Below are 57,671 nucleotides of genomic sequence, written 5' to 3' on the forward strand. Positions count from 1 at the left end.
ATGGTCTCAATCACTTTATCGAGGCATACGCGCGGTTCGCTGGTACGGCGCAGCGCCATACGCGCGGCGTTGACCGCTTTGACTGAAGCAATTGCGTTACGCTCAATGCAGGGAACCTGTACCTGACCGGCAACCGGATCGCAAGTTAACCCCAGATTATGCTCCATGGCGATTTCTGCGGCGATACACACCTGCGCCGGACTACCGCCCAGCAGCTCGGCCAGACCCGCTGCCGCCATGGAACAGGCCACGCCGACCTCTCCCTGACAACCCACTTCGGCGCCGGAAATAGAGGCGTTCATCTTATACAGCGAGCCAATCGCGCTGGCGACCAGCATATAGCGAGCAAGTGAGTTAGCATTTACTTCGCGGATAAACTTGTCATAGTACGCCAGCACCGCCGGCACAATACCACATGCGCCGTTAGTCGGCGCAGTGACTACTCGTCCGCCTGCGGCATTCTCTTCGTTCACTGCCAGCGCGAACATATTGATCCAGTCGACGACCGCCATCGGATCGGTGGTGGTCTTATCCTGACTGACCAGCACCCGACGCAGCGCCGCCGCGCGACGCGGAACGCGCAGTTTGCCCGGCAATACGCCCTCGGTGGTGATACCGCGCTCAATACCGCTGCGCATTACCTCCCAGACCCTGGCGAAGTGCTGCTCCAGCGCTTCTTTACTGTGCAGAGCCAGTTCGTTTTGCATCATCAGACCGGAGAGCGACAGACCCGTCTCCTGGCAATGGCGCTGTAAATCCGCGGCGGTTTTATAAGGGTACGGTACGTTAACGGGTTCGCTATTTGTCAAACCAAAGTGCTCTTCATCGACGATAAAGCCGCCGCCAATGGAGTAGTAGGTTTGGCTGTAGAGCACCTTATCGCCCGCCAGCGCGGTAATACGCATCCCGTTCTCATGCAGAGACAGGTTGTCGGCGTGGAAATTCATGCACTTATCGACCGGAAATTCGACTTCATGCTGCCCATTGGCCAGTAGTAAACGCCCATGGGTGTTCACATCCTGGATAAAGGACGGAATGGCGTCGATATCGACGGTGTCCGGCAGATTCCCCGCCAGGCCCATAATAATGGCGATATCAGTGTGGTGGCCTTTACCCGTCAATGACAGAGAGCCGTAGACATCCACCACGACGCGGGTGACATCTGTAAGGATATGGCGGGCAATCAGATCGTCCGTGAACTGCTTGCCTGCTTTCATTGGTCCGACGGTGTGAGAACTGGAAGGGCCAATGCCGATTTTAAAAATATCGAATACGCTAATCATAGGGCATCCATTGCGGTTGTATCATAGAGAAGCGCCGCGGTAAGCGGCGCTAAAGGACTTAGCTGAACAGTGAGTAGAAAATAGCGGAGATGGCAATCAGGCCCATAATCACAACGAATACGTTGCTGATATGACCGCTGTACTTACGCATTGCCGGTACTTTCTGGATGGCATACATCGGCATCAGGAACAGAATCATCGCGATGATCGGGCCGCCCAGGGTTTCAATCATGCCCAGGATGCTGGGGTTCAGCGTCGCCACAATCCAGGTGGTGACCAGCATGAACAGCGCGGTAATTTTATTCAGTTTGTTGATTTCGATGGATTTACCTTTACCACGCAGCGATTTAATCACCATACCGTTAAAGCCTTCACGCGCGCCCAGGTAGTGGCCGAGGAAGGATTTGGTGATAGCAATCATCGCAATGATCGGCGCCATCCAGGCGATGATCGGCGCGTTAAAGTGGTTCGCCAGGTAAGACAGAATAGAGATGTTCTGCTCTTTTGCTGCCGCCAGATCTGCCGGCGTCAGGCTCAGCACGCAGCTGAAGACGAAGAACATCACGGTTAGCACCATCATGATGTGGGCGAAGGCCAGAATTTTAGAACATTTCTTCTCAGCGCCTTCACCGTACTCTTCACGCTTCGCAACCGCGAAGGAGGAGATGATCGGGGAGTGGTTGAAAGAGAAAACCATCACCGGAATCGCCAGCCACAGCGTCATCCACAGACCGTTACCGGTAGACGCGGCGGAATCAAAGGACAGCGTTTCCAGCGCCGCGCCGTTCCACTGCGGGATCAGGTACAAGGCCAGCAGCATCAGCGCAGCGACGAACGGGAATACCAGGATACTCATCGCCTTAACGATCATTTGCTCGCCGAAGCGCACGATGGTCATCATGCCAACAATCAGGATCAGGGAAAGAATCGCCCGCGGCGGCGGATTAATCGCTAACTGGTGGGTCAGGAAGCTTTCCACGGTATTAGTAATCGCCACGCTGTAAACCAGCAGGATGGGGTAAATCGCGAAGAAGTAGAGCAGGGTAATCAGTTTACCTGCGCCGATACCGAAGTGTTCCTCAACGACTTCAGTGATGTCTTCACCCGGGTTTTTACCGGACAGCACGAAGCGGGTTAAGCCACGGTGTGCGAAAAAGGTCATCGGGAAAGCGAGAATCGCCATGATGATGAGCGGAATCATGCCGCCGACGCCTGCGTTGATCGGCAGGAACAGAACGCCCGCGCCGATTGCCGTGCCGTAAAGGCCCAGCATCCACATGGTATCCGTTTTGCGCCATGCGCTTCGAGAGTCAATCGAAGCAATCGTGCTGGTCTGAGTGGTTTCCATCTATTTCTCCTGGAGGATGCTAAAAATCAGGTTGCTGGTCTAATCCAATGAAAAAAGACCTGATCGTAAAATGAAATCTGCTTAGGGACGCTTTTTATATAATTTTTCGCCGTAATAATTTTCGGGCGGAAAGATACATTTAAGTGATGAATCTATCAGTGATCCCGATCTCAAATGCAATAATCCGCTTCTTACATGGATAAATTTGGACCATTAATCTATTAAAAAAACGTCATAACGAATTTCCGGGCGCGAAGGCTACCATTAACGATATAAGGCCGGAAAGATTGGGGCGCAAGATACGGAGGTTTGACTATAAAAATCAAGGTTTTTAGTGAATTCTGGCGAAGAATAAGAGTTTGAACCGATAAATCACGGTAAGAGGAGTGAAGTAAACGTTTGCCTGGCAATCTATTTATGATGAATTATAAAAGGTGTTTATAAAACAATGCGGGCTATGCCTCTGATGATCATCATAAAAAATGAAGGCATGCGTTAATTGCCATACCGCAATGAAAGGAATGGGAGAAGCGCCCGGCTGCTGGCGGCAACCGGGCATAAGCGTTAAGCGCAGATCTCGTAACAGGGGATGTAGGCGGAACCTGGCAATTTCATACGATGCTGCGCGACGAATCCCTGCAGCAGATCGTCCATGCGACGCATCATCTCTCGATCGCCGTGGATTTTATACGGGCCATTAGCTTCAATGGCGCGTATCCCGACCTCCTTCACGTTCCCCGCGACAATACCGGAGAAGGCGCGCCGCAGATCCGCCGCCAGAATCTCAACCGGCTGATCCGGGTACAGTTTCAGGTTGGCCATATTCTCATGCGACGGTTCAAACGGTACCTGCAGATCCGGTGCAATACGCATCGACCAGTTAAAACTATAGGCGTCGCCGGTATCGCGGCGATTCTCTTTCACTTGCGGCATCGCTTTCTTCATCAGTCGCGCTACCTCCGCCGCATCGTCAATGATGATGCGGTAATGACGGCGGGCCGCTTCGCCCAGCGTATGGGTAATAAACTCATCCAGCACGCGGAAGTAATCGGCGCTCTCTTTTGGTCCGGTCAGGATCAGCGGCAGCACCTGATTTTTATTGGCTGGATTCATCAGAATCCCCAGCAAATAAAGCAGTTCTTCCGCCGTACCCACGCCGCCCGGGAAGATGATGATACCGTGTGCGATACGGACGAACGCTTCCAGGCGTTTTTCGATATCCGGCATGATGATCAGTTCGTTCACCAGCGGATTAGGCGGTTCAGCCGCAATAATGGAAGGTTCAGTCATGCCGATAAAGCGGCTGTCTTTATAACGCTGTTGCGCGTGACCGACCGCCGCGCCCTTCATGGGGGCTTCCATCGCCCCAGGGCCGCAGCCGGTGCAGATGTTCAGCTCGCGTAATCCCAACTGCGTGCCGACGCGACGGGCATACAGGTACTCGTTTTCGTTAATTGAGTGGCCGCCCCAGCATACCACCATGTTTGGCGCTTCGCCGACGTGCAGCGCCCGGGCGTTGCGCAAAATGGAGAACACCAGATTGGTGATATGTGTTGAGCTTTCAAGATCCAGATGCTGGAAACGGCCGGCATTGTGGATCTGCCCATTCACAAAGAGAATGTCGCGCAGTACCGCGAACAGGTTAGCCTGTAGCGCACGAATAATCCGCCCGTCAACAAAAGCGTCTTCAGGCGGGTTAATCAATTCCAGCTTCACGCCGCGCTCGCGGCGCAGTACGTTAATATCGAAATTTTCAAAGCGGGACAGCAGCTCTTTGCTGTTGTCGGTCAGGCTGCCGGAGTTAAGAACGGCAAGTGAACAGTTACGAAACAGTTGATACAGGTCGCTACTGGCCGTGCGTTTCAGCATGTCCACTTCCAGTTGCGACAACATATCCATTGAGCCAAGCGGGCTAATATGTGTAATCAAGTAAACTCCTTATGGGACGCAACACGCCATTCCCTGTTGATTACAATAGCCCTGGCTGATGACCTTTCACAACCTTACATGCGCAATCCGGCACGCAAAATTGACAAAAAAATTACTGTCGCGCCAGCCTGCCCGTGGCGGGCACGAAATCGGTATTGCTGCGCCAGGGATTAATGTCCAGCCCGCCGCGACGGGTATAACGCGCATAAACGCTTAACGTTTCCGGCTGGCAGAAGCGCAGAATGTCATTAAAAATACGCTCTACGCACTGCTCGTGAAATTCATTATGGTGACGGAAGGAGACCAGATAACGCAGCAGTTTTTCCCTGTCGATTTTGCGCCCGCGATACTGAATTTGTATCGAGCCCCAGTCCGGCTGGTGGGTGATCAGGCAGTTGGATTTCAACAGATGACTGACCAGCGTTTCTTCTACTTGCTTCTCGCCGCTGACCGCATGTTGCAGATAGTCGGTAGTAAATTGGTAGTTGTCGATACTGATATCCTGATCGTCAATACAGGTGCCGTGGAAATGGGCGACAGGCTGTCCTTCCAGCTCATCAAGACGATGAAGCCTCACGCTAACGTTGCCCTGCGCGCAGGCGCGCAGATCGCGCTCCAGCGTCTGGCGCACCGTCTCCCAGGTGTCAAAGCGCGTCTGGTTAAAGCTGTTCAGATACAGTTTAAAACTTTTGGATTCGATTAAATTAACGCTGGTGTAATCCAGTTCGACATGCCCGACGGCGACCTGCGGAAGACCCTGGCTGTTAAGCCAGGAAAGTTCATACAACGTCCAGATATCCGCGCCGTGGAACGGCAAATTATCGGCTGTTAATCCGAGCGGGTCGCGATTCAAACTGCGCGGTACGCCCTGCAGCAGGCTGGCGTCATAATTGTCCCGGTAATCCGTTGATTTTCCGAGAGTCAGGCCATCAAGAGCCTGATGGTTTTCATAAGAAGACATGTTTCACCGTCATAAACCAGATACACTATGCGTCAAGTGTATCCTGGCTTTTATGAAGAGAGAAACTGGTGGACGAACTGACAGCGCAGGCATTGAAAGCCTTTACGACGCGTTACTGCGACGCGTGGCAAGAAAAACACGGTAGCTGGCCGTTGAGCGAAGAACTGTATGGCGTACCTTCTCCGTGCATTATTTCTTCAACCCGCGATGCCGTTTACTGGCAGCCGCAACCTTTTGAAGGCGAAGAAAATGTAAACGCGGTTGAACGCGCCTTTGATATTATGGTACAACCTGCGCTCCACGCGTTTTACACCACGCAGTTTGCTGGCGACATGCCCGCGCAGTTTGCGGATGAAAAGCTTACGCTACTGCAAACCTGGAGTCAGGATGACTTTCGGCGCGTGCAGGAAAATCTGATAGGCCACCTGGTCACGCAAAAGCGGCTCAAGCTTCCTCCCACGCTTTTTATTGCGACGCAGGAAAATGAGCTTGAGGTCATTTCGGTCTGTAACCTGTCCGGCGAGGTGATTAAAGAAACGCTGGGCACCCGTAATCGCACCGTTCTTGCCGCAACGCTTGCGGAATTCCTTACGCAACTTAATCCTCTTCTGTAATCGTTTGCCCTAACGGGTGTGAGAGATCTCTTACAAAGTCTGTAGGAGATCGCCAGGATATCAGCGGATACTGAGTTCCGTTTTCTTATGTAAGTCTATATAAAACAACTAATTAAAATGTTTTTGCGCACTTTCATATGAAAATTTACTTAAGGTATTGTCTGTAAGCGTCTTGTAAGACAAGGTGAAACAGGCGATTCTATCTTCGTCGACAGGGAGTCGTACAACGAAGCGAACGTCAGGATGATGACGCTTCAGCAGGACACGCCAGGATGGTGTTACAAGGAAAGGCTTCAGGATGAAGCAAAGTGGAAAGCGCAGGATGCGTTAAAGGACACCTCCAGGACGGAGAACGAGAGCCGATCAGGATGTTCGGCGGGTCTGGATGACCAGGGACGCTTCAGGAAGAAGCTATCACATCGGGCGATGTGCGCAGGATGCAAACGTTCAGGATGAACAGGCCGTAAGGTCACAGGAAAAGTTGTCACGGATGAGCAGGGAGCACGAAAAGTAGCTGGAATGCTGCGAAACGAACCGGGAGCACTGTTTATACAGTGCTCCCTTTTTTTTGTTATTCTTCGCGCCAGATTTTCATCATTGAGGTTTTTAACATGACGACTCATGACCGTGTGCGTCAGCAGTTACATGCGCTTGAAACGCTGCTGCGCGAGCATCGCCACTGGCGGCAGGATGCGCCGCAGGCGCACCTGTTTACCAGCACCCAACCATTTTTTATGGATACCATGGAACCGCTGGAATGGCTGCAATGGGTACTGATCCCACGTATGCATACCCTACTTGATAATGCGCAGCCGCTGCCCGAGGCATTTGCCGTCGCCCCTTATTATGAAATGGCGCTGGCGGCGGATCATCCGCAGCGGGAGGCGATCCTGGCGGTTTTGCAGGATCTGGATGCGCTATTCGCCCGCGATAAATCCTGATGCTGGAGATCCTCTATCAAGACCCGTGGCTGGTTGCCGTGAATAAACCCGCAGGCTGGCTTGTTCACCGGAGCTGGCTGGATCGCGACGAAAAAGTCGTGGTCATGCAAACGGTGCGCGACCAAATCGGCCAGCATGTTTTTACCGCCCACCGTCTCGACAGACCCACGTCGGGCGTACTGTTAATGGGGCTGTCCAGCGAAGCGGGACGCCGTCTGGCGCAGCAGTTCGAGCAGCACCACATCCGTAAACGCTACCATGCCATTGTGCGCGGCTGGCTGATGGATGACGCGGTACTGGATTATCCGCTGGTGGAAGAGCGCGATAAAATTGCCGATAAATTCGCCCGCGAAGATAAAGCGCCCCAGCCGGCTGTAACGCAGTATCGCGGGCTGGCGACAGTCGAAATGGCGGTGCCGACCGGACGTTATCCCACCACGCGTTATGGTCTGGTTGAGCTGGAACCAAAAACGGGACGCAAGCACCAGCTCCGTCGTCATCTGGCGCATCTGCGTCATCCTATCATCGGCGACAGCAAGCATGGCGATTTGCGACAAAACCGCAGCGCCGCAGAGCATTTTGCCTGTCGTCGCCTGATGCTTCATGCCAGTCGGCTTGAGCTGACGCACCCCTTCACCGGACAGCCGTTGATAATTCAGGCCGGGTTGGATGAAACCTGGATGCAGGCGCTGACGCAGTTTGGCTGGCGTGGACTTCTCCCTGACAATGAAAGGGTTGAGTTTACGGCGGCGTCCCGGCAGGATGAGACTCATCAGGCATAATTCAGGGAGATACGCATAATGGCGGAAATTGGTATTTTTGTCGGGACCATGTATGGCAACTCACTGCTGGTGGCGGAAGAAGCGGAAGCGATCCTCGCCAGACAGGGCCACAGCGCGACCGTGTTTGAAGATCCTGAACTGTCCGACTGGCAGCAATATCAGGATAAGGTTGCGCTGGTCGTTACCTCGACGACCGGGCAGGGCGATCTACCGGATAGCATTGCGCCGCTCTTTCACGGCATTAAAGATACGTTGGGTTTTCAGCCAAACCTGCGTTACGGGGTGATTGCGCTAGGTGATAGCAGCTACCCCAATTTCTGTAATGGCGGCAAACAGTTTGATGCCCTGTTGCAAGAGCAAAGCGCGCAGCGGGTGGGGGAGATGTTATTCATTGACGCCAGCGAACATCCGGAGCCGGAGAGCCAGTCCAATCCCTGGGTTGAAAACTGGGGAACTTTACTTTCCTGAGGTAAATCCCTCCCCCCTACGGGAGGGTACCTTTTCGTTTGCTTGCGTTGCCAGTAAGCAAAATCACGACCTGTATACAGTGTAAAGTAACTGAATCGTGTTAGCTTTGGGCATATGCCCGCAAAAGCGGCAGTTTTTTACGGGCGTTTTCATGTAATCAAGCGACCTGTTTCACATTCTTCTCTTTTTATTCCTCCTGCGTCGACGCCTGGCGCCTTCTGATTTCATTTCCGTGAAGTGGCTTCCACTGTCCTGGGCTTTTGCCATAAACAGGCGTAATTCATCGCCAAAATACTGTGTTGTTGCACGGTGAGTGTGTGTGGCGCGCTTTTTATACTTCTCCTGCCAGTGAATAAAAGCATGCAGCGTGCAAAGCAAACGACCTAATAAAAGCTGCAACAAGGAAACGTTATCTCTGATTCCCTACCGGTTGTGCAGTTCAGAGTGAGCGTAGCTAACGCGAAATTTCAGGAGTGCAACAATGAGTTCATTAAGTCACGCGGCGAGCAGTGCGGAGAAACGCACGAACGCCCGCTACTGGATAGTGGTGATGCTGTTTATCGTCACATCCTTCAACTACGGCGACCGCGCCACATTGTCCATTGCCGGCTCAGAAATGGCCAAAGATATCGGCCTTGATCCGGTAGGTATGGGCTATGTTTTTTCTGCTTTTTCATGGGCCTATGTTATCGGGCAGATCCCGGGCGGCTGGCTGCTGGACCGCTTTGGTTCCAAACGCGTCTATTTCTGGTCTATTTTCATTTGGTCAGTCTTCACCCTGTTGCAGGGTTTTGTCGATATCTTTAGTGGTTTCGGCATTATTGTCGCCCTCTTTACGCTTCGTTTCCTGGTTGGTCTGGCGGAATCGCCTTCTTTCCCGGGCAACAGTCGCATTGTTGCAGCCTGGTTCCCGGCGCAGGAGAGGGGAACGGCGGTGGCCATCTTTAACTCCGCGCAATACTTTGCCACGGTTATTTTCGCGCCGATTATGGGCTGGCTGACGCACGAAGTGGGCTGGTCGCATGTCTTCTTCTTTATGGGCGGGTTAGGGATCATCATCAGCTTTATCTGGTTGAAAGTTATCCATGAACCAAATAACCATCCGGGCGTAAATAAGAAAGAGTTGGAGTACATCGCAGAAGGCGGCGCGCTGATCAATATGGATCAGAAAGACACCAAAGCGAAAGTACCGTTTAGCGTCAAATGGGGCCAGATCAAACAGCTGCTGGGCTCTCGTATGATGATTGGCGTTTACATCGGTCAGTACTGTATTAACGCATTGACCTATTTCTTTATTACCTGGTTTCCGGTCTATTTGGTCCAGGCGCGCGGCATGTCGATTCTCAAAGCGGGCTTTGTCGCCTCGGTTCCTGCAGTCTGCGGCTTTATCGGCGGCGTGTTGGGCGGCATCATTTCCGACTGGCTGATGCGTCGTACTGGCTCCCTGAATATCGCGCGCAAGACGCCGATTGTGCTGGGAATGTTGCTGTCAATGGTTATGGTGTTCTGTAACTATGTGAACGTGGAATGGATGATCATCGGCTTTATGGCGTTGGCCTTCTTCGGTAAAGGTATCGGCGCGTTGGGCTGGGCAGTAATGGCGGATACCGCGCCGAAAGAGATCAGCGGTCTTTCCGGCGGCTTGTTTAATATGTTCGGCAATATCTCCGGTATTGTGACGCCAATCGCGATTGGTTACATCGTTGGCACCACCGGTTCCTTCAACGGCGCGTTGATCTATGTCGGCGTACATGCCCTGGTGGCCATCATCAGCTATCTGGTGCTGGTAGGTGATATTAAGCGTATTGAACTGAAACCTGTCGCAGGACAATTATCATGACAACGCAATCCAGTCCCGTTATTACGGACATGAAGGTCATTCCGGTTGCCGGACATGACAGTATGCTACTCAACATCGGCGGCGCGCATAACGCGTACTTCACCCGTAACATCGTCGTCCTCACCGATAACGCCGGGCATACTGGCGTCGGCGAGGCGCCGGGCGGAGAAGTGATTTATCAGACGCTGGTCGATGCTATTCCGATGGTATTAGGCCAGGAAGTCGCCCGCCTGAACAAAGTGGTGCAGCAGGTGCATAAAGGCAACCAGGCCGCTGATTTTGACACCTTTGGTAAAGGCGCATGGACGTTTGAACTGCGGGTTAACGCGGTGGCAGCTTTGGAAGCGGCGCTGCTTGATCTACTGGGACAGGCGCTTAATGTGCCGGTCTGTGAACTGTTAGGACCCGGTAAACAGCGCGATGCCGTCACCGTGTTGGGCTATCTCTTCTATATTGGCGATCGCACTAAAACCGATCTGCCGTATCTGGAAAGCACGCCGGGCAGTCATGAATGGTATCGCCTGCGCCATCAGGAAGCGCTGAACAGCGACGCGGTCGTGCGGCTGGCGGAGGCCTCTCAGGATCGCTACGGCTTTAAAGATTTTAAACTCAAGGGCGGCGTGCTGCCGGGCGAACAAGAGATTGATACCGTTCGCGCGCTAAAAAAACGCTTCCCGGACGCGCGTATTACCGTGGATCCGAACGGCGCCTGGCTACTGGATGAAGCCATTGCGTTGTGCAAAGGGCTGAATGATGTACTGACCTACGCGGAAGATCCGTGCGGCGCGGAGCAAGGATTCTCTGGTCGTGAAGTCATGGCGGAGTTCCGCCGCGCGACAGGACTGCCGGTGGCGACCAATATGATTGCCACCAACTGGCGTGAAATGGGACACGCGGTGATGCTCAACGCGGTAGACATTCCTCTTGCCGACCCGCATTTCTGGACTCTCACCGGCGCCGTTCGCGTGGCGCAACTGTGCGATGACTGGGGGCTAACCTGGGGCTGCCATTCGAATAACCATTTTGATATTTCACTGGCGATGTTTACCCATGTCGGCGCGGCGGCGCCAGGCAAACCCACCGCTATTGATACGCACTGGATCTGGCAGGAGGGCGATTGCCGCCTGACTAAAAATCCGCTGGAAATTAAAAACGGCAAAATTGCCGTTCCGGATGCGCCAGGAATGGGCGTGGAGCTTGACTGGGAACAGGTGCGAAAAGCGCATGACGCGTATAAAAAGCTGCCAGGCGGCGCGCGTAATGATGCAGGCCCGATGCAATACCTGATCCCCGGCTGGACTTTTGACCGCAAACGCCCTGTTTTTGGTCGTCACTAATTCTGAATAAGGACACAGTTATGAGTACTCAATTTACGACGCCTGTAGTGACTGAAATGCAGGTTATCCCGGTTGCGGGTCATGACAGTATGCTGATGAACCTGAGCGGTGCGCACGCCCCGTTCTTCACGCGCAACATCGTCATTATTAAAGATAACTCCGGCCATACCGGGGTCGGCGAGATTCCGGGCGGCGAAAAAATTCGCAAAACGCTGGAAGATGCGATTCCACTGGTGGTGGGAAAAACGCTGGGTGAATATAAAAATGTCCTGACCGCCGTTCGCAACCAGTTTGCCGATCGCGATGCGGGCGGACGCGGTTTACAAACGTTCGATCTCCGTACCACTATCCATGTGGTGACTGGCATTGAAGCGGCAATGCTTGACCTTTTGGGCCAACACTTGGGCGTCAACGTCGCTTCGCTGTTAGGCGACGGTCAGCAGCGCAGCGAAGTCGAAATGCTGGGTTATCTGTTCTTTGTCGGCAATCGCAAGGCCACGCCGCTGCCGTATCAGAGCCAGCCGGATGAGCAATGCGACTGGTATCGTCTGCGCCATGAAGAGGCGATGACGCCGGAAACGGTAGTGCGTCTGGCGGAAGCCGCCTATGAAAAATACGGCTTCAACGACTTCAAACTGAAAGGCGGCGTGCTGGCGGGCGAAGAAGAGGCCGAGTCAATCGTGGCGCTGGCGAAACGTTTCCCACAAGCGCGCGTCACGCTCGATCCAAACGGTGCCTGGTCGCTGAACGAAGCGATCAGCATTGGTAAATACCTGAAAGGTTCTCTGGCCTATGCAGAAGATCCGTGCGGCGCGGAGCAGGGTTTTTCCGGACGTGAAGTGATGGCGGAATTCCGTCGCGCGACCGGATTACCGACGGCCACCAATATGATAGCGACCGACTGGCGTCAAATGGGGCATACGCTGTCGCTGCAATCTGTAGATATCCCACTGGCGGACCCGCACTTCTGGACTATGCAAGGCTCTGTACGCGTGGCGCAAATGTGTCATGAGTTCGGTCTGACCTGGGGTTCGCACTCTAACAACCACTTTGATATTTCGTTGGCGATGTTTACCCATGTTGCCGCGGCGGCGCCGGGCAAGATCACCGCGATCGATACCCACTGGATCTGGCAGGAAGGCAACCAACGTCTGACTAAAGAACCGTTTGAAATTAAAGGCGGCATGGTGCAAGTACCGACCAAACCGGGTCTGGGCGTTGAGCTCGATATGGATCAGGTGATGAAAGCGCATGAGCTCTATCAAAAACATGGCTTAGGCGCGCGTGACGACGCGATGGGAATGCAGTACTTAATTCCTGGCTGGACGTTTGATAATAAGCGTCCTTGCATGGTGCGTTAAGTCAGAGCCGGTTCCGTAAGGAACCGGTCCTTCTCTGGGTGTATGCTTAACAGGATCAACATGCGTAAGGACGACTTATGAAAATAGTGATCGCACCAGACTCGTATAAGGAAAGTTTGAGTGCTCTTGAGGTAGCGACCGCCATTGAACAAGGATTTCGCGAGATCTGGCCTGACGCCGATTACCTGAAATTGCCGCTGGCTGATGGCGGAGAAGGTACTGTCGAAGCGATGGTTGAAGCGACGGCGGGTCGAATCGTGCATGTTGAGGTCACCGGGCCGTTGGGGCATCGCGTCAATGCGTTTTATGGGCTTTCCGGCGATGCGCGTTCCGCGTTCATTGAAATGGCGGCCGCCAGCGGGCTGGAGCAGGTGCCGCCCGCTCAACGCGATCCGTTGAAGACCACGTCATGGGGAACCGGCGAGCTGATCCGTCATGCGCTGGATGCGGGCGTTGAGCATATCATTATTGGTATCGGCGGTAGCGCCACCAACGATGGCGGCGCGGGGATGGTGCAGGCGCTGGGGGCCAGGCTACGGGATGCGCAGGGCAATGATATTGCGCAAGGCGGCATTGGGCTGGAAACACTCGCCAGCATTGATATCAGCGGCCTGGATAAGCGTTTGTCGGCGTGCCATATAGAGGTCGCCTGCGATGTCACGAATCCCCTTACCGGCAAAGAGGGCGCGTCTGCGGTTTTTGGTCCGCAAAAAGGGGCGACGCCGGAAATGATTGAACGCCTGGATACGGCATTGACTCGCTATGCGCATTTGATTGCCCGCGATCTGCATGTCGATGTGTTGGATCTGGCAGGCGGCGGCGCGGCAGGCGGCATGGGGGCGGCGTTATACGCGTTTTGCGGCGCGCAGCTACGGAGTGGCATTGAGATTGTCACCGATGCGCTTCATCTGGAAGCGTGTCTTGCGGATGCTGATTTAGTCATCACCGGCGAGGGGCGCATCGACAGCCAGACCATTCACGGTAAAGTCCCTATTGGCGTGGCAAACATCGCCAAACGGTATAACAAGTCGTTAATTGGTATTGCGGGTAGCCTGACGGCGGACGTTGGCGTGGTTCATGAACATGGGCTTGATGCCGTTTTCAGCGTGATTTATACCATCTGCACGCTGGAGGACGCGCTGAAGAATGCGAGTGAAAACGTACGAATGACCGCGCGCAACGTGGCTGCAACGCTGAAAGCGGGGCAACAGTTACGCTGAGTTGTAGGCCGGATAAGGCGGTCACGCCGCCATCCGGCGAATATCAGCCTAATATCTTCTTCGCTTCACGCGCGACATTATCCATCTCATCCAGCAGCTCCAGAAACTCAGGCTCCAGCTCCTCTTCGTGGACGCCGCTGCGAAGCTGTTGCTCAATAAGCTGGCAAAGGTTCTTCATCCGCGGTACGCCGCTATAGCCGCAGCTCCCGTGTAGCTTATGGACCAGATCGACCAGGCCGTTGGGATTTTCTCCCACCAGTTGTTCTTCAATTTTGTTGCGCACTTCCGGCAGAAAATCAATCAGCATTTGCAGCATATCCCGCGCCAGATCGGGCTTACCGGCAGCCTGGCGGAGCGCAAGCTGCCAGTCGAGCGTCGCATTCGGATTGAAGATAAACTCAGCCGGTTCCGGCGCCATCAGACGCGCTGCTACGTTGGCGCCAGGTTTATAGCGCAGCAACAGATTATGCAACTTCTCTTCTTCTATCGGTTTAGCCAGATAGTCGTTCATGCCCGCGCTGAGCAACTTCTCTTTTTGCCCGGCCATCGCATGTGCCGTAACGGCAATAACCGGTGTTTGCTGCTGATGAGGAAGCTGGTGAATCAATTCGCAGGCGCGTATGCCGTCCATATCCGGCATCTGAATATCCATCAAAATCAGATCAAACTGCATTTGTTTCGCCCGATCTACCGCCTGATGTCCGCTATCACAAAGTTCTACGTGCTGGACTTTATCTTCCAGTAACGCGCCGATAAGCTTCAGATTGGCGGGATTATCATCAACCGCCATAACCGTCATGGTGATTTTACTGGTATCCATTAGCAGCGGTTCAGGATGGTGATTCAACTGGCAATATTCCGTCAGCGCTGGCAACAGGCGCGTTGACGTCAATGGTTTTAACAGACAGGCCGCCGCGCCTCCTTGTTTCAGCTTTTCGGCGTTAATTTGCGCATGGCAAGGTAGCGCCAGCAGTAGAAAGTCCGTCATTGACGCCGCTTTCGCCAGACGTTCATGCTGCATGGTGAGCGGCTCGCGGAAGGTCACCGGAACGCTCAAAATCATAATATCGTAGTGCGCTAACGGCAGCGCGGAGAAGGTCGGGCTGTAAACCACCTCCACCGGCGTGTCGCTCAGTAGATCCAGGGTACATTGCGCGGCGGTAGCATTCGGTTCGACATAAGCCAGCCGTTTTCCGGCCAGACATGCGGTCGACGGCCCGTCAATAATAACATTTGGGTTAAGATCAAGATTAATATGAAACCAGAAGGTCGAGCCGCGATTAGGCTGGCTGTGGAAAGAGATATCCCCGCCCATTTCGTTGACCAGCTTTTGCGTAATCACCAGCCCAAGGCCGGTGCCACCGTGACGGCGAGAAATACTGGCATCGGCTTGGCGAAACGCCTGAAACAGTCGCGACTGGTCGCGTTCCGGAATGCCGATCCCCGTATCGCGGATCTGCACTTCAATCTGTACTTTGGTGTTACTGAGCGCCCGCTTTTCCACCAGAATGTCGATATTGCCACTCTCGGTGAACTTAATGGCATTACCCACCAGATTAGTAATGACCTGTTGCAGGCGCAGCGGGTCGCCAATCACATTATCCGGGACGTCGTTTTTAATATTTAACGTCAACTCCAGCCCTTTATCATGCGACGAGTGGGCCAGCAGCGTAACCACTTCATCCAGCGTGTTGCGCAGTGGAAAAGGGATACTTTCCAGAATGAGCTTACCGGCTTCCAGCTTGGAGAAGTCGAGCACGTCATTAATGATTGCCAGCAGATTATTCGCGGAACGCTCAATGGTGTTCAGATGGTCGCGCTGGGTGGGATTCAGCTCCGTTTTTAATGTCAGGCGGGTAAAGCCAATGACGCCGTTCAGCGGCGTTCGCAGTTCGTGCGACATGTTCGCCAGGAACTCCGACTTAATACGCGCCGCTTCCTGGGCACGCTTTTTCGCCAGATCCAGCTCAACGTTTTGGATTTCCATCTGCTCAAGGGTTTCACGCAGGTCCGAAGTGGCCTGATCGATATTATGCTGCATCTCTTCGTGATAGGCGGCAAGCGACATCGCCATGGAATTAATGCCGTTTTTCAGCATGTCCAGCTCGCCCAGCATAAATCCTTCCACCCGGCTATCCAGTTGTCCGCGGCGAATGCGGTCAACGGTATTCACCATGTTACGGATAGGCCCGGTGACATCGCGCATAAGCCGCCAGCCAAAGATCAGCGCAATGCCAATACAAAAAAGCATCATTACGCTGGAGATAAAAATCTCTTTGTATTGCTGTAGCCTTACCGACTTGAGATCCAGTTCAAGCGCCACATACCCCAGCATATTTTTGGTATTTTTCGCGTCGGCAATCGCTGACTCGTCCGGCGAATAGCTCTCCGAGATAATCGGGGTGCGCAGAATCATAATATCGCCGTGGCGATCGACGCTCAGACGACGTGGAAACGGCGCTCCGGCGGGAAGCTGCATCTGTGAGGGGTCCAGATGGAAATTAGACGTTACAAACAGGCGGTTATGATCGTCATAAACGGAAATCGCCCGCACAATATCAGAGTGTCTGCGGTGCAGGACGCTGATAAGTTGGCCGATAGACTCCCGGTTTTGTAAGTTCATACCATATTCGCTGGAGACGGCGAGCGGTTCAATAATACTGGCGCCGGCATCTTCCAGTTGACGCTGCAGGTCGTTATAGCGGTGCACTACAAAAAAGATACTGAGCAGCAAACCTATCAGGACGGTCGGGGCCAGGATCAGAATCATCATGCGTGCGCGCAGGCTGTAGTTGGTCATGGAGTTCCGTTATGGGACAATTAGGGTCACACTGTTAAATTGAGAAAAACCTGGTCGATGGCGCAATTCTACTCTGCAAAACGGCGCGTGACGACGCGTCAGATCATAACCGTTAAAGTCAATGACCTCGATTCATTTGGTCAGGGCGTAGCCCGTCATAACGGAAAGACGCTGTTTATCCCCGGTTTATTGCCTGAGGAAAGCGCAGAAGTCATTATTACAGAAGATAAAAAGCAATTTGCCCGCGCACGCGTTTCGCGCCGTTTGAATGATAGCCCGGAACGAGAAACGCCGCGCTGCCCGCATTTTGGCGTCTGCGGCGGTTGTCAGCAACAGCATGTCAGCATCGCCCTGCAACAACGCAGCAAAAGCGCGGCGCTGGCGCGTTTGATGAAACACGAGGTGAATGACATCATCGCCGGCGCGCCCTGGGGTTATCGGCGTCGTGCGCGGTTAAGTCTGAATTGCCCGCCGGATAAACCGCTGCAAATGGGATTTCGCAAAGCGGGTTCCAGCGATATCGTCAATGTCGAACAGTGCCCCGTTTTGGCGCCCCAGCTTGCAGCATTGCTGCCCCGAATCAGGGCGTGTCTGGCGAGTTTACACGGCACCCGACATCTTGGGCATGTTGAGCTGGTACAGGCGGGAAGCGGTACGCTGATGATTCTGCGCCATACCGCGCCATTAAGTGCGGCGGATAAAGAAAAACTGGAACGCTTTTCGCATTCTGAGGGATTGTCTCTGTTTCTGGCGCCGTTTAGCGAGATACTGGAAACGGTATCTGGCGAGGCGCCCTGGTATGTTTCGCACGGCTTACGTTTAGCCTTCAGTCCGCGAGACTTTATTCAGGTTAATGAGGCGGTAAACCAGCAAATGGTCGCCCGCGCGCTGGAGTGGCTTGATGTGCGCGCCGAGGATCGTGTCCTGGATCTGTTCTGCGGAATGGGGAATTTTACGCTGCCGCTGGCAACGCGCGCGGCAAGCGTGATTGGGGTTGAGGGCGTTCCGGCGCTGGTAGAAAAAGGCCGTGAAAACGCCATCCGCAATGGTTTACATAATGTGACATTCTTCCATGAGAACCTGGAGGAAGATGTCACGAAGCAGCCGTGGGCGAAAAACGGCTTTGACAAAGTCTTACTCGATCCTGCGCGTGCGGGGGCTACAGGAGTGATGCGACATATTATAAAATTAAAACCTATTCGCATTGTTTATGTATCCTGTAACCCGGCGACGTTGGCGCGCGATAGTGAAGCGCTGGTCAATGCGGGATATGAGGTTACGCGTTTAGCGATGCTCGACATGTTCCCGCACACAGGACATCTGGAATCAATGGTTCTGTTCGAGCGCATGTAATGATTACCGGCTTACCGACTTCGGTAGGCCTGGTCCCTTAAGGAGAGGACGATGGTCGCGGTAAGAAGTGCACATATTAATAAAGCTGGTGAATTTGATCCGAAGAAGTGGATCGCAAGCCTGGGAATTTCCAGCCAGCAGTCGTGTGAGCGCTTAGCCGAAACCTGGGCGTATTGCCTGCAACAGACACAAGGACATCCGGATGCGGATCTGTTGCTGTGGCGTGGCGTGGAGATGGTAGAAATTCTTTCCACGCTGAGTATGGATATCGACACGCTGCGGGCGGCGCTACTGTTCCCTCTGGCCGACGCCAACGTAGTCAGCGAAGATGTACTGCGCGAAAGCGTCGGCAAAGCTATCGTTACCCTGATTCATGGCGTGCGCGATATGGCGGCGATCCGTCAGCTAAACGCCACTCATAACGACTCTGTTTCTTCGGAGCAGGTTGATAACGTCCGTCGAATGTTATTGGCGATGGTGGATGATTTCCGCTGCGTGGTGATCAAACTGGCCGAGCGAATCGCTCATTTGCGCGAAGTGAAAGAGGCGCCGGAAGATGAGCGCGTGCTGGCGGCGAAAGAATGTACCAACATCTATGCGCCGCTCGCTAATCGTCTGGGCATCGGGCAACTGAAGTGGGAACTGGAAGACTACTGTTTCCGCTACCTGCATCCGGCGGAATACAAACGCATCGCCAAACTGCTGCATGAGCGCCGTCTCGATCGCGAACATTACATCGAAGAGTTTGTTGGACATCTGCGCGCCGAAATGAAAAACGAAGGCGTGCAGGCGGAAGTCTACGGACGACCAAAACATATTTATAGCATCTGGCGCAAAATGCAGAAAAAGCATCTGGCGTTTGATGAACTCTTTGACGTGCGCGCCGTGCGTATTGTCGCTGAACGTCTGCAAGACTGCTACGCCGCGTTGGGGATAGTGCATACGCATTATCGTCACCTGCCGGATGAATTCGATGATTATGTCGCTAACCCGAAACCGAACGGTTACCAGTCTATCCACACCGTGGTCCTGGGACCGGGCGGTAAAACCGTTGAGATCCAGATTCGTACCAAACAGATGCATGAAGACGCCGAACTGGGCGTGGCGGCACACTGGAAGTATAAAGAAGGCGCCGCGTCCGGCGGCGTGCGCTCCGGTCATGAAGACAGAATTGCGTGGCTGCGTAAGCTGATCGCCTGGCAGGAAGAGATGGCCGATTCCGGCGAAATGCTGGATGAAGTGCGCAGCCAGGTGTTTGACGATCGGGTCTACGTTTTTACGCCAAAAGGCGACGTGGTTGACTTGCCTGCTGGATCTACGCCGCTCGATTTTGCTTACCACATCCACAGCGATGTCGGGCACCGCTGCATCGGCGCGAAAATCGGCGGCCGTATTGTGCCATTCACCTATCAGTTGCAGATGGGCGATCAGGTTGAAATTATCACTCAGAAGCAGCCGAATCCCAGCCGCGACTGGCTGAATCCAAACCTGGGCTATGTGACGACCAGCCGCGGACGCTCGAAAATTCACGCCTGGTTCCGTAAACAGGACCGTGACAAAAATATCCTGGCTGGACGGCAGATCCTCGACGATGAGCTGGCGCATTTGGGGATTAGCCTGAAAGAGGCCGAGAAACATCTGCTGCCGCGCTACAACTTTAATGAGCTGGAAGAGTTGCTGGCGGCGATAGGCGGCGGCGATATCCGTCTTAATCAGATGGTGAATTTCCTGCAATCGCAGTTCAATAAGCCGAGTGCAGAGGAGCAGGATGCAGCGGCGCTGAAACAGCTTCAACAAAAAACATACGCGCCGCAAAATCGTCGTAAAGACGACGGGCGCGTGGTGGTAGAAGGCGTGGGTAATTTGATGCACCACATTGCCCGCTGCTGCCAGCCGATTCCGGGGGATGAAATTGTCGGCTTCATTACTCAGGGGCGAGGGATTTCCGTGCACCGGGCCGACTGCGAACAGCTGGCGGAACTGCGCTCCCATGCGCCGGAGCGGATCGTAGAGGCGGTATGGGGCGAGAGCTACTCGGCGGGATATTCGCTGGTGGTGCGCGTCCAGGCCAACGATCGCAGCGGCTTGCTACGCGATATCACCACCATTCTGGCTAACGAAAAAGTCAACGTGCTGGGCGTCGCCAGCCGCAGCGACATTAAACAGCAGATCGCCACCATTGATATGACCATCGAGATCTACAACCTGCAGGTGCTGGGCCGCGTGCTCGGTAAGCTGAACCAGGTGCCGGATGTGATTGATGCACGGCGACTGCACGGGGGGTAAACCCCAGACAGTAATAATGTAGCGGCTTTGCTACTCGTTCAGCAAAGCCGCATTAGCCAACCCCATAAGCATGAGATATGGGGTATGTTTTCGACGTACATTTCATTTCCGGTGTACTCTTATGTAAGATTTATACTTACAGTGGAGGCTGTTATGGTCAGAACAATGACCGTTGATCCTGGCGATGAACTGCGCGAGTTTATTGAATCGCTCATAGAATCAGGTGATTACAGAACACAAAGTGAAGTGATCAGAGAGTCTCTTCGTCTGCTGAGGGAAAAACAGGCCGAGTCACTACTTCAGGCGTTACGTGAACTTCTGGCTGAAGGTCTGAACAGCGGAGAGCCGCAGGCCTGGGAAAAGGATGCCTTTTTACGGAAGGTCAAAACAGGGATGATCAAACCCGATGAGAACGGTAAAATTAACGCCAAAGGCCAGTGAAGATCTGGAAAATATCTGGCATTACTGCTGGCAGCATTTTGGCGAAATACAGGCCGATCGATATATTAATCATCTATCAGATATTATTCGGGATGTAGGGAGATACTCGAGGGCTACGGCTTGATGTTTTATAAAGATATCTGGTAGCTATCTGCTTACCAGATATCTGGTATGGTTCCATGAAAATCGGTTTTGTTCAAATTTCTATTCGTATGGCAGTAATACGGTTACCGCACAATCGGTGTCAATGTTGACTCGTCCCCAGGTACCACGAAGTTCTACCATCTGTGAACGGGCACATTCAGTATTGTTTTGATCACAGGGAATAGCCTCAATCTGCATGTTTTTATCATCACATGCTATTGATACTGTTGCATTATCTATTATTTGTGCACAAATTGAATCTGATTCATAGACATCACAGGGCATATTTCCATGTCTTAAAAAAATATTTGCAATGAGCTCATTGGTTTTTGGTCCACTAAATTCTTTATTTATTGAGGTTACTTCTGAGTATTTATCAAAAGAAGCAGCTAAATTTTCAGGATCGATTGAAGCGATAATTTGTACGCTGTCACTATAAAATGACATTTTATCATTAATGGTGGTAATGCTGGTCCCAAAATTGGCGTCAATAATCGAAATTTCCGTTTTTATATTATGGTCTGTAAAGCCGTAATCTGTTATACTATAAGCGTCATAGGATACTTGATGTTTTTTGGTATTGTAAGTTATTTTCCCATCAATATATTGCGATTGTGCGTAATCATATGAAGATGGTTCGATATGTAATTTTAAATCTTGTTTGATTATTGGTGCATCGTATAGTGGTGATATATTTAATTGTGTATCGATATTGCTGGTCCAGACACAATCAAGTGTGGAATTATCATGTGATGTACAGCGGGCCCGGCGGGTTTCAGTCATATTGGGAAGTGTGAAAAAAGTGCTGCCAATGATCATTCTTATACTGGAATCCATTGTTATCGTTGATTCAATATCGACCCATAGCCCAGGGGCGCACGTTACCTGACTGCCACGTAGTTTTCCACCAGTACATAACATCTCAATATTCTCTGGTAATAATGATGTTCTAACCCGTAGGTCACTATTTAAATCAGCTGTACCTGCCCCTCTGCCTGCCATATTATTCAATTCGGCATTGATCTTAACGTATCCAGATCCAAATGTATTGTTGGCGAAGAACATAAATAGAATGAATGAAATTATGATTCTTTTGCTTATGGTCATCATTTTTCCTGTGTTTATTCGTAGGGTATCAAAACGGTGATTGCACAAGTTGTATCAATGCTGACTTTCCCCCAGGTACCATTTATCGTACCTACTTTGCCGTTCAGGCAATGTGTTGTGTCTGAAGCATTACAAGTGCTGCTAAAGGCAAGCTGCGCATTCAGATCGTGACATACAAGAGCAACTGACGTCTTATTAAGACTGTAGTTACACAAGGATGTATCGTCGCATGGCGTATTGCCATGGTAGAGATATACAGAGGCTAGCTCGACATTATTTTTTGCGCCAGTCATGGCGACTTCTGTACTGTGCACTATCGTATTTTCAGAAAATGAAGCATCTACTATTTCTGGAGGAAAATAACGATGTAGGGTGGACGCTGGAGAGCCATTAAGTACAAGTGAACCGTTCCATATACCGAAATCCCCCTCGGTATCTTCTGTCACTGTTACAGTCCATTTGAATTTCAGATTCTCAATGCCCGATGTTTCCGGTTCATAACTAGCGTAACTGCTTACCGATTCATCAATAATAATATGGCCGGAAAGGGATGAATATTGATTAGTGTCATTATTTCCTCCTCCGGGTATTACCGAAACTGTAAGATTTTGCTGGTTAATTGTTATTCCATTCTGTTTGGTAAGTAAGGTGAGGGGAAGTGAAAATGATTTATCCCATACACAAATTGCGCTGTTAGTTGCCTGATTACCCGTACAGTCGGCATGTGCCGTCGCTTTTACCGCTTCACCAGTAAAACTATAAGTGATTCCGTTATCGACAGCGGTTGTATTGATGAAAGAAGTTGATGGATCAAACTCAAGGGTGGATTCAAGTCCATAGGGAATTGTACCTTGAGTAGTACAACCACCCCCATCGCCTCCACCTGACTTAGTGCACGATGAAAGGATATGAATGTTTGTTGGTAATGGGGTATGGATGGTATCGAGTGTAGGATCGCCAGTCAGTGCACCAAGGCTATCAAACTGTGAAATAATTTGAGAATTATATTCTATATCCGTTCTTACTTCAGCGCATTGTAGCGCAATACACCAAAAACCAGATATTATTACCAGTATTAGCTGTAATAAAATTCGCTGCATTTCATATCCTTATAATTTTACCTATAGCTTACTGATATTCAAAACTCACTGTTGCGCTACCCGAAAATTCCCCCGGCATAACCTCTTCACCAGCGTATTTTTGCAGCCTGGCCTGCAAGTTGATGGTGGTAATTCCTTCTTTCAGCACAAAAGCCGTACCCTCTGTTGCATTGATACTCACTGGTTGCTGTGCAGCCGTTTCCACGCCAATCGCAAAACCACTGGCTTCCGACGAGGGCTCCAGCGCCAGCAGTCCGGGCAGGGTACTGTCTTCAACGCCCTGAAAGGTCACCAGCACGCCGTTGGCTAGCGCTGTTTTGCAATCCTGGAGGCTAAGTGTGAATGGAACAGGAGTGGTTTGCCCGCTGGCGTCGAAATTGTCACTGCCAATAGTATGAAAATCCACCGTCGCCATCGTGTCATTATCCACTACCAGGTTACAGGCGCCGGCAACCAGCTTACCGCTGTAGTGCACATTAGGCGTGGCGGCAGGTAGCGTATTGCAAACCGCCCATAACATTACGCCTCCGATCAAATACCCGGCAGTTTGAAAAATACGGTTCATTGGTAATCCACCTGTAACGTGGCAAAAGCCTCAAAATCGCCTTCGGCAGGCTCTTTACCGGGCTGTTTTACCGGCACGGCTTTTAGTGTGGGAAGCGAAGACTCATCGATAGTTAGCGACGTGCCGGGAGGAAACACCGTGCCGTTCTGCTGAAGTTCAATGCCCAGTTCAGGGACATTGGTGGTTAAGGCATTTGCGGAGTAAGGCGTCGCCGTGCCCAGATAGCTCAACGTAAAAGTTAATGCGTCATCGCGAAAGCTGCTGTCGCAGGTAAGGGTCCACGGGATCTCGGTCAGGTAATTGACGCCGTCAATATTATCAATAATCACGCTACCAAAACTGACCTCCAGCGTTTCACCGTTATTGATAGTACAGGCGGGCGGGTTTATCAGTTTGCCGTGAAAGGTCAAATTGTCGGCGCAGGCAAACTGGGTGATTAAAAGCGTCAGGATAAGCGCCCTTTTCACTATGAATCTCTCCATCACTGGTAATCCACGACTAACGTCGCACTGGCGTTAAAATCGCCCCCCGCTAACTGCGTGGTGGGCTCTTTAACCGGTACGGCTTCCAGCTCCGGCCCATTGCTGCCGCTCAGGGTGAAGTTCAGCCAATCCGTTATGCCAACCGGAACCAGTTGCTTATTGCCCGCCTGCTGAATACGGATGCCTAACCCCTGAACCGAAGTTTGCAGAACCTGCTCCCCGCTGATGGTGGTGGTGGTCCCCTGAATTTGTAGCTTCAGATAGTCGCTCGCTCTGCCATCGCAGTTCAGGCTGTAGCCCACAGGTTTCGTTTGAGAAGCATCGCCAACTTTGGTGGTCAGGACATCGCCAAACTCTACGGAAGCGCCGCCTACCGTACAGGGCGGTGGTTGAGTGACGACCAGATGCAGCTCCAGTTGCACGGTTTTTGTGCCGGCAGCCTCGGTGCCGGCAACGAATCCACCGCACAGCAGCACCAGCATTTTCCAGCGAGTCAACATCGTCATGGATCTCTTTCGCACAGGATTACTTATTCGCTTTCTTCTCAGCGTCACGGGTTTTTTCCTCATTGACCTTGCAGGTATTCCCTGAGCAGGTAAAAACCAGCAGGCGATGGCCGCCGTAATCATCGACGTAGCCCACCACCGGCGAGCTGCCAAGCGAGGCACCTTTGATGGGAGAGGTCACTTTTTCACGCGGGGCAATCAGCAGGTTTTTAAAGCCGGAGGCGGTTTCGTTCTCTTTGCTACCGGCATTGCTGATGACGAGGTAAAACGGTGTGGGGTTGTCGAAGATCACTCCATCGCCCTGGTAGGTCAGCGTGAGCTTCGTCTGCCACGGGTGCGTCTTATCCACCTGCCGGGCTACGGCTACCGGGCGGTAGAAAAACTTAATACGCGTTTGCAGCGCCAGCTGGAGCGTATTAGGTTTATCGCTTTTCGGCGGAATTTCCCGCACGTTGAAATAAAACAGACTTTCCCGGTCCTGCGGTAGGCTAGCCGCGGCTGGTAACGGCTGGACTTTAACCTGCCCGTCGGATTTTGGCTCAATACGCTGCAGTGGTGGCAGGGCGGTAAAATAGCGGGTATCTTTGGCGAACTTATCGTCTTCCAGCCACGCCTGTGCGAGATAGGGCAGAGTGGCGTTGCCGTTTTTCAGCGTGACGGTGATTGAATTTTCATTGCCGTTAAAAATAACGCGGGTACGATCCGGCACAATCGCGCTGTGCGATACCAGCGGCGCAGCCAGTAATACCGAAGCGATAAGCGCCTGGCGCTTAAAATGGTTGGTCTTGTTCATTACGGGTTCCCTTTATTCCATATCCTTGCGATTCACCGCATGGTTGTCAGCCAGCGGTATGGGCGGGGTTTGAGTGGTTGTCGCCACCGGCGCGGCCGGTTGGCCATCGGTTTGCGTATGTTCCTGGATTAGCGGTTGCGCAGGCAGCGGAGAACTTTTCTGCGGTGCGGTGGTGGGCTGACCTTCCAGCATTTTGCACGGCAGCAATAGCGCGTTGGCCAATAGCTCCGGTGTAAACGTGGGCGGGAGTGATGCTTCACACTGCGCCGCGCCATCCCAGAAGACTTTCAATGTTTCCCCGGCTTTTACGCCCGCCAGCCAGGCGTTGCCGTCATCGGCCACCAGGCCCAACTGCTGCTGGCGCTCGTTTTTCACTTCGGCGCCGAACGGTGGGAAGTCGCCGTCTGCCAGCCGGAAAACCGCCATCATTTTCTCGCCGCTGACCACGTCAAAGTGACGGTAGCCGATGGCGCCTTCGGTGAGCGTGATCTGCACAACCGACTTAGTAGCTTCCGCCTTCTCCGGCAATTTGTTCAGATCGATACGCGCCAGGCTGCGCGAATAGCTTCCGACATCCGCAATCACGGCCTTGCCGAAAATGTTGGTTGAGGTTGGCGAGCCGCTACCGCTAACGGGGACGTCCGCAATGCCGTCGGTATCAACCAGCAAACGTGTGCTGCCCGCTAAACTTCCCCGGTGTAGCGCGCCGCCCTGGGTGGTCAGCGTCATGCCGCCGCGCAGCGACATGCCCAGTGAACGGTACGATCCTTCTTCATAATCCGCGCTTAGATCGATGTCCGTCAGCGCGCCCTGATGGCTGTAATAACCGTCTGCCTGCGCGCCTTGTTCATCCTGCCCGACGTGAAGCTGCCAGTTATCGCCGTTCTGGCTGTGGCCGGAATAGCCGAGCTGATTACGGTGTTGACTACCGTTAAACGTACCGTTGTAGCTGATGGAATCATTGCCCCAGGGAACAGACAGCGAGATATAGACGCCATCATCTTTATCACCGTTATATTCGCTGCGATAGCCGTTCAGCGACGCACTGAGATTTTTTATCGACCCTAAGTCGAAGTACCAGGAAAGAGACAGGTTATAGTTACTCTGATCCGGGCTGTCCCAGAAGGTACTGCGTGAGTAGCTGAAATAGGCGCTCATGCCCTGTTCACGGAAGTTCTGGTTATAGGTGACCGTATAGCGTTCTTTTTCGTGACCAGCATTGAGATGATGATAGGTTTTCGCATCCAGGTAGTCGCTCATGCTCATGAAGTTCTTTTCTGAGAAGCGGTATCCGGCAAAGGTTAGTCGGCTGTCGATTTCATCAAAGTCACGGGAATAGCTGATGCGATATGAGTTACCCTGCAGCGTTTCGCCGTCAAACCCGTCGTCTTGCGGCATGTGGGCGATGGAGTGCGTAATGTCGACCGCCACCGCGCCCACCACGCCAAGATCCTTACCGCTTCCCAGCGCCACGGCCTGATAGTTGCTTTCTCCAATTGCGCCGCCATATAGCGACCAGCCGTTGGTGACCCCCCACGAAGCTTCCGCCGAGGCGAATGTGCCGGTAATGGGGTGATGATCCCAGTCCTGCGGGCGGCCCAGCGCCATCTTGTAGCGCACCATGCCGGGGCGCGTCAGGAAGGGAACCGATGCGGTGTTAACGTCAAACTCCTGGGTCTGACCGTTCTGCTCTTCCACGGTGACGTGCAACGTACCGGAAACGGACTGGTTGAGATCCTGAATACGGAACGGTCCTGCGGGCACCTGCGTTTCATACAGTACGCGCCCCTGCCAGGATACTTTGACTTTGGCATTAGAGCGCGCAATGCCCACGATCTCCGGCGCATAGCCGCGCAGTTTCGGCGGCAACATCTGATCGTCAGAAATGACGCTGGCACCGATATAGTTAAAGCTGTCGAAAACATCGGACTGGAGATAGCTTTCGCCCAGCGTAAGTTTGGCCCCGAGCGTCGGTAGTGCGCGATAGGCGTAGTAGCGGCTCCAGCTCTGATCGTGGAGGGTGGAAGTGTTCTCGTCATCGTCACGATGGTCGTAGCTGGCCTGCCAGTCGGCCCGTAGTCGCCATGCGCCCAGGTTCGCGCCTAATGTCCCGTTGCCGCTGATGCTTTGCTCTTCGCTGCCGCTTTCTTGATCGTGGCGGAGCTGATTATTAATGTTGTAATCCAGAATGATGCCGGGAATACCATTATCCCAGCGGGCGGGCGGGTCCCAGTCGACATCGCTGTATTCCATATACGCCTGGGGTAAATTCACCAGCAGCGTGGAGTGTCCCAGGTCGGCCTGAAAATCCATGCCTTTCAGTGAATCTGGCGCCAGACATTGTCGTTCACCGTGCGTTATCCAGACGAGTTTTTCCGCGAGTTCCGGCTTTATACCCAATTGCGTAACTAATTCTGGTTCTGCGCAAACCTCACTTCCTTGTGGGTCATGTTCTGGAATAACCCAGTTAACAGGAAATTCCTGCGGCAGAGTCTGTCCGTTAATTTTAATTTGTAAAAGGTAGACGCCTGGCAGAATAAAACCCTTACGAGAAAACTGTGCAATGTTAACGTTATCGCGATTTTTTACATCGAGGAAATCGGTATTAAATTCGATGTCTTTGCCTGACGCGCTATAAGGGGAGGCGCTTAGAAGCATTCCCACTCCGCACGCTATTGGGCAAAGAACACTTTTCCATGTGTTATTCATCAAATATATTCCGCAATAAAACTCAACAGGAATACCCTACCTAAAGCGGCAGGGTATTATCGTCGTGACTCTGTTAACTGAATTACAGGTAAGAGATAGTGACGTTGGCGGCGCTGCTGAATTCACCTGTGCCTACGGTGCCGGTTGCTGCGCCAACCAGCCAGGCGGTGAAATTCAGGCTTTGCTTCTCATCAAGAATGGTATCTCCGTCCAGGTCCGCAATGGCCTGTGTATAGGTATCGCCCAGTTTGATATTGTTTTTGCCAGCATCGCCGATTGCCAGGCTTACGTTGCTAATAGCGCCAGTGCCGTCAGTCTTCATCAGCGCGAGATTATCCGTGGCGCCTGTAGCCGCTGTGGTTCCACTACCTGTAGTGAATACCACATTCATATTTTTCTCGGTAGCCCAGGTACAACCCTCAAGATCGATATGAAAAGTACGGGCATTATTGATGGTCGTTTTACCATTACTCAGCGTGCCATTACCGATACTTGAGCCCATATTGACTGTTTGATCTTCCGTATCCAATGTGACGGAGCAGGGGGAGTCAACAATATTACCAAGGAAAGTGACCTTTGCTGTGTTGCTACCCGCGGCTTGAGCGCCGGAGACAATTCCCATAACTAAAGATGCAGTTACTGCCAGTTTACAAAAATGAGATGACTTCATCGTGTTATCCTTAATTAACGTGTTTTATGGCAGCATTTTGTACGCGTATACCAAGGGATATGCGGCATAGAGCCATGCTGCGGGCTTTGGGTAAAAAATAGGTCATAATAAAAATATTATATTTCTACATTTTTATGAGTATATTCTTATGAGCTGAATGATCGTACCTGCTCATTGAATATTATATGTAATACTTTCAATATATTTATTTCATGTATGTTCCAGAAAAAACAAAAAAAGCGGTCTTTTTTGAATATTAAACTGGCGTGCATGCTACTCGTTTTTCCGTAAAAGTGAAATAATTTATTTTTTTGAAAGGGAAGGCTCTTTGGGTGGGGTACTTATAGTGTTTGCATAATTTTTTTTTACTTAATTGATGTTATTTATAATGTCTGGTGCAAATATCTGTTTTTTTAATAAATTAGCTATATGATTATTATATTGTTGTGTATCGATTAATAATTTTAAAGTTATACGGGGAAGGTAGCATTCAACACCTGTTAACAATATATTTTATTATATAGGCGTTGTCGTAGTGTCTCTGTGCGTGAATGGTTAAGAATAATACGTTACAATTGTCGCTGGTATTTACAACCGATTAAAAACCATGACAACTAACCATCAAATTGACCGTCTTCTCACCCTCATGCAGCGCCTGCGTGACCCGGAAAACGGCTGTCCGTGGGATAAAGAGCAGACCTTCGCCACTATTGCCCCTTACACCCTCGAAGAAACCTATGAAGTACTGGATGCGATTGCGCGTGAGGATTTTGACGATTTGCGCGGCGAACTGGGCGACCTGTTGTTCCAGGTGGTGTTTTACGCGCAGATGGCGCAGGAAGAAGGCCGCTTCGATTTTAATGATATCTGCGCTGCCATCAGCGACAAGCTGGAGCGCCGCCATCCGCATGTTTTTGGCGAGCTTTCCGCTGATAATAGCGAAGAAGTCTTAGCTCGCTGGGAGCAAATCAAAACGGAAGAGCGCGCGCAAAAAGCGCAGCATTCCGCGCTGGACGATATTCCGCGCAGCTTACCGGCCTTAATGCGCGCGCAAAAAATCCAGAAACGGTGTTCAAACGTGGGCTTTGACTGGACGACGCTGGGACCGGTCGTCGATAAGGTCTATGAAGAGATCGATGAGGTGATGTTCGAGGCGCGGCAGGCGGTTGTTGATCAGGCTAAACTGGAAGAGGAAATGGGCGATTTGCTCTTTGCCACGGTCAACATGGCGCGTCATTTAGGTACGAAAGCGGAGCTCGCTTTGCAAAAAGCGAACGATAAATTTGAACGTCGTTTTCGCGAAGTTGAACGTATTGTCGCAGCCAGAGGCCTGGAAATGACCGGGGTGGACCTGGAAACAATGGAAGAAGTTTGGCAGGAAGTAAAACGCCAGGAAATTGATCTCTAAAGGTTTTAGGCGGTCAAGAGCGATTTGTGTGATTTTTTAAATAACAAGCGCTTGATTTACGTCAAAAACATTTACCTCAAAGGGGCTATTTTCTCCCTCCCTGTGTGAATGTCAGCCTGACGAAGAGGAGGAATAATGAAAGTTTGTGGCGTAGGTCATGTTCGGGTATACTGCTTTCCCGTCCTGGTTATTCCATCGTCTTTTAAACCTAACTTCTCAGGTTCCGCATGACAACGAACTATATTTTTGTGACCGGCGGGGTCGTATCCTCTCTGGGTAAAGGCATTGCCGCAGCCTCCCTCGCAGCCATTCTGGAAGCCCGTGGTCTCAACGTGACCATCATGAAACTGGATCCGTACATCAACGTCGATCCGGGTACTATGAGCCCAATCCAACACGGGGAAGTGTTCGTTACTGAAGACGGCGCTGAAACCGACCTGGACCTGGGGCACTACGAGCGTTTCATCCGCACCAAGATGTCTCGCCGCAACAACTTCACGACTGGCCGTATCTACTCCGACGTTCTGCGTAAAGAACGCCGTGGCGACTATCTGGGCGCAACCGTACAGGTAATCCCTCACATCACTAACGCGATTAAAGAGCGCGTGCTGGAAGGTGGCGAAGGCCACGATGTGGTACTGGTGGAAATCGGCGGTACCGTCGGTGATATCGAATCGCTGCCGTTTCTTGAGGCGATTCGTCAATTGGCGGTAGATATCGGTCGTGAACACGCGCTGTTTATGCACCTGACGCTGGTACCTTACCTGGCGGCTGCGGGCGAAGTGAAAACTAAACCGACTCAGCACTCCGTGAAAGAGCTGCTGTCTATCGGTATTCAGCCCGATATTCTGATTTGTCGTTCCGATCGCGCGGTTCCTGCCAACGAGCGTGCAAAAATTGCATTGTTCTGTAATGTGCCGGAAAAAGCCGTTATTTCAATGAAAGATGTCGATTCCATTTATAAAATTCCAGGCCTGTTGAAATCTCAGGGGCTTGATGATTATATTTGTAAACGATTCAGCTTGAACTGTCCGGAAGCTAACCTGTCTGAATGGGAACAGGTCATTTACGAAGAAGCGAACCCGGCAGGCGAAGTGACTATCGGCATGGTCGGCAAATATATTGAACTGCCGGATGCCTATAAGTCGGTGATCGAAGCGCTGAAACACGGTGGTCTGAAAAACCGCGTTACCGTCAACATCAAATTGATCGATTCGCAAGATGTTGAAACGCGCGGCGTCGAAATTCTGAAAGATTTGGACGCTATCCTGATCCCCGGCGGCTTCGGCTATCGTGGCGTTGAAGGTAAAATCGCCACTGCGCGCTATGCGCGTGAAAACAATATTCCTTATCTGGGCATTTGCCTGGGGATGCAGGTTGCGTTGATTGAGTTCGCTCGTAACGTGGCCGGCATGGACAACGCCAACTCAACGGAATTTGTGCCAGACTGTAAGTACCCGGTTGTGGCGTTAATTACCGAGTGGCGCGATGAAGACGGTAACGTTGAAGTCCGTAGCGAGAAAAGCGATCTGGGCGGCACCATGCGCCTGGGCGCGCAGCAGTGCCAGCTTAGCGATGACAGTCTGGTACGTCAGTTGTACGGCGCGTCGACGATTGTTGAACGTCATCGCCATCGTTACGAAGTCAACAATATGTTGTTGAAACAAATTGAAGCAGCGGGTCTGCGTGTCGCAGGCCGTTCCGGTGATGATCAGTTAGTCGAGATCATTGAGGTACCGAATCATCCGTGGTTCGTGGCCTGTCAGTTCCATCCGGAATTTACTTCCACGCCGCGTGATGGACATCCGTTGTTCGCCGGCTTTGTTAAAGCCGCCAACGAGCATCAGAAACGTCAGGCGAAGTAAAAAAGTTAGAACGGCGGTGCACCCTCAGCGGTGCACCGTTTGTCTGAAGTTTTAGTTTAACTAGTGACTTGAGGAAAACCTAATGTCCAAAATCGTTAAAGTCATCGGTCGTGAAATCATCGACTCCCGTGGTAACCCGACTGTTGAAGCTGAAGTACACCTGGAAGGTGGTTTCGTAGGTATGGCGGCGGCTCCGTCAGGTGCTTCTACTGGTTCCCGCGAAGCGCTGGAACTGCGCGATGGCGACAAATCCCGTTTCCTGGGTAAAGGCGTAACCAAAGCTGTTGGCGCGGTTAACGGCCCGATTGCTCAGGCTATTCTTGGCAAAGACGCTAAAGACCAGGCTGGCATCGACAAAATCATGATCGACCTGGACGGTACTGAAAACAAATCTAACTTCGGTGCAAACGCCATTCTGGCTGTCTCTCTGGCTAACGCCAAAGCTGCTGCTGCCGCTAAAGGTATGCCGCTGTACGAGCACATTGCTGAACTGAACGGCACTCCGGGCAAATACTCCATGCCGGTTCCGATGATGAACATCATCAACGGCGGCGAGCACGCTGACAACAACGTCGACATCCAGGAATTCATGATCCAGCCGGTTGGCGCGAAAACGGTTAAAGAAGCCATCCGTATGGGTTCTGAAGTTTTCCATCACCTGGCAAAAGTGCTGAAAGGCAAAGGCATGAACACCGCTGTGGGTGACGAAGGTGGCTATGCGCCGAACCTGGGCTCCAACGCGGAAGCACTGGCTGTTATCGCTGAAGCGGTTAAAGCGGCTGGTTACGAGCTGGGTAAAGACATCACCCTGGCGATGGACTGCGCAGCATCTGAATTCTACAAAGACGGTAAATACGTTCTGGCTGGCGAAGGCAACAAAGCGTTCACCTCCGAAGAATTCACCCACTTCCTGGAAGAACTGACCAAACAGTACCCGATCGTTTCCATCGAAGATGGTCTGGACGAGTCTGACTGGGACGGTTTTGCATACCAGACCAAAGTACTGGGCGACAAAATCCAGCTGGTTGGTGACGACCTGTTCGTAACCAACACCAAAATCCTGAAAGAAGGCATCGAGAAAGGCATCGCTAACTCCATCCTGATCAAATTCAACCAGATCGGTTCTCTGACCGAAACTCTGGCTGCAATCAAGATGGCGAAAGACGCTGGCTACACTGCTGTCATCTCTCACCGTTCTGGCGAAACTGAAGACGCTACCATCGCTGACCTGGCTGTTGGTACCGCTGCAGGCCAGATCAAAACCGGTTCTATGAGCCGTTCTGACCGTGTTGCTAAATACAACCAGCTGATTCGTATCGAAGAAGCTCTGGGCGAAAAAGCACCGTACAACGGTCGTAAAGAGATCAAAGGCCAGGCGTAATCCTGCTTTTACCTCTTAACGTATAAACCCGCTTCGGCGGGTTTTTTTGTATCTGTTCAATAGCGCAGCCGCTGTGCATGACCGGGCAGACGAAATCTGCAATAATTAACGATTATCCCCTTAATAGAGAACGCTATGCAGTACCCGATTAACGAGATGTTCCAGACCCTACAAGGCGAGGGTTATTTTACCGGCGTCCCCGCTATTTTTATTCGTTTACAGGGATGTCCGGTCGGCTGTGCCTGGTGCGATACCAAACACACCTGGGATAAACTGAGCGATCGGGAAGTGTCTCTGTTCAGCATTCTGGCAAAAACCAAAGAGAGCGACAAATGGGGTGCTGCGAGCAGTGAAGACTTGCTGGCAGTAATTAACCGTCAGGGCTATACCGCGCGTCACGTTGTCATCACCGGTGGCGAACCCTGTATTCACGACCTCATGCCGCTCACCGATCTGCTTGAAAAGAGTGGTTTTAGTTGCCAGATTGAAACCAGCGGGACGCATGAAGTGCGCTGTACGCCTAACACCTGGGTCACGGTTTCACCAAAAGTGAATATGCGCGGAGGATATGACGTGCTTTCCCAGGCGCTGGAGCGCGCCAATGAAATCAAGCATCCCGTTGGGCGAGTTCGTGATATTGAGGCGCTGGATGAACTGTTAGCCACGTTGAGCGATGATAAACCGCGCGTGATTGCTTTACAGCCTATTAGCCAGAAAGAAGACGCGACGCGTCTGTGTATTGAAACGTGTATTGCACGTAACTGGCGGCTGTCTATGCAAACGCATAAATATTTAAATATCGCCTGATGCTCTATCAATTTTACGGACGGCCTGCCGATGCCGTCTGTGACTCATCCATTACCTTGCATTGTTTATTTTCTCTATGTGAATTTCGATGAGTGTATAAAAGCGCTGATAAATTTTTCCATAGCGATGCACGGATCACGCTATTTTGGTAAATTTAAAGAAAAAATCATTCTATGAACTTTTTTGCATCAAAATCAGCAAATTAGCTGTTCTTTAATAATTTAAATTGTTGCGATTATGTTGGTGGAATGTGGTGATGATAAAAAATAGTTTATAAACAACAATATACGTTTAGTGTGTTCCCCGCGCCAGCGGGGATAAACCGGATATGGGGCTTGATCTTGATTTATTTAATACGTGTTCCCCGCGCCAGCGGGGATAAACCGACAAAAAAGACGAAACCAAAATCGACGCCGCGGTGTTCCCCGCGCCAGCGGGGATAAACCGCCGTCATGGCGGATATTCGTCTGATTGGCGACGTGTTCCCCGCGCCAGCGGGGATAAACCGGGGATTGCGGGAATTAGTATTAAATCCGGCGTGTGTTCCCCGCGCCAGCGGGGATAAACCGGAATTGCGGGAATTAATATTAAATCTGGCGTCGTGTTCCCCGCGCCAGCGGGGATAAACCGATAATCAGGTCGTTAATATTTTTGGTCGCCGCGTGTTCCCCGCGCCAGCGGGGATAAACCGCCCACGCGGCACAGCTGGCAGAGGACGAAATGGTGTTCCCCGCGCCAGCGGGGATAAACCGCGCTGGTGTACGACATCGCCGACATGATCAAAGTGTTCCCCGCGCCAGCGGGGATAAACCGCGCCTCGCAAAACTGGTCGGGGTTTTTCCCCAGTGTTCCCCGCGCCAGCGGGGATAAACCGTTGCGTCAGGTCGTCGTTTTTTGAGAACGCCAGTGTTCCCCGCGCCAGCGGGGATAAACCGCTAAATAAAACCTGTAATTGCTCCCAATCGTAGTGTTCCCCGCGCCAGCGGGGATAAACCGAGGGGCAGCTCCTGGTCGATGAGGTTCTTGAGGTGTTCCCCGCGCCAGCGGGGATAAACCGCCGTCGGCCTGACAGCCACAGCAGTCAATACAGTGTTCCCCGCGCCAGCGGGGATAAACCATGCTGGTCACGCCCGGTTTAGCGGGTAAATTCGTGTTCCCCGCGCCAGCGGGGATAAACCGTCACGGGGTCCGACGCGGATGTAATGAGTTATGTGTTCCCCGCGCCAGCGGGGATAAACCGGCGTTGGCGTCGCCCAACACCATCGCCGGGGCGTGTTCCCCGCGCCAGCGGGGATAAACCGTTACTGGAACTGTCACTATACGTGGAACGTCGGTGTTCCCCGCGCCAGCGGGGATAAACCGACAACCGTCGTTTTCTCCACGACGTCGAGAAGGTGTTCCCCGCGCCAGCGGGGATAAACCGATCTCCGGCACGTGCGATAACGGGTCTGATTAGTGTTCCCCGCGCCAGCGGGGATAAACCGCGACCCAGCGTTACGCGGTAATATTTCGCACCGTGTTCCCCGCGCCAGCGGGGATAAACCGGACGTTGATTTACACGGCAAAGATACGGAATCGTGTTCCCCGCGCCAGCGGGGATAAACCGGTACTGGCCTATTCCACATACAGTGGCACGCGGTGTTCCCCGCGCCAGCGGGGATAAACCGTAGCTTAATCACGGTGCGTCCCTCCTCCGTTCGTGCTCCCCGCGCCAGCGGGGATAAACCGACCTGATTGAGGTAATCATGAAAAAAATATTAGTGTTCCCCGCGCCAGCGGGGATAAACCGGCTGGAGCGCAACTGCCAGTGACTACAGAAGCGTGTTCCCCGCGTCAGCGGGGATAAACCGAGCACGCCACAGCGCGTAACTGTCGCAATAGAGTGTTCCCCGCGCCAGCGGGGATAAACCGCGTCTTATCAGGATACCTGCAAACAGATGTTGGTGTTCCCCGCGCCAGCGGGGATAAACCGACCCCCCATTTACTGTTATTGTAGGGATAGCCGTGTTCCCCGCGCCAGCGGGGATAAACCGCGAGCGCGGAATGATTTTTAACGCTGAGATGGGTGTTCCCCGCGCCAGCGGGGATAAACCGGCTGGAATGGTACGGCTTACCAACTTCCCTGAGTGTTCCCCGCGCCAGCGGGGATAAACCGTGTTTGCCATTCTCTCGCGTGCTGAGGGAGACGTGTTCCCCGCGCCAGCGGGGATAAACCGATTTGCGTCAGACTACCGACAGGGGCTGGTATGTGTTCCCCGCGCCAGCGGGGATAGCCGTTGCATAATCATAATCTGTGTACCAGTAATGGCTGCTACAAACCTGTAAAGTAAAAAGGCCGCGTTTTCCCGGGGAGGCTTTTATACAGGAGAAGGCCATGGCGTTAAGGATCAGGGTATTGCTCGAAAATCATAAGGGAGCTGGAGCGGATAAATCGTTGAAGGCCCGGCCAGGGTTAAGCCTGTTGGTCGAGGATGAGTCTACGTCTATCTTGTTCGATACCGGCCCTGATGGCAGTTTTATGCAAAACGCGTTGGCGATGGGGATCGACCTGTCCGATGTGTCTGCTGTGGTGCTTTCGCATGGTCATTACGATCATTGCGGCGGCGTGCCGTGGCTTCCTGATAACAGTCGAATCATCTGCCATCCCGATATTGCGCGCGAACGTTATGCGGCAATGACTTTTCTCGGTATTACCCGAAAAATAAAAAAATTGTCATGTGAGGTGGACTATTCACGCTATCGAATGATGTACACGCGTGACCCCCTGCCGATTGGCGAAAACTTTATCTGGTCAGGGGAAATACCGGTGGTCGCGCCTGAAGCCTACGGCATTTTTGGCGGCCACGATGCGGAGCCGGACTCTATTTTGGATGAGGGCGTACTGATTTATCAATCGACAAAAGGATTAGTCATCATTACGGGATGCGGGCATCGGGGGATCGCAAATATTGTCCGGCACTGTCAGAACATTACCGGTATAAAGCGGATTTACGCGCTTGTCGGCGGATTTCATCTCCGCTGCGCATCACCGTTCACGCTGTGGCGAGTCAGGCGCTTTCTGCAAGAACAAAAACCTGAAAAACTATGCGGTTGTCACTGTACAGGGGCCTGGGGGCGGTTGTGGCTACCGGAAATAACCGCACCTGCAACCGGTGATGTGCTGCGCTTTTAACACCGCACGCTGGACAATGTTTTCACTGATAAAACGTCGTGTGGATAGGCTGGAATCAATTTGACATCCAGCCCACGCGTTAATAAACCTTATTCGCCGCGATAGACGCAGCCGGCTGTACAGGTCTCTTTCACCATCACGGCGCTCAGTAGCGGCACGACGGGCTTAACCTGATCCCAAATCCATTTTGCCAGCACTTCGCTGGTGGGATTGGACAGCCCTGGAATATCATTCAGATAGTAGTGATCAAGACGATCGTAAATCGGTTTAAACGCCGCTTTGAGATCCGCGAAATCCATAATCCAACCGGTATGCGGATCGACTTCACCGGTAATTTCGAGACGCACCATAAACGAGTGTCCGTGCAGGCGGCCGCACTTATGCCCTTCAGGCACGTGAGGCAGGCGGTGAGCGGCTTCAAAGGTGAAATCTTTATACAACGTGGTGGACATGATGAACTCTCAGGCAATAAAAAAACCGCCGTAGGGTACCGGAAAGCGCATTTTTTATCATTAACTAAAACCATTCTCCGCCTTGTGACGGGCAATTAATTTAAGAATTTCCAGAAAATTTAATAATTATCAATCAATTATAAAATCGATTTTGGCGTTAATAACGATAACTAAAACAGGTTAGTTCATTTGGTTATTTGTTATTTCCAACCCTTCTTTAATTGTTATTCCTCTCACCGTTAACCTTATCCTTAGTTTGGGGTTTATCGCTTATACATTTCATCCTTCAAGCCGCATCTGTGTTGACTGCGTTTACTCACCCCAGTCACGTATTTATGTACGCTCCTGGGGCGCGATCAGCTTACAGTCTGGGCTACAGCGAACTTGAATGATTTTGTGTATAGATCCGCTTTGCTTACTGGAACATAACGACGCATGACGACACCGGCTCCACTGACTGGGTTGCTTCCGCTTAATCCGGAGCAACTGGCGCGCCTTCAGGCCGCGACAACCGACCTTACTCCCGAACAGCTAGCCTGGGTCTCCGGCTATTTTTGGGGCGTACTGAACCCGCGCTCAGGCGCTGTTGCCGTCACGCCTGCTCCTGAGGGGAAGATGCCGGGGGTTACGCTTATCTCCGCTTCGCAAACCGGCAATGCGCGTCGTGTGGCGGAAGCGCTGCGTGATGATCTGCTGGCGGCCAACCTTAATGTGACACTGGTGAACGCCGGCGACTATAAATTCAAACAGATTGCCAGTGAAAAACTGCTGGTGATAGTGACGTCCACCCAGGGAGAAGGCGAGCCGCCGGAAGAGGCCGTCGCGCTGCATAAGTTCCTGTTCTCGAAAAAAGCGCCGAAACTGACCGATACCGCGTTTGCCGTATTTGGCCTTGGCGATACATCCTATGAATTCTTCTGCCAGTCCGGAAAAGATTTCGACAGCAAACTGGCCGAACTGGGCGGTGAACGTCTGCTCGACCGTGTCGATGCTGACGTTGAATATCAGGCAGCTGCCAGCGAATGGCGCGCCCGCGTGGTTGATGTTCTGAAGTCCCGCGCACCTGTCGCGGCACTTTCGCAATCCGTCGCTACTGGCGCGGTAAACGACATCCACACCAGCCCCTATACCAAAGACGCGCCGCTGACCGCGACCCTCTCAGTGAATCAGAAAATCACCGGTCGCAACTCGGAAAAAGACGTTCGTCATATTGAGATTGATTTAGGCGACTCCGGTCTGCGTTACCAGCCGGGCGATGCGCTGGGCGTCTGGTATCAGAACGATCCGGCTCTGGTGAAGGAGCTGGTTGAGTTGCTGTGGCTGAAAGGCGATGAGCCGGTGACGGTTGACGGTAAAACCCTGCCGCTCGCCGAAGCGCTGGAGTGGCACTTCGAGCTGACGGTGAATACCGCCAACATTGTTGAGAACTACGCGACCCTGACGCGCAGTGAGTCGCTGTTGCCATTAGTGGGCGACAAAGCGCAGCTCCAGCACTACGCCGCGACCACGCCAATCGTCGATATGGTGCGTTTCTCTCCGGCGCAACTGGATGCTCAGGCGCTAATCGACCTGCTGCGTCCGCTGACGCCGCGTTTGTACTCCATCGCCTCCGCGCAGGCGGAAGTCGAAAGCGAAGTACACGTAACCGTCGGCGTCGTGCGCTACGACATTGAAGGCCGCGCTCGCGCGGGTGGTGCTTCCAGCTTCCTTGCCGACCGCGTGGAAGAAGAGGGCGAAGTTCGCGTCTTTATTGAGCACAACGACAACTTCCGCCTGCCAGCTAACCCGGAAGCGCCGGTCATTATGATTGGCCCCGGCACCGGCATCGCGCCGTTCCGCGCCTTTATGCAACAGCGTGCGGCGGAAGGGGCGGAAGGCAAGAACTGGCTGTTCTTCGGCAACCCGCACTTTACCGAAGATTTCCTCTATCAGGTGGAGTGGCAGCGCTACGTGAAAGAGGGACTGTTAAGCCGTATCGATCTCGCCTGGTCACGCGATCAAAAAGAAAAAATTTACGTACAAGACAAGCTGCGTGAACAGGGCGCCGAGCTGTGGCGCTGGATCAATGATGGCGCGCATATTTATGTCTGCGGCGACGCCAGGCGCATGGCCGCAGATGTCGAAAAAGCATTGCTGGAAGTGATCGCTGAATTCGGTGCAATGGACATCGAAGCGGCGGATGAATATTTAAGTGAGCTGCGCGTCGAGCGCCGTTATCAGCGAGATGTCTACTAATGAGCGAAAAACATCCAGGCCCACTGGTGGTCGAAGGTAAACTGTCCGATGCCGAGCGCATGAAGCTGGAAAGCAACTACCTGCGCGGTACCATTGCGGAAGATCTGAACGACGGTCTCACCGGCGGTTTTAAAGGCGACAACTTCCTGCTAATACGCTTTCATGGCATGTATCAGCAGGATGACCGCGATATTCGCGCCGAGCGTGCGGCGCAGAAGCTAGAGCCGCGCCACGCCATGCTGCTGCGCTGCCGTCTGCCGGGCGGGGTGATTACTACGACGCAATGGCAGGCGATCGATAAATTCGCGGCGGATAACACGATTTATGGCAGTATCCGTCTGACCAACCGCCAGACCTTCCAGTTTCACGGTATTCTGAAGAAGAACGTCAAGCCGGTGCACCAGATGCTGCATTCGGTCGGGCTGGACGCGCTGGCGACCGCCAACGACATGAACCGTAACGTGCTGTGCACCTCCAACCCGTACGAATCGCAGTTGCACGCGGAAGCCTACGAGTGGGCGAAGAAGATCTCCGAACATCTGCTGCCGCGCACCCGTGCGTATGCGGAGATCTGGCTCGATCAGGAGAAGGTCGCGACCACTGACGAAGAACCGATCCTCGGCGCAACCTATCTGCCGCGTAAATTTAAAACCACGGTGGTGATCCCGCCGCAAAATGATATCGATCTGCACGCCAACGACATGAACTTTGTGGCGATTGCCGAGAACGGCAAGCTGGTCGGCTTTAACCTGCTGGTGGGCGGCGGTCTGTCTATTGAGCATGGTAATAAGAAAACCTACGCTCGTACGGCCAGCGAGTTTGGCTATCTGCCGCTGGAGCACACCCTGGCGGTGGCGGAAGCGGTGGTGACTACGCAGCGCGACTGGGGTAACCGTACCGACCGTAAAAACGCCAAAACCAAATACACCCTTGAGCGCGTGGGACTGGAGACGTTTAAAGCGGAAGTCGAGCGTCGCGCGGGGATCACATTTGAACCCATTCGTCCGTATGAATTTACCGGGCGTGGCGACAGGATTGGCTGGGTGAAAGGCATTGATGATAAATGGCACCTGACGCTGTTTATCGAAAACGGTCGTATCCTGGATTATCCGGGGCGTCCGCTGAAAACCGGCCTGCTGGAGATCGCGAAGATTCATCAGGGCGAGTTCCGTATTACCGCTAACCAGAACCTGATTATTGCCAGCGTGCCGGAAAGTCAGAAAGCGAAGATCGAGACGCTGGCGCGCGACCACGGGCTGATGAATGCGGTGAGCGCGCTGCGTGAAAACTCAATGGCCTGCGTGTCGTTCCCGACCTGCCCGCTGGCAATGGCGGAAGCCGAGCGTTTCCTGCCGTCGTTCACGGACAAAGTGGAAGCGATTCTGGAAAAACACGGCATTCCTGATGAGCATATCGTGATGCGCGTGACCGGCTGCCCGAACGGCTGTGGTCGCGCGATGCTGGCGGAAATTGGCTTAGTAGGGAAAGCGCCTGGTCGTTATAACCTGCATCTTGGTGGCAACCGCATCGGGAGTCGTATCCCTCGGATGTATAAAGAAAATATCACCGAGCCGGATATTCTGGCCTCGCTGGATGAACTGATTGGGCGCTGGGCGAAAGAGCGCGAAGCGGGTGAATGCTTCGGCGACTTTACGGTGCGTGCGGGCATCATTCGCCCGGTGCTCGATCCCGCGCGTGATTTCTGGGAATAACCTGAATTGCCGGATGGCGTCTGTGTAGGCCTGATAAGCACACGCCATCAGGCAAGGCAAACAGTGAGGAACTTATGTCCCAACTCGATCTCAACGCATTGAATGAACTGCCAAAAGTCGATCGCGTACTGGCGTTGGCGGAAACCAACGCTCAACTGGAAACGCTGACTGCCGAAGAACGCGTGGCATGGGCGCTGGAAAATCTGCCCGGCGAATATGTGCTCTCCTCAAGCTTTGGTATCCAGGCGGCGGTGAGCCTGCACCTGGTGAACCAGATTCGCCCGGATATCCCGGTGATCCTCACCGATACCGGCTATTTGTTCCCGGAAACCTATCAGTTTATTGATGAGCTAACGGACAAACTCAAACTCAACCTGAAAGTTTACCGCGCGGGCGAAAGTCCGGCCTGGCAGGAGGCGCGCTACGGCAAACTGTGGGAGCAGGGCGTAGAAGGTATTGAGAAATACAATGACATCAACAAAGTCGAGCCGATGAACCGGGCGCTAAAAGAGCTGAAAGCGCAGACGTGGTTTGCCGGTCTGCGTCGTGAGCAGTCCGGTAGCCGCGCGTATTTACCCGTTCTCGCTATCCAGCGCGGCGTGTTTAAAGTGCTACCGATTATCGACTGGGATAACCGCACGGTTTACCAGTATCTGCAAAAGCACGGTCTGAAATACCATCCGCTGTGGGATCAGGGCTATCTGTCGGTGGGCGATACGCACACCACCCGCAAATGGGAGCCGGGTATGGCGGAAGAAGAGACACGCTTCTTCGGGCTGAAGCGCGAGTGCGGGCTGCATGAAGGGTGATTGTCCTTACGCGGTATGATTATACTTGCTGTTATGAAAAATCCGGCAGGCAGCCGGATTTTAAATTGGTTATATTACTGACTATCTTTATGTCAGTAATATATTACGACTGCACCCATCTTTACCAATGTGCAAAGAACGTTCATGGGTTAGATATAGCTTTTCAAGAATTACATCAATAAACATTTTTTTTGCATGATAGTCGTTATAATCCTGATTAAGTTTTTTTAAAAAACCGGAATTTGTTGGTTTAAACTCTGAAAACGGCGAATAGGTATGTAGTAAATAGGAGATGCATGGATGCATCATGCTAAAAGCGACTTCACCTTGTACCTCCTGATAACCTATTTTGCAAAACTGAGTTGTAGGCTCAAAGTTGCCGGCATTAATACAGGCCAGCATCGATTTTTCATCTGCAGTAAGTGAGTCCTGCCATTCGACAAGCGGGTGGTCTGGAGCCTCTGCGGGACGCATCATCTCATAAACCGCCGTTTTGATTTGTGCATTGCCCGTCACTTCTTTTCGTAGAGTTGAAATCGACTCCTGAAGTAATTCCGGGTGCCAGGTCATCTTCGAACCAATCACCTCACATATTTGTAAAAATAATTGTCTCTCCTCTCTACTCATAGATTCTATCACTGTATCATCTGAGATATTAAGGATGTCCTTAATACTGCTTTGGCTAATCACCGTGTCGCCGACCATAAGTAAAAATTGTGTCTGAGAAGCGTCCATCTTGATAGTAAACAGATCCTGATGAGCCGGGCAGGCCAGATGTTGTAGCCGTTTAAAGGCGTAAATTTTATTTATATCCTCTACGTTAACTTCCATCTCTCCAGGTTCACCACGGCCCTGTCCGTGAATGATGGAGTGTAATACTTCCAGCGCATGGTCCTTTTTTTCCGCTCTAAAATGATCCTGGACTTTCTCCCAGCCCCCCATATGGATTGCTTTTTCTTTATCTGCGCTTAACAGATGAGCAAGCCGACTTTCATTAAGCGTATAATTTTGATGATTACCGAAGCTTAAAGTGACTGGCATAATATTTTCCTTCAAATTTATATTATTCAATATCCGGAGTAAAATATATCTTTCAATTCTCTCTTTTTTATTAAACAGATAAAGTTTACTACAGGAGAGAATTTGAACGACATTATTAATACAGCACATTTATGGTTGGTAATCCTTTGTGGTGACGATAATTCAGACAAAAGGTAGATGATTCGCCGCAAATGGTCGTTTTTTTAAATTTTGGTTTGTCATGAATGGTGTTGATGCTGAGAGATAAAGTATGATGAAATGAAGTAGTTAAATTTAATTAATTAAAGGTATTCATGGAAATGGATGTAGATAGAGAAGCTACAAAGATTTTGGTGAATCTAATGTAATAACTTCTCTATACAACGGAGTTAGAATAATACCCGTTATCCAACCAATCCAAAACGTTTACTGTAATAGCTAGCTTCTCCGGCATCAGATACCAGCACAACCTGTCCGGAAGGGCGATGGTGGCGTTTTCTGAAACAGGCTAATGTTTCCTCATCTGGACATTGGAATGTACCAGAATTTTTTTGCCACCATGATTTTCGGACGGATAAGCGACTTTTTTCCCAGCAGAAATCTATTTCATCAACTAAAGGGCGTAGCTGTCCATCAATGTCTTTTCTGGCGAGATAAACATCAACACTCTCTTCACCCAGACGGGTAGAAAATTCTCTATCTTTATCCCATAAAAAGTCGCTGGCTTCTCGATCGTAACCGAGATCGTAACGTAATAAATTTTGCGCAGCCACTGAACGTTGGCTAAGGACTTTGCCAAAGGCAACGTCAGAGATCGTCTGCAAGCCTGCTGGCGCAGCAATTTTCTGCTCGTATACGCCGTCAACGAGTGCTCTGGCATTATCCGGCATACGGATCTCACCATGTTGACGCAGCAGCGCCTGGGTACGCCACAGGCAGGCATGATCGGTGTAAACAAAGCCGGTACCTTTTAGCTCTTGCCCCAACCAGCCCTCTTCTGCCTGCTCCTGCCAGTGAGGGGCCAGAATATGCAATATTGGTGGCTGGCGTTCATCCGGAAGCGTAGATTTTCGTTGCCCATGGGCATCGCGGATATGGCGTTGCAGGCGACCGGCGCGCTGGATCAATAAATCAATCGGCGCCAGATCGGTGATCATCCAGTCAAAGTCCAGATCGAGACTTTGTTCAACGACTTGTGTGGCGATTAATACCTTACCACGTCGTTCAGAAACGGGGGCATTGTTACCAAACCAGTTTAACGTTTTATTTTCAATAGCAATACGATCGATAAAAGCAAAACGGCTGTGGAAAAGCAAAAGATCCTGCTCTGGAACGATTCCCTCGTGTAGCAACTGCTGGTAAGTGTCCAGCGCATCATCAACCGTGTTGCGGATCCAACAAATGCACTGTCCGGTTGCCACAACGCGATAAATAATGTCCAGTGCTTCCTGGCGCTGCTGTATCCAATTAACGGCTACAGTCCTTTGGACTTCGGGACGTGTGGCCAGTGGTTGCTCTAACAGACCGGAGGAAGTGAGGTGGCTTAACCATGGATAACCCGCGTTATCGCTACCACCAGCGCTCATAAATCCCGCGCCATCGCTAAACGCATTAAGTAATTTTTCCCGTAAAGCGGCGGGAAGAGTGGCGCTCAGAATAATAGCGCTACCGCCCTGGGCGGCATGGAAGCGCAATAAACCTTCCAGCAATTTAACCATATAACCATCATAGGCGTGCACTTCATCCAGCAGCAGGATTTTGTCGCGCATCCCTAGCAATCGGAGCGATTGATGGCGAAAAGGCATCACCGCCATTAAGAGTTGATCCAGCGTACCTACGCCGACTTCCGCCAGCAGCGCTTTTTTGCGTGAATCTGCAAACCAGGTATGGCACTCAGTAGCCGCGTTGCCATCATCACGGGCATAATCTTCAGCTAGATTTTCTGTTGGCTGCCAGATGGATTGTCGGAAAGAGTCCGACATTTCTCGCCCACCGTGTGCCAGGATGAGCGATGGCCTGGACTCATCGGTAAATAGCGCATGATAAGCCGATGCCAGGCGCTGATACATGGCGTTTGCGGTGGCCATTGTCGGCAACCCAACGTAGAGACCGTGGCCTTTATTGGCTGACATTAAGCGGTGAGTCAGAATCAGCGCGGCCTCTGTTTTGCCTGCTCCGGTAACGTCTTCCAGGACAACCAGCTGTGCACCGGGTGCTGAAATATCCAGTTCGCTTGCCCGTTGCTGAAGAGGGGTGAGCGTCTGAATGAACGGAAATAATGCCCGGTGATCTTGATAATGGCTGTGCTGAGATAACGGCGGCATTCGGAGGATGGCCTGTTGGGCTTTTTCACAAGCGAGAGGCCAATAATCTTTCAATGGCATGGCGCTGCTGAGCAGTGGAAACTGGCTTTCATCCGAGCCCATCCAGTCGGCAAGGGTGACAAGCCCAGCGAAAAACCAACTGTGCTGTTTTAAACATTTTCTCCCTGCTTTGGTTTTCCACTCCTGAGGTAGAGTGAAAGGAAATAATTCACTTAATGCTTCCAGATAATGCGTTGCTGCGACAATGTCTTCATCGGTGAATGCCAGCGAGCTTCTGTTTTTCATGGTGTCCGGCGGGATGCCATGGTGCCCGGTGCTAATAAGCATCCAGCTATTTAAAGCGCTTTCAAACCTGTTGCGGTTTTCTGGTTCAATGCCTGCGATAATTTCATTACTGCCTGAACTCCACGCTTCAAATAATTTACCCCATAAATAGAAGCCTAAGGAATCATGTCTCTCAAATGCGGAAACACCGCTAATGGGAGAGACTAAGGGAGAGTCTGGGAATTCGGCGTATTTTTGAAATCCTCTGGCGAATTTTCCGATATCGTGGCTGGCAAGAAACCAGATTATCCAGTTTTCTGCATTTGTACCTGAGATATTACATTCCTTTAATATATTACATGAATTGAATATATTGTTTTTTATTATGTGTTTCCCGCATGCAGCAACGTCCAGGCAATGGTATGCCAGTAAATGATAATTACAGATTATGTTTTTTGTTGATTTATCAGTTTTCCCCCAATAGCAGAGGTAGTCCAGATATTCTATCTGTGTCATCTTTTTCCTGTAGCAGGGGGATTACAATGAAATCGATAATAAATTGGGATACGGGTAATTGGCCAGTTTTTTTGTCTGGATTAGGTTATCCCCGCTGGCGCGGGGAACGCTGCGCTATTAAGACTGTATCTACGGTTTATCCCATAATTTTAGGGAACGTATTAAAGATAACAGATAACTATAAAAAATACATAGTCTGATTTAAGACTGTATCTACTTTTTATTTATATTTTCGTCTTCGAGAAAATGTAGTATAACTCCGATGACAGTATTTAAGAGATACCTCAGGACGGAACCTACCTATAGGTAGGTAATATTCCAAATTGGCTTAATAAATAGCCCTGCAGGAGTAAAGGTATGGATTTAACCAAAGAGAAATGGCTTCCCGTCATATTCTCAAACGGCGATAAAAAGAAAATATCATTACGCGATCTTCTGGATAACCGCATTCAGGATCTTGCCTATCCTCGGGCTGATTTTCAGGGGGCGGCATGGCAAATGCTGATTGGTATTTTACAATGTACCGTCGCGCCGGAAGATAAAGAAGAATGGGCAGATATCTGGCATGAAAGTATCGAATTCGAACAATGGGAGAAGGCGTTAAATACGATTTCTCTGGCTCTACAGTTCGGCGAGCAAAAACCTTCCTTCCTGCAAAGTTTTGATCCTCTCGATAGTGAATATGGTTCTATTGCCGGGCTGCTGGTGGATGCGCCGGGCGGGAATGCGCTCAAGCTCAATAAAGATCATTTTGTAAAACGTGGCAACGTAGAACAAATATGTCCTCACTGCGCGGCGATAGCGCTATTTGCGATTCAAACCAATTCACCTGCCGGCGGGGCGGGTTACCGGGTAGGGATGCGCGGCGGTGGTCCGCTGACTACGCTGGTGGTACCGCAGGAAGAAGATAAATATCCACTATGGAAAAAACTTTGGCTTAACGTTTTGCCGCAGGAAGAGCCGCCGAATGTTACACAGCATCCACTCATTTTTCCCTGGCTTGCGCCGACGAAAACCAGCGAAAAAGCGGGGAATGTGGTCACACCGGATAATGCGCACCCCTTGCAAGCCTACTGGGGGATGCCGCGGCGCATAGAACTGGATTTCACCCACACTGTGGCAGGTATCTGCGATTTGTGCGGGGAGCATCACGAATCACTGCTACTGCAAATGCGTAGTAAAAATTATGGCGTTCAGTACGACAGTTGGCTACATCCCTTCTCCCCATATCGGCAGGCATTGAAAGATCCATCCGCACCCTGGCTGGCGTTTAAAGGGCAGCCGGGCGGGTTAAGTTATAAAGACTGGTTGGGGCTGATGCTCAATCGTGAGGATAAGTTCAACAAAATGCAGCCTGCAAAGGTCGTTCGTGCCGCTGGTCAGCGGAACAAAATGAGCCTGTGGTGCTTTGCCTGGGATATGGATAAGGCCAAGGTCCGCTGTTGGTATCAGCACCGTATTCCGCTCATTAGCGTTTCGCACGAAGAGCAATTTCTCGCTGTGCTTAACATTGTGCTGGTGCTGGCTAGTGAGTCGCTGTCGCTGTTACGGAACGCGTTAAAGAGCGCCAAATTCGATTGTCCGAAAGAAGCCAAAATGGATTTCAGTATGGTGGATATCGCCTTTTGGCAGGAAACCGAACCCGCTTTTCGGGCGTTGCAAGAGGCGCTGGCTGTCGATCCGCTTCGGCAGGATACGCAGACTCGCCACGCAGTAAGTCAGTGGGAGGCGGAATTAGCACACTATCTATTTCACGTTTTTGACCGTGATGCCCTGACCAACCCCGACTGCCCGGACGATATCCTGCAGCGCCAGCTGACGGCCCGACAGGATTTAGCCAGCAGCTATCGTAAACATAAAGCGCGCAAGGATGTGTTGGCGCTGGTCGAATAACAGAAGGAAGCCAAATATGCTGAACAGCAATACCGCAGCGTTATGCAGAATTCTCCACCCCGATGCGCAGAAGGCGCTACTTGACTGGTTTGCTACGCTGTCTGAGCGTTATGAGCACAAGGATGGTAAACGAGTCAACGGTCGCGCCTGGCGGGCTGAGTTGAAAAGAATGGTGCCGCCATATGGCGTAATGATATGTGAAGGGCATGACGCTCTCCGCCAGGCGCTGCTTAAACATATGCGACTGCAACCTCTTGATGAGATGGCTCTGGCTCTGTTTGTCAGCGTCGCTGTGCATATTAAGAGTCATAAGGCGAATATTAGTTTCGCTGCGCAGTTAGGGGAAAAGCTTAAAGGTTCCACGTCGTGCGTTTCTGGTCTGCGTTTTGAACGTTTGCAAAAAGCGTCCGACCCGGAAACATTTTGCCAGTTGTTGATTCAGGCAGTGAAGATTCGCGGTACGGAGGGGGTGAATGTTCTTTCACTTGCCGATGGCATTTTCCTGTGGATGGAAGAGTGGCAACGACGCGAAAACCATCAGCCGGAATTCCGTAACCCCTTTGAACGAAATCGCATCCGTTGGGCGAACGAATATCTTTCCACGTCGCGTGGCAAATAATCATTTTTAGAAGGATTTGATAATGACAACTTTTATTCAACTGCATTTATTGACTGCTTATGCGCCCGCTAACCTGAATCGTGATGAGTCTGGCAGACCGAAGACCGCGTTTATGGGAGGAGTTGAGCGTTTACGCGTATCGTCGCAAAGTCTGAAGCGTGCCTGGCGGGTGTCGGAAACTTTTGAAGCGGCAATGGATGGTTTTATGGGTAAGCGTACTCGTCGAATTGGCGTGGATTATGTTTATCGTCCGATGAAAGATGCCGGAATTGAAGAAAAAATTGCTAAGAGTTCGTCTGAGTTAATCGCTAAGCAATTTGGCAAGCTTAAAAGTGATAAAGATGCGAAACCGGAAAAAAATCTCGAAATTGAGCAGATCGTTCACGTCAGTAACCATGAAATTAGTTTGATTAAGCAACTGGTTGATACGCTAATTGCCGACAAACGCGAACCTAACGATGAAGAAGTGGAGTTGTTGCGCAAAGAGCAGCGTAGCGTAGATATGGCGCTGTTTGGCCGTATGCTGGCGTCATCGCCTGAGTTCAACGTCGAGGCTGCTTGTCAGGTATCCCATGCGTTGGGCGTAAGTGCCGTGACCGTTGAGTCTGATTTTTTCACCGCCGTTGACGATCTGAATAATAAAGAGGAAGACGCAGGTTCCGGGCATATGGGCGAGCAGGGTTTTGCCTCGGCGCTTTTCTATACCTATGTCTGTATCAGCCGCGATCTGCTGGTGGAAAACCTGGGTGGTAACGAAGAACTGGCGAAGCGTACTATCGCGGCACTCACTGAAACAGCGTTAACCGTCTCGCCAACCGGTAAACAAAACAGCTTCGCTTCTCGTGCCTATGCCACCTATGCGTTGGCCGAAGTCGGGCAAAAACAACCGCGTTCTCTGGCGGCGGCATTTTTCCAGCCGGTACGCGATACCGATCAAATTCCTGCGGCAATAACCCGTTTAAAACAGCAGCGCGCCAGCTTCGATAGCGTATACGGAAACTGTGCAGACGATTATCGCGAGTTGAACGTTCAGGAAGGTACGGGATCTCTGGCGGAATTACTGGCCTTTGTTAGCCAGTAAGGATGAATAATGAAGGAATATCTGGTTTTTCAGCTCTATGCGCCGCTGGCGTCGTGGGGGGAAGAAGCGTCTGGCGAGATTCGCCACTCAGCTACGGTTCCCACGCGCTCTGCGCTATTGGGTCTGCTTGCCGCAGCGTTAGGAATTCGTCGCGACGAAGAAGCGCGGCTGAATAACTTTAACCGGCACTATCATCTGGCGGTGCACGCGTTGGCTTCACAAGATCGCTGGTTGCGAGATTATCACACCGTTGGCGCGCCGCGAGAAAACAAAAAGTATCGTTATTACACGCGCCGGGATGAACTGACTCTTGCGCCGGATGAAGTGGGGACGCTTATCTCGCAGCGAGAATATCGCTGCGACGGCTACTGGCATGTGGCAATAAGCGCCACGCCTGATGCACCACATTCGCTTAGCGAATTGCGAGAGGCGCTGCTGACACCGCATTTTCCGCTCTATCTGGGGAGAAAATCCTGCCCGCTGGCGTTACCGTTAGCGGCGCGTTTAATGACCGGCACCTTAAAAGAGGTATTCACCCATGCTGTGGAGGAGATTTCCGCAGCAGAATTAAGTGGATTTACCCTGCGTGAGGGCATTTGTTATTGGGATGATCCTGATGAGGAGAGTCTGGTCTGGCAACAAAAGCAGCATAGCAATAACCAGCCAGTTAGCCGCCAACGCTGGCAGTTTGGCGGCTACACCCGCTTCAATGGGCCGTTGCAGGAGAGAACATAATGTATCTTTCTCGTATTCAACTCCGGTTTAATAATTTGCGACCGGAGATGTTGGCAAAGTGGAATTCAGCCAGGCCTTATGCCAGCCACCAGTGGTTATGGCAGCTCTTTCCGGAACAGGAATTGCGTCAGTTTCTGTTTCGCGAAGAGGCGCATGGCGGCTTTTTTATGCTCTCGGCAATACCGCCGTTATTGCAGCACTCCCTGTTTCTTATTGAAACCAAACCATTTAATCCGCAACTGACAAATGGTCTTGAGCTTGATTTTCAACTACGAGCTAACCCGGTGATAACCCGTAACGGTAAGCGCAGTGACGTGATGATGAACGCGAAACATCAGGCGAAGGCGAATGGTGTGGAGAAAGAGCGGTGGTGGGAGCTTCAACAGCAGGCCGCGCAGGCGTGGCTGGAACAACAAGGGCAGCAGCATGGTTTCCGGTTGATTGCACCGGAACCTGATGATTTCGCTATGTGGGCTGGTGACGAGTACAGTGAATTGCAGGCGCATTGTGGATGCGTGCAAGCGTATCAGCAGCATCGTTTTGTCCGTAAAGACCAGGAAACCCCAATCACTTTCAGTAGCGTTGATTTTAGCGGTGCGCTCTGTATCACCGATGCAGCACTGTTTAAACAGGCTTTATTTTCCGGATTAGGTAAAAGTAAAGCGCTGGGCTGCGGAATGCTGATGGTAAAAAGGAAACGCTGATGAGCTGGCTGCCGCTGAATCCCATCCCGTTGAAAGACCGTGTTTCGATGATATTTCTCCAGTACGGACAAATAGATGTGATCGACGGTGCGTTTGTGCTTATCGATAAAACGGGTGTACGTACCCATATTCCTGTTGGATCGGTGGCCTGCATCATGCTGGAACCGGGGACGCGGGTTTCCCATGCCGCCGTGCGACTTGCGGCAACGGTGGGTACGTTACTGGTGTGGGTGGGGGAAGCGGGCGTACGCGTTTACGCTTCGGGGCAGCCTGGTGGTGCCCGTTCCGACAAATTGCTTTATCAGGCGAAACTTGCACTGGATGAAGATTTGCGGCTGAAGGTCGTGCGTAAAATGTTTGAATTACGTTTTGGCGAACCCGCGCCGAGCCGTCGTTCTGTAGATCAATTGCGTGGTATTGAGGGGAGCCGTGTGCGGGCAACCTATGCACTACTTGCTAAGCAGTATGGCGTGAAATGGCAGGGACGTCGCTACGATCCGAAAGACTGGGAGAAAGGCGATGTCATTAATCAGTGTATCAGCTCGGCAACCTCCTGCCTCTATGGCGTAACGGAGGCGGCAATACTGGCTGCCGGATATGCGCCCGCGATTGGATTTGTGCACACCGGCAAGCCGCTTTCTTTTGTCTATGATATTGCCGATATCATTAAATTTGAGACCGTTGTACCGAAAGCATTTGAAATTGCGCGACGTAATCCTGCCGAGCCTGATCGTGATGTCCGTATTGCCTGCCGGGATATCTTCCGCAGTGGAAAAACATTGGCGAAATTGATTCCTCTTATTGAAGATGTTCTCGCGGCAGGGGAAATTCAACCGCCGTTACCTCCTGAAGATTCACAACCCATAGCGATCCCTCTTCCTGTTGCGTTGGGAGATTCCGGTCATCGGAGCACCTAACGATGAGTATGCTGGTTGTCGTTACCGAAAATGTTCCTCCTCGTCTGCGGGGGAGGCTGGCCGTCTGGTTACTGGAAATTCGAGCTGGTGTGTATGTTGGTGATGTTTCCGCAAAGATCCGCGAGATGATATGGCAACAGGTTTCCGTTCTGGCAGATGAGGGAAATGTTGTTATGGCGTGGGCGACAAATACAGAATCAGGTTTTGAGTTTCAGACTTTTGGTGTAAATCGACGTATTCCGGTAGATCTTGATGGACTGCGATTGGTGTCGTTTCTACCTGTTGAAAATCAATAAGTTAGAGATCTTTAAAAATTAGGAAAAGTTGGTGGGTTTTTTGTGCGCTAAAAAAGTATTTAAATTCAATTGGGTAGATTTAGAGTGTTCCCCGCGCCAGCGGGGATAAACCGCGAACACTGGCTTAAGTGCCATTGCTGGAAGTGTGTTCCCCGCGCCAGCGGGGATAAACCGCGTCATCATACCAACTGCTGGTCGATACGATTGTGTTCCCCGCGCCAGCGGGGATAAACCGATAACAGCGGCCACAATATAAACAATGGTTAAGTGTTCCCCGCGCCAGCGGGGATAAACCGCATTCTGACTAACGCCACCACAATTGCCGCTAGTGTTCCCCGCGCCAGCGGGGATAAACCGATGTCAGCGCAGGAGATGGCGGCGACTGCTGGGTGTTCCCCGCGCCAGCGGGGATAAACCGCGCCGCCCCCATCACAGCACCCCGGCCAGCTTGTGTTCCCCGCGCCAGCGGGGATAAACCGGTCTTGAGCAGTGGGCGCAAGAGTCTGGTTATGTGTTCCCCGCGCCAGCGGGGATAAACCGGAATCGCGGGAATTAATATTAAATCTGGCGTCGTGTTCCCCGCGCCAGCGGGGATAAACCGCGGGCATTTGCCCGCTTTTCATTACAGTGATTGTGTTCCCCGCGCCAGCGGGGATAAACCGTTCTGGCAATGGTCTTATTTTTTGAGGTTTAGGTGTTCCCCGCGCCAGCGGGGATAAACCGGTCACGTGCGGTTATCCTGCAATTTCTGACGAGTGTTCCCCGCGCCAGCGGGGATAAACCGGTTTACAGCCTGAGCAATGCCGGAATGAATGAGTGTTCCCCGCGCCAGCGGGGATAAACCGTATTTCAATATTCATTCATTGCAGGCGTAGGAGTGTTCCCCGCGCCAGCGGGGATAAACCGACGCGAGCGCCGGTAGTCAGCACATCATTAAAGTGTTCCCCGCGCCAGCGGGGATAAACCGCATAACCATAACCAAATTGGGTTAATGGCGCCGTGTTCCCCGCGCCAGCGGGGATAAACCGCCAGCCTCTTCAACGAGTTCGAGAAACGCGGTGTGTTCCCCGCGCCAGCGGGGATAAACCGTCTGGTCGTCCGAGGCTGAGGCCGAGTGGCTGGTGTTCCCCGCGCCAGCGGGGATAAACCGCGCACCTGCCGGGACATGACCCTGCCGGAGCTGTGTTCCCCGCGCCAGCGGGGATAAACCGGCGTTTAAACGCTTTTTTGATATCGGCTTCAGGTGTTCCCCGCGCCAGCGGGGATAAACCGTTAGAGTTGAAATTGATGGCATTGAACTTGGCGTGTTCCCCGCGCCAGCGGGGATAAACCGTACCAAAGATACCGCCGCGCTGCTTTCTGGTAGTGTTCCCCGCGCCAGCGGGGATAAACCGGCATTGCCTGGCTGAGTCCGTCGCTAACTGCGGTGTTCCCCGCGCCAGCGGGGATAAACCGTAGCTTCTTTGTTCGTGCGGGGCGGATTATGCGTGTTCCCCGCGCCAGCGGGGATAAACCGCATAATTTACGCGGCCCTTTTTTGGTCACCCAGTGTTCCCCGCGCCAGCGGGGATAAACCGCGAATAAACAGGCCTGTAACGCGCTCCAGCGTGTGTTCCCCGCGCCAGCGGGGATAAACCGGCTCCGCCTTGAAAATAACATCTGACATTGTGGTGTTCCCCGCGCCAGCGGGGATAAACCGTGCCGGGGTTCTGCAGTCTCTATTTTCCTCGCGTGTTCCCCGCGCCAGCGGGGATAAACCGGAGCTGATAGAGGCCAACCCGGACGCAAAAATGTGTTCCCCGCGCCAGCGGGGATAAACCGTGCACATACATCCTCACTTACTGGGTCTGACAGTGTTCCCCGCGCCAGCGGGGATAAACCGAGCTGTTCGGCGTGGCGGCGTAGCGCCTCGGGGTGTTCCCCGCGCCAGCGGGGATAAACCGCTGCTGATGTAATGGCCGACGCAGATGCTGTGGTGTTCCCCGCGCCAGCGGGGATAAACCGAAAGTTGACACAATAGCGAAATCAATTACTGAGTGTTCCCCGCGCCAGCGGGGATAAACCGTTGTTGCAGGCGGGAGAACGCAGCGCGTACCCCGTGTTCCCCGCGCCAGCGGGGATAAACCGGCGACCTGCTCGACAGCATTCAGTTTGTTGTTGTGTTCCCCGCGCCAGCGGGGATAAACCGTGATCCAGCCACTTAAACAAAATGATCCACATGTGTTCCCCGCGCCAGCGGGGATAAACCGGGCCACACCGACAACCGCAACGGATACAAACAGTGTTCCCCGCGCCAGCGGGGATAAACCGCAGCCGGAACGACAGCAGCGACAGCGACGTGGGTGTTCCCCGCGCCAGCGGGGATAAACCGATATTATAAAAAAAATAATAACCTCTCAGAAAGTGTTCCCCGCGCCAGCGGGGATAAACCGGTTTGGTTCATCCTGAACGGCGTTCGTGGGGAGTGTTCCCCGCGCCAGCGGGGATAAACCGCGCCCGCATGATGGCGCGGTTACTTAATGTCAGTGTTCCCCGCGCCAGCGGGGATAAACCGCGGTATGCTATTGACAGGAGTGAGATTTTAGATGTGTTCCCCGCGCCAGCGGGGATAAACCGAATCTTCAGAGGACTCAGATCCTGATTACGTTGTGTTCCCCGCGTCAGCGGGGATAAACCGTTGATTACAGTAAAATTTACGTTTATTCAGTCGTGTTCCCCGCGCCAGCGGGGATAAACCGAAATCTCCACCGTGGATATTTCGGTTATTGGTGTGTTCCCCGCGCCAGCGGGGATAAACCGATGTGCGCATTATTGCTAACCATAGAGACTCAGTGTTCCCCGCGCCAGCGGGGATAAACCGATATTTTGGCAACTCGTCGTACATTATCGCCAGTGTTCCCCGCGCCAGCGGGGATAAACCGTCGCACAACGCCTGGATATCCGCCCATCGGCCGTGTTCCCCGCGCCAGCGGGGATAAACACGTTTCACCAGCATATCAGGACGTTTTTTCCGCCTTCGCCAGCTCTTTTACCAACGGCAGCATTATCCGCACTACATCGCGGCTACGGCGCTCAATCCTCCCTGGCAGCGCCTTGTCAATATGCTGTTGATTATCAAGCCGTACGTCGTGCCAGCTATTGCCGTTCGGGAAGGATGCATTTTTCACGCGTTGCTGGTATCCGTCTTTTTTACCCAGATTCCAGTTCGTCGCCTCAACAGAAAGCACCGATATTCCCGCTTTATCGAAAACCTCCGCATCATTACAGCAACCCGTTCCTTTGGGGTAGGATGGATTGCGTCCCGGATTGGTGTTGGCGGCGATACCATAACGGCGCGCAATCGCTAATGCCCGATCGCGGGTCAGTGTACGCACCGCTTCCGGCGTATTTTTCCCGCTATTAAAATAGAGCTTGTCGCCAACAATCAGGTTATCGAGATTAATCACCAGCAGCGTATTTTTCTTCTCAGCGTCACTCATTCGTTTGAGTAAATTTTCCGCGCCTAGCTTTCCCTCTTCTTCCCCGCTGGTGGCGATAAAACGAATCCCATAATGGGTCGGTATATCTTTCAGACGCGCCGCCAGTTCCAGCATAACGCCTAATCCCGCGGCATTATCATCCATTCCCTGTAACGTTAAACCGCCCAGATTGGCATCGACATCAGCGTCGCTCTGCGGAGCGTAGGTATCCAGATGCGCCATAATGATGATCTGTTGCGGCACGCGCCCTTCATGGGCGGCGATGACCGTACTGCCCGTCACGTTATGCCAGTTTTTGCGATTATCCTTCGTGGTATAAATAAATCGGCTATTAAACGTTCGAATATCGCTTTGGTATCCCATCTGGGTAAATTGTTGGCGTAAATAATCGGCAGATAACATCTCGGCGGGGGAGCCCGTCATTCTCCCGGGAAAAAAGGTGGCGATATGTCGTGCCTGAGTATTCGCTATTTCACCAGGCCCTGGTGATGCTGCTTGTGCAGGAAGGATAAAGCCTACGCCGAGCGCCAGAATGACGGCAAAGCGGCGCGTTGCGGAAAACATAATGAGTCCTTAAATACAGAACAAAATTTTACGTGGCTAGTATGAAACCGCGATCGTGTTAATACAATTTCATTTGCTCCTAAATGCTGGCAATCCGGTACGTTAAGCATTTTTTGATATTGGTTTTTGGGCCGCGTTATTCCTTTGAGGAACTACTCATTCCAATTCGTCATTTCATTCACTCTCCTGCGCTCCCTATAGTCGTGTAATCGAAATGTTTAGCAAAAAACGGTATTGCAAAGGAACGGTTATGGATCAAAAACGACTCACCCACCTGCGGCAACTGGAGGCGGAAAGTATCCACATTATCCGTGAAGTGGCAGCGGAATTCGCTAATCCGGTCATGCTGTACTCCATTGGTAAAGACTCCAGCGTCAT

44 protein-coding genes, 1 pseudogene and 2 CRISPR repeat arrays (2 of these 47 running past the window's edge) are annotated in these 57,671 nt (G+C 52.0%); of the genes and pseudogenes, 28 read left to right on the plus strand and 17 right to left on the minus strand.

What is annotated here, in order from left to right; all coding sequences use genetic code 11:
* From sdaB to queF, 4 genes are all read right to left on the minus strand, one after another.
* A protein-coding gene (sdaB, locus tag NA330_RS06545) for an L-serine ammonia-lyase II (RefSeq protein ID WP_000626384.1) crosses the window boundary here: on the minus strand, positions 1–1,283 show its 5' portion. Its footprint begins 85 nt before the window's first position; the window shows 1,283 of its 1,368 coding nt (coding positions 1–1,283); the start codon lies at positions 1,281–1,283; its stop codon lies beyond the left edge, outside the window.
* A gap of 58 nt (positions 1,284–1,341) precedes the next feature.
* Entirely contained in the window at positions 1,342–2,631 is a 1,290-nt protein-coding gene (gene sdaC, locus NA330_RS06550) for an HAAAP family serine/threonine permease SdaC (protein WP_000450462.1), read from the minus strand.
* A gap of 564 nt (positions 2,632–3,195) precedes the next feature.
* A complete protein-coding gene (gene ppnN, locus NA330_RS06555; protein WP_000627973.1) occupies positions 3,196–4,560 on the minus strand; it encodes a nucleotide 5'-monophosphate nucleosidase PpnN in 1,365 nt (454 codons plus the stop codon).
* A 112-nt stretch (positions 4,561–4,672) separates the two neighbouring features.
* The gene (gene queF / locus NA330_RS06560; RefSeq protein ID WP_000100463.1) at positions 4,673–5,521 is read right to left on the minus strand and encodes an NADPH-dependent 7-cyano-7-deazaguanine reductase QueF; all 849 of its coding nucleotides are present in this window, start codon (positions 5,519–5,521) and stop codon (positions 4,673–4,675) included.
* 68 nt (positions 5,522–5,589) lie between these two features.
* Here queF and syd point away from each other — a divergent pair, with 68 nt between their 5' ends.
* The 8 genes from syd (at position 5,590) to NA330_RS06600 (ending at position 14,084) form a co-directional block, all read left to right on the plus strand.
* Entirely contained in the window at positions 5,590–6,135 is a 546-nt protein-coding gene (gene syd, locus NA330_RS06565; RefSeq protein WP_000343990.1) for a SecY-interacting protein, read from the plus strand.
* A 611-nt stretch (positions 6,136–6,746) separates the two neighbouring features.
* Positions 6,747–7,076, plus strand: a complete 330-nt coding sequence (locus NA330_RS06570; RefSeq protein WP_001531830.1) for a YqcC family protein — start codon at positions 6,747–6,749, stop codon at positions 7,074–7,076.
* On the plus strand, positions 7,076–7,858 hold the full coding sequence (truC, locus tag NA330_RS06575) for a tRNA pseudouridine(65) synthase TruC (protein WP_000890028.1): 783 nt from the start codon (positions 7,076–7,078) through the stop codon (positions 7,856–7,858). Before NA330_RS06570 ends, truC begins: the two co-directional genes overlap by 1 nt.
* A gap of 18 nt (positions 7,859–7,876) precedes the next feature.
* Positions 7,877–8,326 (plus strand): flavodoxin, encoded by a 450-nt coding sequence (locus tag NA330_RS06580; protein ID WP_000807736.1) that lies wholly within the window; start codon positions 7,877–7,879, stop codon positions 8,324–8,326.
* Between the two features lie 481 nt (positions 8,327–8,807).
* Positions 8,808–10,166, plus strand: a complete 1,359-nt coding sequence (gene gudP, locus NA330_RS06585) for a galactarate/glucarate/glycerate transporter GudP (protein ID WP_000097015.1) — start codon at positions 8,808–8,810, stop codon at positions 10,164–10,166.
* On the plus strand, positions 10,163–11,503 hold the full coding sequence (locus tag NA330_RS06590) for an enolase C-terminal domain-like protein (protein WP_023241560.1): 1,341 nt from the start codon (positions 10,163–10,165) through the stop codon (positions 11,501–11,503). Before gudP ends, NA330_RS06590 begins: the two co-directional genes overlap by 4 nt.
* A gap of 20 nt (positions 11,504–11,523) precedes the next feature.
* The gene (gene gudD, locus NA330_RS06595) at positions 11,524–12,864 is read left to right on the plus strand and encodes a glucarate dehydratase (RefSeq protein WP_000107113.1); all 1,341 of its coding nucleotides are present in this window, start codon (positions 11,524–11,526) and stop codon (positions 12,862–12,864) included.
* 77 nt (positions 12,865–12,941) lie between these two features.
* On the plus strand, positions 12,942–14,084 hold the full coding sequence (locus NA330_RS06600) for a glycerate kinase (protein WP_023241559.1): 1,143 nt from the start codon (positions 12,942–12,944) through the stop codon (positions 14,082–14,084).
* Between the two features lie 43 nt (positions 14,085–14,127).
* Here NA330_RS06600 and barA read toward each other — a convergent pair whose 3' ends face one another.
* Complete coding sequence (barA, locus tag NA330_RS06605; protein WP_000186400.1) at positions 14,128–16,884, minus strand: two-component sensor histidine kinase BarA; 2,757 nt, start codon at positions 16,882–16,884, stop codon at positions 14,128–14,130.
* A 57-nt stretch (positions 16,885–16,941) separates the two neighbouring features.
* Here barA and rlmD point away from each other — a divergent pair, with 57 nt between their 5' ends.
* The 4 genes and pseudogenes from rlmD to NA330_RS06625 form a co-directional block, all read left to right on the plus strand.
* Positions 16,942–18,237: a 23S rRNA (uracil(1939)-C(5))-methyltransferase RlmD gene (gene rlmD / locus NA330_RS06610; protein ID WP_023241558.1), complete on the plus strand. Its 1,296-nt coding sequence runs from the start codon at positions 16,942–16,944 to the stop codon at positions 18,235–18,237.
* Between the two features lie 51 nt (positions 18,238–18,288).
* Positions 18,289–20,523, plus strand: a complete 2,235-nt coding sequence (relA, locus tag NA330_RS06615; protein ID WP_023241557.1) for a GTP diphosphokinase — start codon at positions 18,289–18,291, stop codon at positions 20,521–20,523.
* A gap of 84 nt (positions 20,524–20,607) precedes the next feature.
* Positions 20,608–20,964, plus strand: a complete 357-nt coding sequence (locus tag NA330_RS06620) for a type II toxin-antitoxin system ParD family antitoxin (RefSeq protein ID WP_023888681.1) — start codon at positions 20,608–20,610, stop codon at positions 20,962–20,964.
* A pseudogene (locus NA330_RS06625) lies at positions 20,930–21,049 on the plus strand (type II toxin-antitoxin system RelE/ParE family toxin); the annotation flags it as partial. The gene NA330_RS06620 and the pseudogene NA330_RS06625, both read left to right, overlap by 35 nt.
* A 119-nt stretch (positions 21,050–21,168) precedes the next feature.
* Here the strand turns inward: NA330_RS06625 and NA330_RS06630 are convergent.
* The 8 genes from NA330_RS06630 to NA330_RS06665 form a co-directional block, all read right to left on the minus strand.
* Positions 21,169–22,218, minus strand: a complete 1,050-nt coding sequence (locus NA330_RS06630) for a hypothetical protein (RefSeq protein ID WP_071786046.1) — start codon at positions 22,216–22,218, stop codon at positions 21,169–21,171.
* A gap of 11 nt (positions 22,219–22,229) precedes the next feature.
* The gene (locus NA330_RS06635; protein WP_001188944.1) at positions 22,230–23,315 is read right to left on the minus strand and encodes a hypothetical protein; all 1,086 of its coding nucleotides are present in this window, start codon (positions 23,313–23,315) and stop codon (positions 22,230–22,232) included.
* Between the two features lie 28 nt (positions 23,316–23,343).
* A complete protein-coding gene (locus NA330_RS06640; RefSeq protein WP_023181502.1) occupies positions 23,344–23,880 on the minus strand; it encodes a fimbrial protein in 537 nt (178 codons plus the stop codon).
* Positions 23,877–24,347: a fimbrial protein gene (locus NA330_RS06645; protein ID WP_000816751.1), complete on the minus strand. Its 471-nt coding sequence runs from the start codon at positions 24,345–24,347 to the stop codon at positions 23,877–23,879. Before NA330_RS06645 ends, NA330_RS06640 begins: the two co-directional genes overlap by 4 nt.
* Positions 24,348–24,361: 14 nt before the next feature.
* Positions 24,362–24,868 (minus strand): fimbrial protein, encoded by a 507-nt coding sequence (locus tag NA330_RS06650; protein ID WP_000178267.1) that lies wholly within the window; start codon positions 24,866–24,868, stop codon positions 24,362–24,364.
* 19 nt (positions 24,869–24,887) lie between these two features.
* Positions 24,888–25,661: a fimbria/pilus periplasmic chaperone gene (locus tag NA330_RS06655; protein ID WP_001044459.1), complete on the minus strand. Its 774-nt coding sequence runs from the start codon at positions 25,659–25,661 to the stop codon at positions 24,888–24,890.
* Between the two features lie 12 nt (positions 25,662–25,673).
* On the minus strand, positions 25,674–28,370 hold the full coding sequence (locus NA330_RS06660; RefSeq protein ID WP_071588228.1) for a fimbrial biogenesis outer membrane usher protein: 2,697 nt from the start codon (positions 28,368–28,370) through the stop codon (positions 25,674–25,676).
* Positions 28,371–28,452: 82 nt separating this feature from the next.
* On the minus strand, positions 28,453–29,040 hold the full coding sequence (locus NA330_RS06665) for a fimbrial protein (protein ID WP_000842512.1): 588 nt from the start codon (positions 29,038–29,040) through the stop codon (positions 28,453–28,455).
* A gap of 607 nt (positions 29,041–29,647) precedes the next feature.
* Here NA330_RS06665 and mazG point away from each other — a divergent pair.
* The 5 genes from mazG to NA330_RS06690 all read left to right on the plus strand — a co-directional run bounded on the left by mazG (position 29,648) and on the right by NA330_RS06690 (position 37,673).
* Positions 29,648–30,448, plus strand: coding sequence for a nucleoside triphosphate pyrophosphohydrolase (mazG, locus tag NA330_RS06670; RefSeq protein WP_023241556.1), 801 nt, complete (start codon positions 29,648–29,650; stop codon positions 30,446–30,448).
* Between the two features lie 227 nt (positions 30,449–30,675).
* Positions 30,676–32,313: a glutamine hydrolyzing CTP synthase gene (gene pyrG, locus NA330_RS06675; protein WP_000210863.1), complete on the plus strand. Its 1,638-nt coding sequence runs from the start codon at positions 30,676–30,678 to the stop codon at positions 32,311–32,313.
* Positions 32,314–32,395: 82 nt separating this feature from the next.
* Positions 32,396–33,694: a phosphopyruvate hydratase gene (eno, locus tag NA330_RS06680; protein ID WP_000036734.1), complete on the plus strand. Its 1,299-nt coding sequence runs from the start codon at positions 32,396–32,398 to the stop codon at positions 33,692–33,694.
* 135 nt (positions 33,695–33,829) lie between these two features.
* Positions 33,830–34,501 (plus strand): 7-carboxy-7-deazaguanine synthase QueE, encoded by a 672-nt coding sequence (gene queE / locus NA330_RS06685; RefSeq protein WP_001199961.1) that lies wholly within the window; start codon positions 33,830–33,832, stop codon positions 34,499–34,501.
* Positions 34,502–34,797: 296 nt separating this feature from the next.
* Positions 34,798–36,778: a CRISPR direct-repeat array (repeat unit 29 nt; unit sequence GTGTTCCCCGCGCCAGCGGGGATAAACCG).
* A 97-nt stretch (positions 36,779–36,875) separates the two neighbouring features.
* On the plus strand, positions 36,876–37,673 hold the full coding sequence (locus tag NA330_RS06690; protein ID WP_001207997.1) for an MBL fold metallo-hydrolase: 798 nt from the start codon (positions 36,876–36,878) through the stop codon (positions 37,671–37,673).
* 89 nt (positions 37,674–37,762) lie between these two features.
* Here the strand turns inward: NA330_RS06690 and queD are convergent, their stop codons facing one another.
* Complete coding sequence (gene queD, locus NA330_RS06695) at positions 37,763–38,125, minus strand: 6-carboxytetrahydropterin synthase QueD (protein ID WP_023242196.1); 363 nt, start codon at positions 38,123–38,125, stop codon at positions 37,763–37,765.
* Between the two features lie 435 nt (positions 38,126–38,560).
* Here queD and cysJ point away from each other — a divergent pair, with 435 nt between their 5' ends.
* From cysJ to cysH, 3 genes are all read left to right on the plus strand, one after another.
* Positions 38,561–40,360, plus strand: coding sequence for an NADPH-dependent assimilatory sulfite reductase flavoprotein subunit (cysJ, locus tag NA330_RS06700; protein WP_023242195.1), 1,800 nt, complete (start codon positions 38,561–38,563; stop codon positions 40,358–40,360).
* Positions 40,360–42,072, plus strand: a complete 1,713-nt coding sequence (gene cysI, locus NA330_RS06705; protein WP_085438225.1) for an assimilatory sulfite reductase (NADPH) hemoprotein subunit — start codon at positions 40,360–40,362, stop codon at positions 42,070–42,072. The genes cysJ and cysI overlap by 1 nt, the downstream gene beginning before the upstream one ends.
* Positions 42,073–42,146: 74 nt before the next feature.
* The gene (gene cysH, locus NA330_RS06710) at positions 42,147–42,881 is read left to right on the plus strand and encodes a phosphoadenosine phosphosulfate reductase (RefSeq protein ID WP_023242193.1); all 735 of its coding nucleotides are present in this window, start codon (positions 42,147–42,149) and stop codon (positions 42,879–42,881) included.
* Between the two features lie 87 nt (positions 42,882–42,968).
* Here cysH and sopD read toward each other — a convergent pair whose 3' ends face one another.
* Both sopD and NA330_RS06720 read right to left on the minus strand, forming a co-directional pair.
* On the minus strand, positions 42,969–43,922 hold the full coding sequence (sopD, locus tag NA330_RS06715) for an SPI-1 type III secretion system effector SopD (protein ID WP_023242192.1): 954 nt from the start codon (positions 43,920–43,922) through the stop codon (positions 42,969–42,971).
* Positions 43,923–44,305: 383 nt separating this feature from the next.
* The gene (locus NA330_RS06720) at positions 44,306–47,005 is read right to left on the minus strand and encodes a CRISPR-associated helicase/endonuclease Cas3 (protein WP_023242191.1); all 2,700 of its coding nucleotides are present in this window, start codon (positions 47,003–47,005) and stop codon (positions 44,306–44,308) included.
* 357 nt (positions 47,006–47,362) lie between these two features.
* Between NA330_RS06720 and casA the strand changes: the two genes are divergently transcribed.
* The 7 genes from casA to cas2e are packed head-to-tail and all read left to right on the plus strand — an operon-like array spanning position 47,363 to position 53,250.
* The gene (casA, locus tag NA330_RS06725) at positions 47,363–48,898 is read left to right on the plus strand and encodes a type I-E CRISPR-associated protein Cse1/CasA (protein ID WP_023224614.1); all 1,536 of its coding nucleotides are present in this window, start codon (positions 47,363–47,365) and stop codon (positions 48,896–48,898) included.
* A gap of 16 nt (positions 48,899–48,914) precedes the next feature.
* Entirely contained in the window at positions 48,915–49,517 is a 603-nt protein-coding gene (gene casB / locus NA330_RS06730; protein ID WP_000935100.1) for a type I-E CRISPR-associated protein Cse2/CasB, read from the plus strand.
* Positions 49,518–49,539: 22 nt separating this feature from the next.
* Complete coding sequence (gene cas7e, locus NA330_RS06735) at positions 49,540–50,598, plus strand: type I-E CRISPR-associated protein Cas7/Cse4/CasC (RefSeq protein WP_001537534.1); 1,059 nt, start codon at positions 49,540–49,542, stop codon at positions 50,596–50,598.
* A gap of 9 nt (positions 50,599–50,607) precedes the next feature.
* Positions 50,608–51,333 carry a type I-E CRISPR-associated protein Cas5/CasD gene (cas5e, locus tag NA330_RS06740; protein WP_023227125.1) on the plus strand — a complete coding sequence of 242 codons (726 nt, stop codon included), beginning with the start codon at positions 50,608–50,610 and terminating at the stop codon, positions 51,331–51,333.
* Positions 51,333–52,037, plus strand: a complete 705-nt coding sequence (gene cas6e, locus NA330_RS06745) for a type I-E CRISPR-associated protein Cas6/Cse3/CasE (protein ID WP_000281412.1) — start codon at positions 51,333–51,335, stop codon at positions 52,035–52,037. The genes cas5e and cas6e overlap by 1 nt, the downstream gene beginning before the upstream one ends.
* Positions 52,037–52,954 carry a type I-E CRISPR-associated endonuclease Cas1e gene (gene cas1e / locus NA330_RS06750; protein ID WP_000118674.1) on the plus strand — a complete coding sequence of 306 codons (918 nt, stop codon included), beginning with the start codon at positions 52,037–52,039 and terminating at the stop codon, positions 52,952–52,954. Before cas6e ends, cas1e begins: the two co-directional genes overlap by 1 nt.
* Before the next feature lie 2 nt (positions 52,955–52,956).
* Complete coding sequence (cas2e, locus tag NA330_RS06755) at positions 52,957–53,250, plus strand: type I-E CRISPR-associated endoribonuclease Cas2e (RefSeq protein WP_000062282.1); 294 nt, start codon at positions 52,957–52,959, stop codon at positions 53,248–53,250.
* A gap of 84 nt (positions 53,251–53,334) precedes the next feature.
* Positions 53,335–56,232: direct repeats of the CRISPR family, unit length 29 nt; unit sequence GTGTTCCCCGCGCCAGCGGGGATAAACCG.
* A 14-nt stretch (positions 56,233–56,246) separates the two neighbouring features.
* Here the strand turns inward: cas2e and NA330_RS06760 are convergent.
* A complete protein-coding gene (locus NA330_RS06760) occupies positions 56,247–57,293 on the minus strand; it encodes an aminopeptidase (RefSeq protein ID WP_000490481.1) in 1,047 nt (348 codons plus the stop codon).
* 250 nt (positions 57,294–57,543) lie between these two features.
* Between NA330_RS06760 and cysD the strand changes: the two genes are divergently transcribed.
* On the plus strand, positions 57,544–57,671 hold the start of the coding sequence (cysD, locus tag NA330_RS06765) for a sulfate adenylyltransferase subunit CysD (RefSeq protein WP_000372384.1). Its footprint extends 781 nt past the window's final position; 128 of the gene's 909 nt are visible here — the first part of the coding sequence; the start codon lies at positions 57,544–57,546; its stop codon lies off the right edge, out of view.

It is taken from the genome of Salmonella sp. NW722 (genome assembly GCF_051702785.1).
GTDB lineage: Bacteria > Pseudomonadota > Gammaproteobacteria > Enterobacterales > Enterobacteriaceae > Salmonella > Salmonella enterica.

Coding starts and splice junctions, on each gene's coding strand:
- queD (WP_023242196.1), bottom strand. CDS start 38,125: ATGTCCACCACGTTGTATAAAGATTTCACCTTTGAAGCCGCTCACCGC.
- cysJ (WP_023242195.1), top strand. CDS start 38,561: ATGACGACACCGGCTCCACTGACTGGGTTGCTTCCGCTTAATCCGGAG.
- queE (WP_001199961.1), top strand. CDS start 33,830: ATGCAGTACCCGATTAACGAGATGTTCCAGACCCTACAAGGCGAGGGT.
- NA330_RS06650 (WP_000178267.1), bottom strand. CDS start 24,868: ATGACGATGTTGACTCGCTGGAAAATGCTGGTGCTGCTGTGCGGTGGA.
- queF (WP_000100463.1), bottom strand. CDS start 5,521: ATGTCTTCTTATGAAAACCATCAGGCTCTTGATGGCCTGACTCTCGGA.
- rlmD (WP_023241558.1), top strand. CDS start 16,942: ATGGCGCAATTCTACTCTGCAAAACGGCGCGTGACGACGCGTCAGATC.
- cysI (WP_085438225.1), top strand. CDS start 40,360: ATGAGCGAAAAACATCCAGGCCCACTGGTGGTCGAAGGTAAACTGTCC.
- gudD (WP_000107113.1), top strand. CDS start 11,524: ATGAGTACTCAATTTACGACGCCTGTAGTGACTGAAATGCAGGTTATC.
- casB (WP_000935100.1), top strand. CDS start 48,915: ATGCTGAACAGCAATACCGCAGCGTTATGCAGAATTCTCCACCCCGAT.
- relA (WP_023241557.1), top strand. CDS start 18,289: ATGGTCGCGGTAAGAAGTGCACATATTAATAAAGCTGGTGAATTTGAT.
- pyrG (WP_000210863.1), top strand. CDS start 30,676: ATGACAACGAACTATATTTTTGTGACCGGCGGGGTCGTATCCTCTCTG.
- NA330_RS06660 (WP_071588228.1), bottom strand. CDS start 28,370: ATGAATAACACATGGAAAAGTGTTCTTTGCCCAATAGCGTGCGGAGTG.
- mazG (WP_023241556.1), top strand. CDS start 29,648: ATGACAACTAACCATCAAATTGACCGTCTTCTCACCCTCATGCAGCGC.
- cas7e (WP_001537534.1), top strand. CDS start 49,540: ATGACAACTTTTATTCAACTGCATTTATTGACTGCTTATGCGCCCGCT.
- eno (WP_000036734.1), top strand. CDS start 32,396: ATGTCCAAAATCGTTAAAGTCATCGGTCGTGAAATCATCGACTCCCGT.
- gudP (WP_000097015.1), top strand. CDS start 8,808: ATGAGTTCATTAAGTCACGCGGCGAGCAGTGCGGAGAAACGCACGAAC.
- NA330_RS06690 (WP_001207997.1), top strand. CDS start 36,876: ATGGCGTTAAGGATCAGGGTATTGCTCGAAAATCATAAGGGAGCTGGA.
- casA (WP_023224614.1), top strand. CDS start 47,363: ATGGATTTAACCAAAGAGAAATGGCTTCCCGTCATATTCTCAAACGGC.
- cas6e (WP_000281412.1), top strand. CDS start 51,333: ATGTATCTTTCTCGTATTCAACTCCGGTTTAATAATTTGCGACCGGAG.
- sopD (WP_023242192.1), bottom strand. CDS start 43,922: ATGCCAGTCACTTTAAGCTTCGGTAATCATCAAAATTATACGCTTAAT.
- NA330_RS06580 (WP_000807736.1), top strand. CDS start 7,877: ATGGCGGAAATTGGTATTTTTGTCGGGACCATGTATGGCAACTCACTG.
- cas2e (WP_000062282.1), top strand. CDS start 52,957: ATGAGTATGCTGGTTGTCGTTACCGAAAATGTTCCTCCTCGTCTGCGG.
- cas1e (WP_000118674.1), top strand. CDS start 52,037: ATGAGCTGGCTGCCGCTGAATCCCATCCCGTTGAAAGACCGTGTTTCG.
- truC (WP_000890028.1), top strand. CDS start 7,076: ATGCTGGAGATCCTCTATCAAGACCCGTGGCTGGTTGCCGTGAATAAA.
- NA330_RS06720 (WP_023242191.1), bottom strand. CDS start 47,005: ATGACACAGATAGAATATCTGGACTACCTCTGCTATTGGGGGAAAACT.
- NA330_RS06590 (WP_023241560.1), top strand. CDS start 10,163: ATGACAACGCAATCCAGTCCCGTTATTACGGACATGAAGGTCATTCCG.
- NA330_RS06635 (WP_001188944.1), bottom strand. CDS start 23,315: ATGCAGCGAATTTTATTACAGCTAATACTGGTAATAATATCTGGTTTT.
- cas5e (WP_023227125.1), top strand. CDS start 50,608: ATGAAGGAATATCTGGTTTTTCAGCTCTATGCGCCGCTGGCGTCGTGG.
- NA330_RS06570 (WP_001531830.1), top strand. CDS start 6,747: ATGACGACTCATGACCGTGTGCGTCAGCAGTTACATGCGCTTGAAACG.
- barA (WP_000186400.1), bottom strand. CDS start 16,884: ATGACCAACTACAGCCTGCGCGCACGCATGATGATTCTGATCCTGGCC.
- sdaC (WP_000450462.1), bottom strand. CDS start 2,631: ATGGAAACCACTCAGACCAGCACGATTGCTTCGATTGACTCTCGAAGC.
- NA330_RS06630 (WP_071786046.1), bottom strand. CDS start 22,218: ATGATGACCATAAGCAAAAGAATCATAATTTCATTCATTCTATTTATG.
- cysH (WP_023242193.1), top strand. CDS start 42,147: ATGTCCCAACTCGATCTCAACGCATTGAATGAACTGCCAAAAGTCGAT.
- NA330_RS06665 (WP_000842512.1), bottom strand. CDS start 29,040: ATGAAGTCATCTCATTTTTGTAAACTGGCAGTAACTGCATCTTTAGTT.
- NA330_RS06760 (WP_000490481.1), bottom strand. CDS start 57,293: ATGTTTTCCGCAACGCGCCGCTTTGCCGTCATTCTGGCGCTCGGCGTA.
- NA330_RS06655 (WP_001044459.1), bottom strand. CDS start 25,661: ATGAACAAGACCAACCATTTTAAGCGCCAGGCGCTTATCGCTTCGGTA.
- NA330_RS06640 (WP_023181502.1), bottom strand. CDS start 23,880: ATGAACCGTATTTTTCAAACTGCCGGGTATTTGATCGGAGGCGTAATG.
- NA330_RS06620 (WP_023888681.1), top strand. CDS start 20,608: ATGTTTTCGACGTACATTTCATTTCCGGTGTACTCTTATGTAAGATTT.
- NA330_RS06600 (WP_023241559.1), top strand. CDS start 12,942: ATGAAAATAGTGATCGCACCAGACTCGTATAAGGAAAGTTTGAGTGCT.